The sequence below is a fragment of the Micromonospora alfalfae genome, from assembly GCF_022230925.1.
Taxonomy (GTDB): domain Bacteria; phylum Actinomycetota; class Actinomycetes; order Mycobacteriales; family Micromonosporaceae; genus Micromonospora; species Micromonospora alfalfae.
This window is the reverse complement of the sequence record NZ_JAKKFH010000006.1, coordinates 172352-229384: the sequence shown is the minus strand read 5'-3', so window position 1 is coordinate 229384 and position 57033 is coordinate 172352. Positions and strand designations below refer to the sequence as shown.

Sequence of the window (57033 nt, the reverse complement as noted above, 5' to 3'; positions counted from 1 at the left end):
GGCCCGGCGGTCCCGGACGGTGTGCGGCGGTGGCACGGGTGCGGGCCCGGTGGCCAGCGACGGGGAGGACGGCACGCAGCGGACGTTACCAACCGGACCTGGACGGGCCGGTCAGACCTGCAAGGACGGGACCGTTGGGGACGGATTCGGTCCGCCACGTCGACTGTCTGACGTACACAGCGTCCGTCGTGAATGTGTGAGTGTGCCCCATGTCATAGCGGCGACACATCGTCGTAACGTCTCGGCAACTCGACCGTGACCCAGTTCACAGTCCGCCCCTTCAGGAGGCCGCCGTGCGCCGCTCCTCGTCCACCCTCACCCGGCTGCTCGGTGCGGTCGCCGGGCTCGCCCTCGCCGTCGCGGGCGCGGTCGCCGTCGCCGCACCAGCCCAGGCCGCCACCCTCACCCAGGTCACCGGCTTCGGCTCCAACCCCGGCAACCTCGCCATGTACGCCTACCGGCCGGACGGCCTGCCGGCCAACTCCCCGGCCGTCGTCCTGCTGCACGGGTGTACGCAGAACGCCTCCGGCTACTTCGCCAACTCCGGCTGGCAGAAGTACGCCGACCAGTGGAAGTTCGCCCTGATCGTCGCCCAGCAGCCCAGCGGCAACAACGCCAACTCCTGCTTCAACTTCTTCGAGGCGGGGGACACCGCCCGAGGTCAGGGTGAGGCGCTGTCGATCAAGCAGATGGTCGACCACGCCAAGGCGAACTTCGGGGTGAACGGCTCCCGGGTCTACGTCAGCGGGCTCTCCGCGGGCGGGGCGATGAGCGCGGTCATGCTGGCCACCTACCCGGACGTCTTCGCCGCCGGATCGATCATCGCGGGGATTCCGTACCGCTGCGCCACAAGCATGGTCAACGCGTTCAGCTGCATGAACCCGGGTGCGGACAAGACCCCCGCGGCCTGGGGCGACCTGGTGCGGGGCGCGTACTCGGGCTACACCGGCCCGCGCCCCCGAGTGGCCATCTGGCACGGCACCTCGGACACCACTGTCGCCCCGCTCAACGGCACCGAGTCGCGCGACCAGTGGACCAACGTGCGAGGCGTGTCGCAGACCCCGACCAGCACCTCGTCGCTGCCCGGCAACACCAGCCTGGAGGTGTACGGCAACGACGACGTACGCCTTTACCGGATCTCCGGGATGGGCCACGGCACCCCGGTCGACCCGGGCTCGGCGGCCGAGCAGTGCGGCACCGCTGGCGCGTACTTCCTGGACACCATCTGCTCGACGTACCGTGACGCGCTCTTCTTCGGTCTGAACGGCGGCGGGACCAACCCGACCCCGACCCCGACGGCCACCCCCACGCCGACCCCGACGGCCACCCCGACCCCGACTCCGACGCCGACCCCGACCACGCCGCCGACCTGCGTGACGGCCAGCAACTACGCGCACGTGGTGGCCGGTCGGGCGTACCAGTCCGGTGGCTACGCCTACGCCAACGGCTCCAACCAGCGCATGGGCCTCTACAACACCTTCTACACCAGCGCCCTCAAGCAAACCGCCCCGAACTACTGGGTGATCGGCTGCTGAGTCCCACCCGCCTGCCCCTGTTGATCAAGAGGTTTGCGTCAGATTCCGGCTCCCGGATGACGCAAACCTCTTGATCAACAGGGTTGGGGGGCGGGGGCTCAGGTCAGGCGGGCCAGGACCGGCGCGAGCGGATCCAGCGCGTCGCTGCGGACCACGAACCGGGTCACCCCCCAGCGCCGTTCGTGCTCGGCGACCGCCGTGATGATCTCGCCCACCGTGCCGATCAGCACGAACGGGGTGGCCAGCAGTTCGGCGGCGGTCATGCCGTTGCGCCGGGCCTGTTCCACGGCGGCAGCCTCGGCGTCGTCGGTGATCACCACCGTCTGCACCAGCGCCTCCAGCGCCGGCGGGTCGGCTCGTCCGGCGGCGCCGGCGGCAACGCAGGCCAACTGCGCCTCGATCTGGTCGGCCCGCCAGCGCGCCTCATGCTGGTGGCCGTCGGCGAGGGTACGCCCGAACCCGGTCAGCCCGACCACGTCGGCGTGCGCGCCGGCCCAGCGCAGCAGCGTCGAGTTCGCCGTACCCATCGTCAGCGGGATCCGGTCCTGCACCGGCCGGGGTTCGCGCAGCACCGCCTCGCGCATCGTCAGCTCCGCCGAGTCGACGGTGACCGAGGCGCCGTCGAGCAGGGCACGGACCGCCTCGGCGACGGCCACGCAACGGCGGACCCGACCGGCCACGTCGGGGCGTTCCCGGCCCACAGCGCGCCATTCCGCCGGGGTGTGACCGGCGCCGACACCGAGCCGGGCCCGTCCACGGGAGATCAGATCGAGGGTGGCCACGTCGGCCGCGAGCAGCATCGGTTCCCGTACGCCGAGGTTCGACACGTACGAGCCGAGCCCGATCGTCGAGGTGACCGGGGCGGCGGCGGCCAACGCCACGAACGGTGACGTCACGTCGCCGGGGTGGTCCGCGGCGAGCAGAGCGTCGAAGCCGGCGGTCTCGGCCCGACGGGCCAGCTCGGCCCAGCTCGCCGCGTCGGTCGGGGTGGCCTGGAGGGAGAAGGTCGCCATTGGTCCAGCATCGGCCCACGCCGGCCCACCGACGACCCGCTGGCAGCTGATTCTGCCGAGGGCCGAACCACCGGGGTCAGGGAGTCAGGGCTGCGTGGAGGGCTTCGGGGAGGGTGGGGTGCTGGTAGGGGTAGGCGGCCCTGGTGAGGACTCCGGGGAGGACTCTGGTGCTGGTGAGGGCCTCGTGGGAGAAGCCGCCGAGGACCACCTTGAGCGCCAACGCGGGGATCGGGATGATCGCCGGGCGGTGCAGTTGCCGGGCCAGCTCGCGGGTGAACTCGGCGTTGGTGACAGGGTTCGGCCCCACCACGTTCACCGGTCCGGCGATGTCGTCGCGGTCGAGCAGGAAGCGGGTCGCGTCCAGCCAGTCGGCCATCGAGATCCACGGCAGCCACTGTCGGCCACTGCCCAGCCGGCCGGCGATGCCCAGCTTGAACGGCAGCAGTTGCGGCTTGAGCAACCCGCCCTCGCTGTGCAGCGGCAGACCGGTACGCAGCCGGACCACGCGTACCCCGGCGTCCTCGGCCGGCCGGGTCGCGGCCTCCCACACCCGGCAGACGTCGGCCAGGAAGCCCTCGCCGGCCGGTGCGTCCTCCTCGACCGCCCGGTCGCCGGTGTTGCCGTACCAGCCGACGGCCGATGAGTTGAGCAGCACGCCGGGTCGGTCGGCGGCGGGGAGCCCGGCGATGGTGGTCGCCAGCGTGGTGGTGGTGTCCACCCGGCTGGTGCGGATCAACCGTCGGTAGTCGTTGTTCCAGCGTTTGTCGCCGACACCCGCGCCGGCCAGGTTGACCACTGCGTCGGCCTCGGCGACCACGGCCGGATCGAGCTGCCCGGCGGCCGGGTCCCACCGCCGCTCCTTCGAGTCACGCGGCGACCGACGGACCAACCGGGTGACCTCGTGCCCGTCGCGGACGAGCAGGTCGGCCAGTCGGGTGCCAAGGAAACCGGAAGCGCCGGCCAGAAGGATCCGCATACCCCCATCTTCGTCCAGAACGCCGCCGACGGACGCACCCCCTCGCCGATCTTGCACTTTCTGTCGCCGTTACACCCCGACACATCCGTTTCGTCGGGACAGCAACTGCAAGATCGGCGAGGGGGAGGGGGTTAGGGGGTGCGCAGGTCGGCGAGCAGTCGCTCCACCTCGGCGTAGGACTCGGCACTCAACGGGCCCTGCTCCAGGGTGGCCAGGTTCTCGTCGGCCTGGGCCACGGTGCGCAGACCCGGGATCGGCACGGTACGGGGGCTACGCGCCAGCAGCCAGCCGAGCGCGCCCTGCGCGAGGGTGCGCCCGTCGGCGGTGAGCGCCGCGCGGACCTGGTCGACCCGGGCCGCCCAGCGTGGCGTCGGCCGGCCGTCGGTGAACCATTCCAGCCACTCCGGTGCCCGCCCGCGCACATCATCCGCCCCGACCGCCCGGGTCGACCCGGTGAGCAGCCCCATCGCCAGCGGCCCACGGTTGAGGCTGGCCAGGTCGTGTTTGTCGCAGACCGCCAGCACCGCCGCGTTGTCGCGCAACACCGACTCGTCGTGCTGGACAGCCGCGCAGTGCGGGCCGGCAGCCGCGAACGCCTCCGCGGAGGCAGGGTCGTCGGTGCTCCAGCCGTACGCCCGGATCTTGCCCTGGTCGACCAGGGCCTCCATGGTGTCGACAAGATCGAGCGCGGCGGGCACCGGCAGTGCGTTGATGTGCAGTTGGTAGAGGTCGACGTGGTCGGTACCGAGCCGGCGGAGCGAGTCTTCCAGGCTGCGCACCGCGAAGGCCGGGCTGGCGTCCGTGCCGAGCGCCCGCCGGGTGCCCTCCTCGCTGACGTTGCCGAACTTGGTGGCGATCACCACGCTGTCCCGCCGCCCGGCCAGTGCTTGACCGAGGATCCGCTCGCTGTGCCCGGCGCCGTAGTTGCTGGCGGTGTCGAACAGGGTCACCCCGAGGTCGAGCGCCCGGTGGATGGTGCGGATCGACTCGTCGTCGTCCACCTCACCCCAGCCGAACGGCTGCCCGTCGTCACCCCAGAGCGGGCCGCCGATGGCCCAGCACCCCATTCCGATCGCGCTCACCGTGATGCCGCTGCGTCCCAGCGTCCGTGTCGTCGTCATGGTCAGCAGCCTCCAACCTGGAGCGCGCTCCAGGTCAAGCACTACCATCTCGCGACATGAGCGGTTACGCCCCCTCGGAGGCCGCCCGCCGCAGCGGCTTCAGCCTGGACACTCTGCGGTACTACGAGAAGATCGGCCTACTCGCTGACGTTGAGCGCACGTCGGGCGGGCAGCGGGTCTTCACCGACGACGACCTCGGCTGGCTGGTGCTGTTCCGCTGCCTGCGCGACACCGGGATGCCGATCGCGCAGATGCGCCGCTACGCGCAACTGGCCCGCGACGGTGAGCACACCACAGACGAGCGGCACGAGTTGCTGTGCCACCACGCGGCGCGGGTCGAGGAGCAGATGCGCCTGCTCCAGCGCCAGTACGACCACCTCCGGGAGAAGATCAGCTTCTACGAGCGGCCATCCGGCACCGCAGCGGGGTCGGAGGCCGGCTAGCGGGAACCGGGCGCGCCCAGACCGAGCAGTTCCTCTGTCGTTCCGGTTCGACCGGTGAGCGCGTTCAGGGCGGTGACCAGACGCTTCTCCTCGTAGCGGAAGTGCGACTCCAGCAGGGCGGCCAGCCCGCCCAGCTCGGCGCGCACCTGGGCGACCGGCACCTCCGCGTCGCCGCCCAGCAGTGCCTCGACCCGTTCCAGGATCCCCGCCACCACCTCGTGATCGGTGATCAGGTTGTCGATGACCGGCCGCAGCTCGGGGGCCTCCTCGGCCAGCAACCGGAACGCGCCCGCGTCCTCACCGGTGTGGTGTCGGCCGAGCGCGGCGCAGAAGGTCAGGCAGTGCGCCCGCAGGTCCCGGGACGGGGTGTCGAGGCTTGCCTGCAGTCGGGCCAGTTCCGCACTGAGCCAGAGGTGGATCTCGATCATCTGATTGCCGACGGCGGCGAGCCGGCCGGCCGGTGAACCTGTTGGGTGCACGTTTCGTCCCATGCTGTCCCCGCGCCTCCATGCCCACGGCGGCCTTCGGGCCGGGTGCACTGCGACGCTGCGTCGAAGTCTAGGGCCGGCCGGTCACGCCCCCCAACCCGGGAACGCCGCAGTCACGGAGTGGTCGGTTCGTCGGTCTCCCGGACGTCGTGCCAGCGCGCCCGCCATTCGGCCTCGTGGGCCTCGTGGGTGGTCCGCTCCTGGAAGACGGCGGCCCGCAACGCGTGCCGGGACTGCGCCATCACCATCACCTCCACGGCCACCAGCGCCACGCAGATCACTGTCGCGAGGGTGAGCGCGCCCAGCGCCGGCAGGTGCTGGCCGACCGGGAGGGCCGCGGTGAGCGCCACTATGACGCCGACGCGGGTCCAGGTGACGGTGTGCAGGGTGCGTAACTGGAAGAGCAGGTTGACGGCGAAATAGCAGATCAAGCCGCCGAAGAGCATCGGCACCGCCGGCCCCTCGACCTTCTCGGCGAGCCCGCCGGCCGGGTCGGTGATCTTGTGGAGGACCTCCTCGTTGCCGATCGAGAAGAGGATCACCCCGGCGATCATCGGCAGGTAGAGGTACGCGTACGCGTCGCGGGCCATCGCCACCCGGGGGGCGCCCTCCGCCGCGTGCAGGGCGATCCGGGCGGCCGGCCCGATGAAGTCGAAGTGCGCCCACCAGAGCGCCGCGGTGACCACGATGCCGAGCGCGGCGGCGGCCACCGCCGGCCAGGTGACCGGCTTGCCGAGCAGGTTTCCGCCCACGCCCGTCGAGATGATCGACTCGCCCAGCGCGATGATCAGGATGAGGTCGTAGCGCTCCGTCCAGTGCTCGGCGCTGGTCACCCCCCAGCCCCAGGTTCCGACGATGAAGCCGGTGGCGTACTGCACCACCACCACGGTGATCCACAGGCCGTCGCGGACCATGGCGGCCTGGTCGGGGTCGGCGATCTGCGGCGGGATGAGCGCGGCGGCCAGCAGCAGCACGATGCTCACCGCCAGCTCCGGGGCGAACCGCCGCAGTTGCCGCCGCTCCTGCGGGCTGTCCCGCACCACGTGCTGATAGAGGACCCAGTGGATGCCACGGACCACGACGTAGCTGATCGCCACCAGCATCGGGCCGGCGGCGCTCCCCTTCGGGTCGGTGAACGCCTGTGGCAGTGCCAGCGCGAACGCGAACAGGGCGACCATCGCGATCACCATGAGCACCGGCACGTAGCCCTCGCCGAGCCGGACCCGGGTGGCGACCAGGCTGTGCACCACCCAGATCCACCACAGCACGGCGAGCACCAGGCCGGCGTGCAGCAGTTGCCGGCTGGTGATGTTCGCGGCGGTGGCGCGGGTGATGATGAAGAACGAGAAGACGAAGACCAGATCGAAGAAAACCTCGAACTTGTCCACCCGCGCGCCGGGGGCGATCGGGACGGCCGGTCCCAGCTGTCCACCCCGCCGGTAGCCGCCCACGATCCCACTCTGGCAGCGTCGGGGCTGGTCGGAGGCCGAACGGCGATGGCGAAGGAGTCCGGCGTTACCTCCGGCCAGGGTCGGGAAAACACCGGGACCGCGGCCTCCCGCAGCGGGCCGGCCGGTCCGCCCCACCCCGGACAAGGATGGACAATGACCACCAATAACCCGATCACCACCTCGTTCGCCCATCACTCCACCGCCATGGACGTGATCCGGGGCGTGGACCTCGTCGGGCGGCGGGCGGTCGTCACCGGCGGGTCCTCCGGGATCGGCGTGGAGACCGCCCGCGCCCTGGCCAGCGCCGGCGCGGAGGTCACATTGGCCGTCCGCAACCCCGACGCGGGTCAGCAGGCCGCCAACGACATCACCGGCACCACCGGCAACGACCGCGTGCTGGTCGCCCCGCTCGACCTCGCCGACCAGGGATCGGTCGCCGACTTCGTGGCCAACTGGGACGGCCCCTTGCACATCCTGGTCAACAACGCCGGCATCATGGCCGCACCCCTGTCGCGCACCCCGCAGGGCTGGGAGATGCAGTTCGCCACCAACCATCTGGGGCACTTCGCACTCGCCAACGGTCTGCGCCCGGCACTCGCGGCCGGCGACGGCGCCAGGATCGTCTCGGTCAGCTCCGCCGCGCACCTGCGCTCACCGGTGGTCTTCGAGGACATCCAGTACGACAAGCGGGAGTACGAGCCGTGGCAGGCGTACGGGCAGTCCAAGACGGCAAACGTGCTGTTCGCCGTGGAGGCGACCCGCCGCTGGGCCGACGACGGCATCTACACCAATTCGCTGATGCCCGGCGCGATCCAGACCAACCTCCAGCGCTACGTCAGCAAGGAGGAACTGGACCGGATGCGGGCGGGCAACGCGGCGGCCTGGAAGACAGTCGAACAGGGTGCCGCCACCTCGGTGCTGGTCGCCGCCTCGCCGCTGCTCGACGGAGTGGGCGGGCGCTACTTCGAGGACTGTCAGCAGGCCGCCCCCGCCCAGCCCGGCGGGCGGACGGGTGTCGCCGACTACGCGCTGGACCCGGAGGCCGCCGAGCGGCTCTGGCAGGTTTCGACGGATCTGCTCAAGGGCTGAGCGGCGCAGACGAAGGGGCGCCCCGGTCGATGACCGGGGCGCCCCTTTCGGCGTTACGGCGGATCAGGCCAGGCCCAGCTCCGCCTCGAAGTTGCCGCCCTCCAGCCGCTCCTTGACAGCAGTCAGGAAGCGCGCCGCGTCGGCGCCGTCGATCAGCCGGTGGTCGTAGGACATGGCCAGGTAGACCATCGACCGGACCGCGATGACCTCGCCCAGCTCCGGGTCGTTGACCACGACCGGACGCTTCACCACGGCACCCGTGCCGAGCATCGCCGACTGCGGCGACGGCACGATCGGGGTGTCGAAGAGCGCGCCCCGGCTGCCCGTGTTGGTCAGCGTGAAGGTCGCCCCGGCCATCTCGTCCGGGGTGATCTTGTTGGCCCGGGTGCGCTCCGCCAGGTCGGCGATCCGCTTGGCGATGCCGCCCATGTTGAGGTCACCGGCGTTGTGGATGACCGGCACGAGCAGCCCGCGCTCGGTGTCCACGGCGATGCCGAGGTGCTCGGCGGCCGGGTAGGTGATCGTGCCGCCGTCCAGGTCCATGCTGGCCTGGATGATCGGGTGGGTCTGCAACGCCTCGACGGCGGCGAGGGCGAAGAACGGCAGGAAGGACAGCTTCACGCCGTGCTTGGCCTGGAACGAGTCCTTCGCCTGGACCCGCAGCTTGGCGACCTTGGTGACGTCGACCTCGACGACAGTGGTCAGCTGCGCCGTCTCGTGCAGCGACTGCTGCATCCGCTTGGCGATCGTCGCCCGGATCCGCGGCAGCTTCTCCGTGGTGCCCCGCTTGGTGCTCGGCTGCGGCTTCGCGGCCGGCTTGGCCGCGGGCGCGGCGGCGGGAGCAGCCGCCGGAGCCGGAGCGGCCTTGGCGGCCTTCGCCTTCTCGGCGGCCTCCAGCACGTCCTGCTTACGGATCCGACCACCCACGCCGGTGCCGTTGAGCGCGGCCAGGTCGACGCCGTGCTCACTGGCCAGCTTGCGCACCAGCGGCGTGACATACCCGGCGGCCTCCTCGCCGGCACCAGGTGCCGGGGCGGACGGACGCGGTGGCGTCGAGGTCGACGCGGCCGGCTGCGCGGCCTGCTCGGTCTTCGCCGGCTGCGCCGAGCTCTCGGTCTCCGCGGCGGGCTCGTTGTACGACATGCCGGGGGTCGGCTCCTCGACCTTCGGCGCCGGCTTCGGCTCGGCCTTCGGCGCCGGCTTGGCCTCCGCCTTCGGCTCGGGCTTCGGCTCGGGCTGCGCCGGGGCGGAGGCCCCGCCGGCAACGCCGATGATCGCCAGGTCGGCGCCGACCGCGGCGGTCTCGTCCTCGGCGACCTTGATCTCCAGCACCGTGCCGGCGACCGGCGACGGGATCTCGGTGTCCACCTTGTCGGTGGAGACCTCCAGCAGCGGCTCGTCGACCTCGATCGTCTCGCCGACCTGCTTCAGCCAGCGGGTGACGGTACCCTCGGTGACGCTCTCGCCCAGGGCGGGCATCTTCACCGCGGTGCCCTCGCCCGACGAGGCGGCGGCCGGAGCCGGCGCCTCGGCCGGGGCCTCGTCCTGGGCCACCTCGTCGGCGGTGCCCTCGGCGGCGGCCGTCGGCTCGGCAGCCGGCTCGACCGACTCGGCCGGGGCCTGCTCCTGCCCGGCGGCCTCGCCACCGCCGGTCGACTCGCCCTCACCGGCGATGACGGCCAGCTCGCTGCCGACCTCGGCGGTCTCGTCCTCGCCGACCACGATCCGGCTCAGCACGCCGGCAGCGGGTGACGGGATCTCGGTGTCGACCTTGTCGGTGGAGACCTCGAGCAGGGGCTCGTCGACCTCGACCGTGTCGCCCTCCTGCTTGAGCCAGCGAGTGACGGTGCCCTCGGTGACGCTCTCGCCGAGCCGGGGCATGGTGACCGATACCGGCATTTTCTGAGACTCCTTCATTCCCCTGGTGGGATCTTCGCCCGTCGCCGGACGCCGCGGTTGTGGATGATCAGGCGTGCGAGTGCAGCGGCTTGCCGGCGAGGGCCAGGTGCGCCTCGCCCAGGGCCTCGTTCTGGGTCGGGTGGGCGTGCACGAGCTGGGCGACCTCCGCCGGGTAGGCCTCCCAGTTGTAGATGAGCTGCGCCTCACCGATCAGCTCACCCACCCGGGCGCCGATCATGTGTACGCCGACCACCGGGCCGTCCTCGACCCGAACCAGCTTCACGAAGCCGGTGGTCTTGAGGATCTGGCTCTTTCCGTTGCCACCCAGGTTGTAGTTGTACGTCTTGACCTTGTCGGCGCCGTACTGCTCCTTGGCCCTGGCCTCGGTGAGGCCCACCGACGCCAGCTCCGGGTCGCAGTAGGTGACGCGCGGGATGCCGACCTCGTCGATCACGGCGGGGGTCTGCCCGGCGATCTCCTCGGCGACGAAGATGCCCTGCTGGAAGCCCCGGTGTGCGAGCTGGAGGCCGGGCACGATGTCGCCGACCGCGTAGACGTTCGGCACGCTGGTGCGGAGCCGCTCGTCGGTCAGCACGTAGCCGCGGTCCATCTTGACGCCCTGCTCCTCGTACCCGAGGTTGGCGGTGTTCGGGCCGCGACCGACGGCGACGAGCAGCAGCTCCGCCTCGACGGTCTCGCCGCCCTGGATGGTCAGCTTGACGCCGTTGTCGGTCTTCTCGACCTTCTCGAACGGCTTGCCGACCTTGAAGTTGATCTTCCGCTTGCGGAACGCCCGCTCCAGCGCCTTGGACGACTCCTCGTCCTCGGCGGCGACCAGCCGGGGCAGCGCCTCGACGATCGTCACGTCCACACCGAAGGACTTCCACACGCTGGCGAACTCGACGCCGATCACGCCGCCACCGAGCACGATCACCGACGACGGCACCCGGTCCATCGTGAGGGCGTGGTCGCTGGTGATGATCCGCTCGCCGTCGACCTCCAGGCCGGGCAGGCTCTTCGCGTACGAGCCGGAGGCCAGGACGATGTTGCGGCCGGTGTAACGCTTGCCGTCCACCTCGACCACGTTCTTGCCGACCAGCTTGCCGGCGCCCTCGACGATCGTGATGCCCTTGTTGCCCTTCAACATGCCCTGCAGGCCCTTGTACAGGCGGGCGATCACGCCGTCCTTGTACGAGTTGACCCCGGCCATGTCGATGCCGATCAGCTCGGCCTTCACGCCGAACTGCTCCGACTCGCGGGCCTGGTCGGCGATCTCGGCGGCGTGCAGCAGGGCCTTCGTCGGAATGCAGCCGTTGTGCAGGCAGGTGCCGCCGAGTTTGCCCTTCTCGACCAGCGCGACCTTCAGGCCCAGCTGGACGGCGCGCAGCGCGGTCGCGTAGCCGCCGCTGCCACCTCCGAGAATGACAATGTCGAAGGTCGCTTCGTTCGGCTCGCTCACGTCCAACTCCCAGGTCGCGTCGCTGCATCGGGGGTCACAGAGGTGTAACACGGACACACCCCACCTCGGTCATCTTGTCACCACTGGGCACAGGGTGCGTACCGAGGTGCCCAACGACACGTCATCGACACGTACCCTTGGCACCGTTGTCGATGACGCACGGTGGGGGAGAGATCCGGTGGGCTTGTTCCGGCGCCGCAAACAGACGGCTGTGCCGAGCCATGACCGTGCTGCCAGTCGCGGCGATCTGGACCATTTGGAGAACTTCATCCGGAGTCGGCGCGGCGTCGAGGCGTTCATCGAACCCCGTACGACGGTGACGGAGACCACCATCATCCTGATCGCCGACGACGGGGAGTGGACCCGTCGGCGCATCGACGGCCCGGACGGGGCCCGGCGCTTCGCGTACCGGATGGGCATCCCGGTGTACGACGTCCGGCTGATGGGCTACCCGCAGCGGATGCGCGACTTCAACGAACGCCGCAAACGTCGCCCCGAGCGGTAGTGAGCAACGCGGAAGGGGCCCCCTTGAAGCAGGGGGCCCCTTCCGCGTGTCCGATCAGCCGTTGGCGGCGACATCCTCGACGAGCTGCACCAGTGTGCGGACCGGAACGCCGGTGCCGCCCTTGGTCCAGTAGCCGGTCGGCTCGCCCGAGTGGTAGCCCGGCCCGGCGATGTCGATGTGCGCCCAGGCCACGTCGTCGGCCACGAACTCGCGCAGGAACACGCCGCCCTGCAGCATGTGACCGGCCCGGTCCATCCCGGCATTGACCTGCGAGATGTCCGCCACATCCGACTCCATGCCCTTACGGACGTCGTCGGGCAGCGGCATCGGCCAGGCCGGCTCGCCGACGGCGTCGCCGGCCACCTTCACCCGGTCGCACAACTGCGGGGTGCCCATCACGCCGGCCATCCGCTTGCCCAGCGCGATCACCTGGCCACCGGTCAGCGTGGAGGTCTCGAACAGGTAGTCGGTGCCGTCCGCGCAGGCGCGGGCGATGGCGTCGCCCAGGATCATCCGGCCCTCGGCGTCGGTGTTGAGCACCTCGACCCGCTTGCCGTTGAACATGGTGATCACGTCACCCGGCCGGTAGCTGGTGCCCGACGGCATGTTCTCCGCCATCGGCAGGTACGCGCTGACCGCCACCGTCGGCTTCAGCGCGGCGATCGCCAGCATGGCCGCGCCCACCGCGGCGGCGCCCGCCATGTCGGACTTCATCTCCCACATGCCCTGCGCCGGCTTGATCGAGATGCCGCCGGTGTCGAAGGTGATGCCCTTGCCGACCAGCGCGACCCGCTTGCCGTTGCCGCCGCCCTTCGGGGTGTAGGTCAGCTTCACCAGCCGCGGCGGGGCCTCAGAGCCCTGCCCGACCGCGACGATGCCGCCGTACCCGCCGGCGGCCAGCGCCGCCTCGTCGAGCACCTCGACGCCGAGGCCCGCCTCGCGCGCCGCGGTGGCGACCGCGTCGGCGAACGACGGCGGACGCAGCTCGTTCGGCGCGGTGTTCACCCAGTCCCGGCTGAGCCGGACCGCGCCCGCCACCGCCTGCGCCCGGGCGACCTCCGCCTGGGCGCCCGCGTCGCCGGCGTCCGGCACCGCGATGAGCACCTCGGCCACCGGCTCGCGCCGGGTCGGCTGGGGTCGGGTCTTGTAGCCGGCGAACCGGTACCCACCCAGCAGCGCGCCCTCGGCGATCGCGCGCAGCTCAGCCGACGCGTCCGCGTCGTCGGGCAGCGGCAGCGCCAGCGCGACAGTGGGTGCGCCCGCCAGGGCCCGGATCGCCGCACCGGCGGCCCGGCGCAGCGTCTCCGGGGCCGGGGCGGCACCCGACGGCTCCGGGCCGAGCCCGACCGCGGTGACCAGCGGGGCGGTCACGGTGCCCAGGGTGGCCAGCTTGATGACCTCACCCGGCCCGCCGGTCGCGCCGAGCAGCGCGAGGGTCTCGGTCAGCTTGCCGTCGAACGCGGCCGCGATGCTCTCCGCGCCGCTGGCGAGCAGCAGGGTGCCGGCGAGGCCGCTGGTGGCGCCCTGCTCTCCGGTCTGGCTGTGCACGCCGATCACGATCGCGTCGACGGCGAGCTCGGCCGGGTCGGTGTCGACCAGGCTCAGGTTGGTGGTGCGGGGTGAAGTCACTGAAGCTACTCCGGGCGGGCCGGGCCGGTCGCGGCGTCGCGTACCAGCGGTGAAGGTCTCCGGCGGAACCTACCCGCCGGACGTCATGGCTGTCCCGCCGACAGCGCCAGCGGGCTCCCGCCGATGCTAACCAGCGACGTTGTCCCCGGTAAGTTGCCACCCATGACCGACGTGACCTCCGACGCCGCCGCGACCCGGCTGCGCCGTTCCCCGCTGCACGAGCGGCACACCGCCGCCGGAGCCAAGTTCGCCCCCTTCGGGGGCTGGGAGATGCCCCTGGAGTACGCCGGCGGCGGAGTGCTCAAGGAGCACACCGCGGTGCGTACGGCGGTCGGGGTCTTCGACGTGTCACACCTGGGCAAGGCCCGGGTGAGCGGCCCCGGCGCGGCCGACTTTGTCAACTCCTGCCTCAGCAACGACCTGGGCCGGATCGGCCCGGGCCGGGCGCAGTACACGCTCTGCTGCGACGACGCCACCGGCGGTGTGGTGGACGACATCATCGCCTACCTGTACGCCGACGACCACGTCTTCCTCATCCCGAACGCGGCGAACACCGCCGAGGTGGTGCGCCGGTTGCGCGCCGCCGCTCCCGCGCAGGTGACAGTCACCGACGAGCACGAGGCGTACGCGGTGCTGGCCGTGCAGGGCCCCCGCTCGGCCGAGTTGCTGGCCGCCCTGGACCTGCCCACCGAACACGGCTACATGAGCTTCTCCGCCTCGAGCCTCGAGGGGGTGGAGCTGACGGTCTGTCGTACCGGCTACACGGGTGAGCTGGGCTACGAGCTGGTGGTGCCGGCGGAGCACGCGGTCGTCGTGTGGGATGCGCTGTTCGCCGCCGGCGCGGCGTTCGAGCTGCGCGCCTGCGGGCTGGCCGCCCGGGACACACTGCGGACCGAGATGGGTTACCCGCTGCACGGGCAGGACCTCTCCCTGGACATCAGCCCGGTGCAGGCCCGCTCCGGCTGGGCGGTCGGCTGGGACAAGCCGGCTTTCTGGGGCCGCGACGCGCTGCTCGCCGAGAAGGCCGCCGGCCCCCGGCGTACGCTGCGCGGCCTGGTGGCAGTCGACCGGGCCATCCCGCGTCCCGGCATGACCCTGCACGTGGGGGACACCCAGGTCGGCACCGTGACCAGCGGCACCTTCAGCCCGACGAGGAAGCAGGGCATCGCCCTGGCCCTGCTGGACACCGACGCCAACCTGACCGACGGCGACGAGGTCGAGATCGACATCCGAGGCCGCCGAGCCCCCCTGACCCTGACCAAACCCCCCTTCGTAACCCCCTCAGTGAAGTAACCCCACCCCCACCCCCCACCCAAGCCCTGGTTGATCATGAAGTTATTGCCACGACACGCCGACGGCGGTGGCAATAACTTCATGATCAACGCGGGGGTGGGGGTGGGTGGGTGAGACCGGGGGGTTAGCGGGAGGGGGTTGGGGGTTCGCCTGAGTCCAGGACTGCTTGGGTCCAGCCGCCTTCTATGACGCCTGTGGCGTCCAGGACGGCCCAGTCGACCACGTCGGACGTCTCCACGACCACTGGGGCGCCGATGCGGACGCTCTGGTCGGTGTTGGCGTCGCTGGCGCTCACGCCGACGATGCGTTCCGGGGTCTCCCACGAGGTGACGCCCGCCCAGACGTACTCCGGGCCGTCGTCCCCGGGCAGGCCGTACTTCACCACCAGTTGCGACTCGGTGGGGAACTGGCCGGCGACGAAGCGGGCCCGCGCGTCATCCAACGCGTCCCGGGCGGTGGCGACCGCACGGCTCATCGCGTCACCGGAGCGGGCGTAGCGCACGTCCGGCTGGATCCCGGAGAACAGGGTCGCGCAGGCGGCGGCGTAGTAGCGCCCGTCCGGGCCGGGGTGCCCGGCCGGCGGGCGCAGGCTGAGGAACGAGTCGGCCTCCGGGTCGGTCGCCGGGTCCAGTTCGAGGCGCAGCAGCACCGGGGCGGTGGCGCCGTGCTGCTCCGGGTTGCCGTACGCCACAGCGATGTCGTGCCCGGTGACAGTGGCCAGCACCGGCAACTGCACGAACGCCGGCACCTCCTCGCCGGTGAGCCCGTCGGTCCAGTCCCGCAGGAGTCGGCGGGCCGCCCCGGTCATCACCGCACCCCAGGCGCGGGTGAGGTGGTCGGGCACCCCCTGGGTCTGCAACTCCAGGAGACCGAAGCGGCGCAGCCCCTTCGTGGTGAACCACAGGCCCTCGGTGTCCGAGGAGTACGGCACCAGCACCCAGTCGACAAGCCGGATCCGGCCGTTCTCGTCGGGGAGCGAGCGCAGCGCGGTCGCCGGGTCGAGGAACTGGAGGCCGAAGACGTCCACGACGTCGCTGTCGACGGATTCCGCCACGGCGGCCGCGACCGCCCGGGCGGCCCACTCGTGCGCGGGTGGCCAACCGGGCCGGTACTCGGCCTGTACGACCACCAGGTGCGTCGCCGCCGCCAGCCGGTCCAGCTGCTCCTTCGTGGCACCGAACGCGGTGAGCAGGTCCGGTGGCAGCTCGGGGAACTCGGCGATCGGCCGGGTGTCGACGCTCATCAGCGGGCTGTCGAGCATCTGCCGGGCGAGCCCGTGCACCGGCTCGGCCAGCCGGCCGGTCAGGGCCGCCACCGCGGTCTTCGCACTGACCTTCGGTAGCCCCGCCATCGGCACCAGGTAGGTCGCGCTGAGCGACTCCGGCACCGGAACGGGCAGGAAGTCGTCCGTGATGAGCATTGTGGGTTCCCCCGGTGGCCGCGCCGGTGTTGTCGAGCCGAACGCTACCCGGCCCGCCGGGCCCGGTTCAGCCGGACAGCACCAGACCCAGGTAGACCAGCGTGGTGACCACCTCGACGGTCGCGCCGAGGACGTCGCCGGTGATCCCGCCGAGGCGGCGTACCACGTGGTTGAGCAGCGGTAGCGCGACGGCGATCGCGGCGACGACGGTCAGCGGCCCCTGCCATGGGCGGCCCGGCACCGCGGGCACCGCCAGCAGCACGACGGCGATCGCGCCGGCGGCCACTGCCACCGGGCCGACAGTGCCGGCGACCAGCGCGCCCAGCCCGTCGGGTCGGGCCGCCGGCACGCCCCGCCGGCAGGCCACAGTGACACCGAGCCGCCCGGCAGCGGTCGCCGCGACCACCGCCGCGAGGCACGCCGGCCAGGACCGACCGGCGAGGTCGGCGAGCGCCGCCGCCTGCACCAGGAGTACGACCACCAGGGCGACCACCCCGAACGGGCCGACGTCCGGCTTCTTCATGATCTCCAGAGCGGCCTCGCCCCGCCGGTACGAGCCGAGCGCGTCCACTGTGTCGGCCAGCCCGTCCAGGTGCAGCCCCCGGCTGAGCAGCGCGCCGACGCCGACTGTCACGCCGGCCGCCACCAGCGGTGGGGCGAGCGCCCCGGCCAGCAGCAGCACACCGGCCAGTAGGGCGCCGAGCAGCGCGCCGACCACCGGGGCGAGGGCCATCGCCGTGCCGGCGACCGGGCGGTCGATGCGCCCGGCCCGCACCGGCAACGTGGTGAACGTGGTGACCGCGAGCCGGGCCCCGGCGAGCAGCCGTGGCTCAGCCGGCACGCCAGCTCGACGCCGGCTGCTCGTCCGCCCCGGTGCTGGCCGGGCCCGGTCCGGCCGGCTCCGGCTCGGCGAAGTCGGGCTCGGTCGGGTCGGGCTCGGTGAGATCCGGGTCGGCGTAGCTCGGGTCGGTGGACTCCGGCTCGTCGGCGGCCGGGTCGGTGTCGTCGGTGCCGGTCAGCGACGGGTGCACCGGAAGCGCGGCGGACAACGCCAGCACCGAGCGCAGCAGCGGCAGCGCGACCAGCGCGTTCGCGCCCTCGCCGAGATCCATCCGCAGGTCGAGCAGCGGGGTGAGACCCAGCACGTCGGCGGCGAGCCGCACGGCAGGGTGCCCGCCGTGGTCGGCCAGCAGACACCAGTGCCGGGCCTGCCCGGCCAGGTCGCGGCTCACCATGCCGGCGGCCAACCCGACCGGCCCGTCGAGCAGCACCGGCACCCGGCGGGCGGTGGCGCCGAGCAGCACGCCCGTGGCCACCGCCACGTCGCCGCCGCCGAGCTCGGCCAGGATGTCCTTGGCGCCGCGCGACGAGCGCCGGGTGCGGTGCAGCGCGTCGCGCACCGCCGCGCAGCGGATCATCCACGCCGCGTCGTCGATCTCGCCGGAGTCGGTGATCACCCGGCCCAGCACGGCGGGTGGCTCCGCGCCCGCGGTCGCCGCGAGCACCGCCGCGGCCGCCGCCTCGGTGCCGGCGCCGCACGCACCGAGCACCAGCAGTTGCACGCCCGCGTCGGCGGCCTGCTCGGCCAGTCGCCAGCCGTAGCGCAGCGCGGACTCCACCTGCTCCGGCGCGAGAGCCGGCTGGTCTTCGATCGGCGCGGAGGCCGGAGTGTCCACCACCTGGAGACTCGCGCCGCTCTCGGCGGCCAGCCGTGCCAGCGCGCCCTGACCGGCGCGGGCCTGCGCGGCGCGGCGCGCCGACTCACCGGCGACGGTGCCGGCCGCCGCCCCGCCGGCGTGGTCGCCGTGCAGCAGCAGCACCCGCACCGAGCCCCAGGCGACAGGGGTCGAGGTGCCCTGGGTGGCGGCGGCGAAGCCCACCACCCGGTCCAGCACGCCCAACCCGGCACCCGGTACGTCAAGCGTGGCCAACCGGTCGACAGCCTGCGGGCCGGCGTACTCGTCGGGCATCGGCAGTTCCATGCCGGGCTGGATGACAAGCCCGGTGGACACCATCGGCAGCGCCATGGTCGGCGCCGCCCACGGGTTGCCCGACTCCGCGGTCGGGGCGGCCGGCGGCGTGGGGGTCAGCACGTCGGGCAGCTGCACCTCGGGGGTGGGCTCGGTGTCGGCCAGGCTCGCCACGACCGGTGCGGTGGCGGCGGCCGTCGGCGCGGTCACGGTGGCGGGAGCGGACCGCTCGGTCGAGGTGACGGCCGGCTTGAGCCAGACCGGCTGACCGGCGACGACCAGTACGACAGCGTCGCAGGCGTCGGCGACCGCGCGGTTCGCAGCGCCCAGCGCGTCGGTGAACGCCCGGCCCAGCGGGGTGGTCGGCACCAGCGACAGCCCCACCTCGGGGCTCACCAGCACCACCCGGGCGGCACACCCGCGGATCGCCTCGGCCAGCTCGGCGATGGTCGCCACGTCGTCGGCGGGCTGGTGGTCCGGGTCGAGCAGCACCGTCACCCAGCCGCCCAGGTCGTCGACGAGCAGCATCTCGTTGGGCTCGGCGGACTCGAGCACGTCGGCCAGCCGGCGCGGGTCCTCGGTGGTCTCCTCGGTGGTCCAGCTGCCCGGCCGTCGGGCGCGGTGCGCTGCCAGCCGGGTCGCCCACTCGGTGTCCTCCGGGTCGCCCTCGGGCGCGGTGGCGACGTAGCGGACCACCGGCGCGTCGGTGACCAGGGACTCGGCGAACTCGGACTTGCCGGACCGGATACCGCCGAGCACCAGGACCGTGTTCCACCCGTCTACGGACATGCCCGTACCTTAGTTCTCCCGCCTTGGACCCGGGCACCTCGCCCCAGCCCAACCGAAGATCGAAAGTTCGTCCTGCGTCCGTCGCGGGCCGATGTTCCCAACCGTCGGCGCGGCACCGAGCCACGCGCACCTCAGACCGTCCGTACCCGGGTGCGCCTGGGGTGAGGTTGGGCGTGCGGATTCCGCGTCGAGAGAGTTGGTCGGGGAACCCCTTCCACGACCACGACTCCGGCGCGCTGGACATAGACCTCGCGCTTGTCGGTGGCGTTGCCCTTCGGGCCGAGGACGTAGCCCGTCAACCAGATCCAGTCGTTGTACGGGTCGGGCTCCCCGACAGCCACGAGTCGAAGCCGCAGCACCCGGTCCCCGGTGAACTGCACCGAGCACGCCAACCCGATGCGGACGATGTCGCCGGGGTGGAGCGTGGTCACGGCACCCACCCGAGGAAGCGGCGGCGGAGCCCGTCTGGCTGAGCCCAACTCAGGTCCTGCTCGGCGGAGACCAGATAGGTGCCCATGTAGACGGCCAGCGTGAACGAGGCGTCGGCGTACTCGCCCAACAGTTCTTCCCGGCGGGTGACGCAGGGCCACGGCTTGCCACACGTCTCGCAGAGCCACAGGGGCAGGACCGGTCCATGCCGCGTCATCGGCGCTCACCCGGCCGGTGCCCCCGGTTGATCGGGATGCGGTGGCGGGATCGGCAGGGTAGCTCCGCGCCGCAGCGGCAGACGTTCCGCCACCGGATCCACGACCAGACCGGCCGGTGGCGGCGCGCCAGCGTCAATGCCGCTGAGAGGAGGTAGTCGTCGAACCAAACTCTCCGCACTCGAACTCCTACGGTCGGTCGCTCATCCGCAACCAACCGTAGTTGTGTACGTCTGTGTACGTCTATAGACGTACCGAAAGACTAGACGTCTATGAACGTCTCCTATGTTTGCGTCCATGATCGACCCGCTGTCTCCGACGCCGATTTACGTCCAACTCGCAGACGTGATCGCCAAACGGATCGAGGACGGAGAGCTGCCTCCCCGGCGGCCGATCCCGAGTGAGTCGACGCTCCAGCAGGAGTACGGCGTGGCGCGTGGAACGGTCCGGGCGGCGGTGCGCCTGCTCCGGGAGCGCGGACTGGTGATGACCGTTCCCCAGCGCGGCACCTACGTCAGCGACAAGTAGGCAGGCGGACAACCCCTCGATGCCGCGCCTGCGGGCCCGGGTGCTTACCGGTGCTCAGTCGCAGTGTTCGAACCCGCTGCCGTAGCTGACCCCGCCGGTGGAGCCGCCCCACTTGACGCACGTCCCGGCGGCGACCGCCTTCACCGGTCCGGCGTAGTAGTCGAAGGACCCGCTGTCGGTGCTGCGTGTGCGCCCCTGCACCTCCAGGTACGCCGAGGCGGCCGACTTCGCGCCCACCGCGCTGTCCTTGAGGGTGACCACGCAGTTGGTGCCGGTGCCCGAGTGGTACAGCAGGAAGACCCGACCCTTGCGCTGCCCGTCCCCGCCGGTCAGCGTCGCCGAGTCGATCACCTGGTAGCCGCTGCCGCACGCCTGCGCGGCGGTGTACGGGTTGGGCCGGCTGGACGGGGTGCGGCTGGGCGTCGGTCGGCTGCTGGCCGTACCGGTCGGTGTGTTGCCCGGCGTCGCGGTGCGCGCGTCTGCGGCGGCGCTTGGCGCGTCGGTCCCTGCGACCGAGCCGGTCGGCGCGGCGGACGCGGTGCGGCTGGCGCCCGGGGTGCCGCTGGGCGCGGGTCCCGAGGGGCTCGCACCTCCGTCGTCGAGCGCACCGCCGTTCGGTGCCGCCGCCGATTCGCCGGCCAGCGCGGGCGGACGGTCCGCCCCACCCGGCTCCCCGTTGGGCCGCAGGGCCGCCACGGCCACGGCGATCAGCGCCACGAGAGCGACCGCGCCGACCCCGATCAGCAGTTGCCGGCGCCGGCCGGACGACCCCTTCCGGAACACCTCCTCCCGGGTCGAGCCTGGCCCGGTCACCGGTGAGGCCGCGAAGCCTGCCGGCCTGGGCACGGCGCCCCCGACCGGCGCGGGCTGCCCGGCCGGCGTCGGCCCGGCCAACGGCGTCGGTGCGACAGGTGGCGCGGGGGTCGGTGCGGGCGGCGTGGCGGCTGGGGTGACCGGAAGAGGCGACGGCGTCCCGGGAGCGGGCACGGCCAGCGCCCACGGTGGGCGGGCCGAGACCGGAATGCTGGCCAGTGTCGCGTCCCGGGCATCGGCGGCGGCAGCGGCCAGCTCAGCGGCGCTGCCGAACCGGTCCTCCGGACGCTTGGCCAGCGCGCGGGACACCACGGCGGCAACCGCCGGTGGGGTGTCCGCCGGCAGCGCCGCCGGGTCCTCCTGGGCGTGCCGCAGCGCCACCGCGAGGGGGTTGTCACCGTGGAAGGGCGGCTGCCCGGCAAGACAGAAGTACGCGACCGCGCCGAGCGCGTAGATGTCGGTGGCGGCCGAGACGGGCTGCCCGGTGGCCTGCTCGGGAGACATGTACGAGGCGGTGCCGAGCACCATGTTCGCGGCGGTGAGCCCGGCCATGTTGCGGGACCGGGCGATGCCGAAGTCGACCAGCACCACGGTGCCGTCGCCCTTGACCAGCAGGTTGCCCGGCTTCACGTCGCGGTGCACGATGCCGGCGAGATGGGCGGTGTGCAGCGCGTCGGCGGCCTGGGCCAGCACCGACATCGTGGTGGCCGGATCCAGCCGCCCCACCGTGCGCACCCGGGCGGACAACGGCTCGCCCTCGACGTACTCCATCACCAGGTAGTCGACCTGGCTGCCGTCGTCGAGCGCCGCCTGCCCCACGTCGTGCACCGGCACCACGCCGGGGTGCCGCAGCGCGGCCAGCATCCGCGCCTCGGCCCGGAACCGGGCGGTGAACTCCGGATCGGCGACCAGCGACGGCAACAGCACCTTCACGGCGACCTCGCGTTCCAGCAGCACGTCAGTGCCGCGCCAGACCGCGCCCATCCCGCCCGTCGCCACCCGCTCGCCCAGCCGGTACCGGTCGCCGAGCAGCACTCCCCGTGTCAGCACCGAGCCACCGTACCGGCCGGCGTCGATCGGATTGATCCACCCCGTGGGTCCCGCCGGGGCGAGCGAGCGGCCGTTGCGCGCCGGGCCGACTACGCTGGCGAGGGTTCGTCCCACGGGGACTTCAGCGGCGAGGGGAGACGCGGCATGGCGTGGAGCTGGCGGTACGAGGGCACGGACGGCCAGACGGTCGAGGGACCGGCGGAGTCGTTCGGCAGCCAGGCCGACGCCGAATCCTGGATCGGTCAGACCTGGCGGGAGCTCGCGGCGTCCGGCGTCACCTCGGTCGCGCTCGTGGAGGACGACCGGGTGGAGTACCGGATGAGCCTGCTGCCCACGGCCGAGTGATGGCCTACGACCGCCCGGGTGACGGGCTGGTCCTCGGCGTGCCCAAGGCGGCGTTCCGGCCCAGCCCGGTCTTCCTCGGCCTGGTCGCGCTCTTCGCGGTCAGCGGGGTGCTGACCTGGAACGGGTACGGCAGCGTCCGGTTCAACGTGTTCCTCTTCGTGGTGTCCGGCTGGCTGGTGTCGCTCTGCCTGCACGAGTACGCCCACGCGGTGGTGGCCTACCGGGCCGGCGACCGGGACATCGCCCATCGTGGCTACCTGACGCTCAACCCGTTGAAGTACACCCACCCGTTGCTGTCGATAGTGCTGCCGGTGGCGGTGGTGCTGCTCGGTGGCATCGGCCTGCCGGGTGGCGCGGTCTGGGTGGACCGGCACGCCATCCCGGGTCGACTGCGGCACACCCTGGTCAGCCTCGCCGGCCCGGCGACAAACGTGCTGTTCACGTTGGTGCTGGTGGCGGCGGTACGGCTCGGCACCCAGTCGGGTGGTCCGGTGGAGTTCTGGGCCGGGGTGGCGTTGCTCGCCTTCCTCCAGCTCACCGCCAGTGTGCTGAACCTGCTGCCGGTGCCCGGCCTGGACGGCGGCAACATGATCCAGCCGTGGCTCAACCCGCAGTGGCGCAAGATGTACGACCTGTTCGCGCCGTACGGCTTCATCCTGCTCTTCGCGCTGCTGTGGAACCCGCGCATCGGCGGCTGGTTCTTCGACGCGGTCTTCGCGGTCGGTGACCTGCTCGGTCTGCCGTCGTGGCTCTACGCCACCGGCCTGGAGCTGATCCGCTTCTGGCGGGGCTGATCGGGCGGGGCTGATTGCTGACCCGGCCCGGTCGGCGCGAGGGTTTCGCGCCGGCCGGGCCGGAACGGCGTCAGGGACGCTGCGCGGGGGACTCGGTCTTCGCCGGGTCCCGCTCGACGATCGGGCCGACGATGTCGTCGATCGCCTTGAGCAGGTCGGCGTCGAGCTTCACCCCGGCCGCCTTCACGTTGTCGTGCACCTGCTCGGGGCGGGACGCGCCGATGATCGCCGACGAGACGTTCGGGTTCTGCAGCACCCACGCCACGGCGAGCTGGGCCATGCTGAGCCCGGCCTGCTCGGCGAGGGGCTTGAGCTGCTGAACCCGGGTCAGCACGTCGTCGTTCATGAACCGGGAGATGAAGCCCGCACCCGACTTCTCGTCGGTGGCGCGGGAACCGGCCGGTGGCGGCTGGCCCGGCAGGTACTTGCCGGAGAGCACGCCCTGCGCCATCGGTGACCAGACGATCTGCCCGATGCCCAGCTCCTCGCTGGCCGGCACGACCTCGGTCTCGATGACCCGCCAGAGCAGCGAGTACTGCGGCTGGTTGGAGACCAGCGGGATGTGCAGCTCCCGGGCGAGCGGGTGGGCGGCGCGCAGCTGGGCGGCGGTCCACTCGGAGACGCCGATGTAGTGCGCCTTGCCGGAGTGGACGACGTCGGCGAACGCCTCCATCGTCTCTTCCAGCGGGGTGCTGCTGTCGTAGCGGTGGGCCTGGTAGAGGTCCACGTAGTCGGTGCGCAGTCGGCGCAGCGAGCCGTTGATCGACTCCATGATGTGCTTGCGGGACAGGCCACGGTCGTTGCGGCCGGGCCCGGTCGGCCAGTAGACCTTGGTGAAGATCTCCAGGCCCTCACGGCGCTCGTTCTGCAACGCCCGGCCGAGCACGTCCTCGGCCCGGGTGCCGGCGTACACGTCGGCGGTGTCGAAGGTCGTGATCCCCGCGTCGAGAGCGGCGCGGACGCAGGCGAACGCGGCGTCCTCCTCGACCTGCGAACCGTGGGTGATCCAGTTGCCGTACGAGATCTCGCTGACCATCAGGCCGGAACGGCCCAGGTGTCGGAATTCCATGCACCGACAGTAGCTCCAGTGGATCACCAGTGGCGACCGGTGCCTCAGAGCACCGGGTTGGCGTCGGTGAGTAGCCGGTCGATCTCCTCCATCACCTCGGCGCGATCGCGGTGCACCGGGTCGATGAGCGGCACGCCGCGCCGGTCCAGCGCGCCCCACCGCCCGCTGTCGCTCTCGACCAGGAACGCCACCGGGTGGATGACCAGCATCGGGTGCGCCGGCGGGACCAGCACCGTGCCGGTGCGGTCCACCACGCCCCGCCGACCCGCCACGTCGACCACGGCGAGCCCCTCGTCGGTGAATCCGTCGATCTGCTGGCCGTCGGCCAACTCGGTGACGAAGCCGTGGTAGCGGGTGGGCACGATGACCCGACCGGTCCGGTCGACAGCCCCCCACCCCTCGCGCCGCACCGCTGCCAGCCCACGACGGAACGGTCGTACCTCGGCGAAGTTGGGCGCGACCTGCACCGCCCCGGTCGCGTCGATCGCCGTCCAACCACCGTCGCCGACCACCCAGGCCAGGCCGTCGCTGAACGGCTGCGCGGCCCGGAAGGACGGCGGGATCACCGTCGTACCGAGCAGGTTGATCAGCGACCAGCGGTCGGTGTCCGGCCGGCGGACCCAGGCCAACCCGTCGTGGAAGGGCTGCGCCTCGGCGTACCGGGCGGGGACGACAACGTCGCCGTCCTGGCTGGTGTAACCCCACAGCGGCCCGTCCTGGTCCGGCAACGGGGGTCGGTCCCGGTCGAGCACCTCGTCTCGACCCCGGGGGTACGCCCCGAAGCCATCCGCCTCGGCCCGGACGGTGACCGCGTCGAGGGCGACCCGGACCCGGTCCAGCAGTTCGGCGTCGCCCGCGCCGCGCAGGTCGAGTGCCTTCTCGAAATGCTCGCAGGCCTCCATGAGCCGCCCCTGGTCGTAACACGACCGCCCGGCGTGCTCGTGCAGCGCGGCCCGTAGCCGGTCGGGCAACTCGACCGAGTTGGCCTGGGCGAAGAGCTGATCGGCCTCGGCGAAGTCGCCGCGCCAGCGCAGCACGTGGGCCAGCCGGGCCTGGGCCAGCGCGGTCCGGCGCAGCTCGCCGGTGGCTTCGGCGTAGGTGAGGGCGAGCCGACCGTCGGCCAGCGCGTCGTCCAGGTCGCCGAGAATCCGCGAGGCCACCGCCCGCAGGCTGAGCAGCCGGGCCCGGGCACGGTTGTCGACCGCCGAGCCCAACTTCTCGGTCAGCCGCCGCCGGATGGCCCGCAGGTCGTCCGGCTCCGTCAACTCCTCGCGCAGGGTGACCGGGTCCAACCGCCACCGGTACGCGGCCAGCACCTGCTCCGGGTCGCCCGGGTCGGCCAGCGACGGGCGGGTCACCACCGGCGGCGCTTCGCCGGATGGCGCCTCGTCGGATGGCGCCTCGTCGGATGGCGCCTCGTCGGGTGGCGCGGACACCTGCTCGTTCTCCCCGTCCGAGCCGCTCCTCGGGCCGGGTACGGCCGAGGCGGGTGGCCCGGACGTCGGCACCACCGACGCCGGCGGCCCGGATACGGGCACCGCGGCCGGCGGTGGTGTCGAGGCCGGTGGCGCCGTCATGGGCGTGGCGGCAGGCGGCGCGGAGACGGGCACTGCTGCGGCCGCTGGCGGTGCGGAGACCGGTGCTGCGGAGTACGGCTGTGCCGGCGCGGGTGGCGCGGAGACGGGCGCTACGGAGTACGGCTGCGCTGCGGCGGGTGGCGCGGACACTGGTGCTGCGGTCGGTGCCGGTGACGCGGAGACGGGCGCTGCGGGCGGGGCCGATACCGGCGATGCCGGAGGAGCGGAGACGGGCGTGAACGAGGCGGGCGGTGCGGAGACCGGCGGTGCGGAGACCGACGGTGCGGAGACCGGTGGTGCCGAGATGGGCGGGCTCGTGTCGTCCACGGCCGTGACATGCAGCGTCGCGTCGTCCCGCCACTCGTCGATTCGCGAGCCATCCGCCGGGCTCGCGCTCGGATCGTCGATCGCTTCCGTCGGCTCGTCGGGTGCTGCGAGTTCGTCCGTCGGGTCGTGCTCGACCGGATCGGTGTCCTCGCTGGGCGAAGCGGTGAAGGACTGCCGGTCGACCTCGGCTTCGGTCCGCTGGTGGGGCATCGCGACGACAGGTGCGCCGGGAACGGGCTGGTCGCCGTCCACCGTTCCCGTGTCGAAACCGGGCCGCGGCTCGTCGTCAGGGTCGGCCGCCCCCAGTCGACGGTCGCCGGAGAGCGGGTGGGCGGGCGGCGCGGAGACCGGGTCGAATGCGTCGTCTGATGTCGACCCGCCGGCGTGCTCGTCGGCCACGTCGAGGTGGGTGTCGGCTGCCGGCGTCGACGTCTGCGCGACCGGTGTCGCGGAGAGGTCGGGGTCACCGGCCGTCGACTCGTCGTCGACCGGGTCGAACGACCGCCGGTCCGTGGCCGGCTCGGCCTGGTCGGATTCGGCGGGCTGAGCGGGGCTGAACCACGCTTCCGGCCCGCGGGTACCCGGGACGCCGTCCGGCTCGCGAACGGGGGCCACCGGCTCTTCGGAGGGCGGCGGGGGCACGTAGCGGCGCGGCGTACCGGGGGCCGGCGGAAGCACCGGCGCGACCTCCGCCGCCGGTGGCTGCGGGTCTGCCGGAGCCGGGGCTGCCGGGGTCGGGTCGGATCGGGTCGTCGGTGGCTGCGGTGCCTGCCAGGTGGGTGGCGGGGCCGCCGACGGGCGGGCGTCCGCCGTGGGTGCCAGTCGCTCCGGCGAGTACGGGCGCTGCTGCGCGGCCGGTCGATCCGGCACGACTCGGCGATCGGCGGGGTGCGGCCGCTCGGCCGCGGGCGGGCGGTCCGGGGAGGACGGGCGGCGGTCGGTCGGTGGGGTGCCGGCCAACGGGTCGCCGATCCGACGGCGGTCCGGGCCCGGCTCCTCGCCGCGCCGCTGGTCCGCTGGACGGTCACTGGTGTCCGGGCCTGGATAACGCGGCGGCGGGGCGGGATGCGCCCTGGATGCCGGTGGCGGTTCGGCCAGCGGCCGGCGTCCCGATGCTGGCGGGGCGTCCGGGCGCTCGTCGGCGCCGGGTGGGTCCACCGGCGCGGGCAGGTATTCCAACCGCAGACGCGCGGCGGGTGGCCCCGAGACGGGCCGATCGGAGGCGGGAGAGACCGGGACTGCCGACACCGGTCGGTCCCAGCCGCGCGCGGCGGGGGAGTCGGGTGCTGGGGACACCGGTCGTTCCGGGGTGGCCGGGGCGGCTGACACCGGTCGGTCCCAGGCGGGGGAGTCGGGTGCTGGGGACACCGGTCGTTCCGGGGTGGCCGGGGCGGCTGACACCGGTCGGTCCCAGGCGGGGGAGTCGGGTGCTGGGGACACCGGTCGTTCCGGGGTGGCCGGGGCGGCTGACACCGGTCGGTCCCAGGCGGGGGAGACGGGTGCTGGCGACACCGGTCGCTCCGGGGAGACCGGCATGGCGCGGCCGGAGGCGGGCGGCGCCGTCGCGGCCGGGCGTACCTGTCGCTCGTCCTGCCGTGCCGGAGTGGCCGCCGGGCGCTCCTCGGGCCGGGACGGCGTGGCCGCCGGCCGGTCGGGTCGGGCGGCCGGCCGCGACGGCATGCCCGGGTCGGGGCTGCGGTGTGGGTCGGCGCTGCGGTACGGCTCCGCGGTGCGGTGCGGCTCGGGGCTGCGGTGTGGGTCGGGGCTGCGGTGTGGGTCCGCGGTGCGGTGCGGGTCGGTGCGGTGGCCGGGCTCCCGGGTGCGGTCCGAGGTGCGGTCCTGGCGCACCGGACCCGGCGCCGGCCAGGGCAGACTGCCGTCCGACCGCTGGCCCGGCTGTGGCCGGGGCTCGCGGTACGCGTCCTCACGAGACGCGTCATCGCGGTACCCGTTGTCGCGGTACCCGTCCGGGCTGGCCTGCTCGCGGGGTCGCCGGTCCGGGTACGCCTCGGCGCGGGCCGCCGCCTCACGGGGCTGCTGCCGGTGCGGGTCGGTGTCGGGCCGCCGCCGGTCGTCGTCGAGGCGCGGCTGGTCGGGCAGGTCCGGCTCGGGGCGACGCCGTCGTCCACCGTTCGGTGAGGGCGCCGCGCCGATTCCGTCGTCCGGGCGGTAGCGCGGCTCTGGGCGGCGCAGGTCGTCGGCGGCCCGGTCCGGGTACCCGTCGGCGCGGTATCGCGTGCGGCCGTCCACGGGTGCCCACGGGTCGGCCGGCTCGGCGGTCCGCCCGTCGTGGTCGCGGGTTGGTCGGACGCCGTACCCGTCGCCCGGGTGCCGCTCGTAACCGGCGGCTGTTCGCTCCGGTGTACCGCGCCGACGTGGTGTGTCGTCCGGCTCGGGCACCCAGCCGGGTTCGGGCCGGGGCGCGGGGGAGACTGGCGGAGAGCCCCGGTAACCCCGATCCCGCTCGGTGGGCTCCTGCCGGGGGCGGCGGCTGTCGTACCGCTCGGTGGTGGGCTGGTCCCGGTGCCAGGCGGCTTCCCGCGCGGGCCCTCGCTCGTCGGCGGGGCGTCGGTCGGACCAGGCGGTACGTCGGTCCGACTCGGGCGAGCGGCGTTCGTCGCGGCGGGGTGGCTCGGGCAGCGGACGACGGTACGGCTCATGGTCGTAGTGGCGGGAGTCAGCGCTGTCGGGCCGGCCGTAGGCGGACGTGTCCGCCGAGCGCTCGTCGCTGCCGAGTCGGCCGTAGGCCGATGCCCCGCCCGGCTCGTCGTCCACCCAGGAACGGCCGTGCGGTGTCTGTTCCGCCGGTGGTTCGTCGGACCAGGACCGGCCGAGGTAGGTGCCGTCCGGGCGGGTGGGCGCCAGCGGCGGCACCTCGGCGCGACCGGACACCGTCGCGCGGCCGCGCGGTGGCGGCTGGTGCGGCATGCCGATGTCGCCGGCGTAACGCTGGCCGGGGAACTGGGGGTGCCACTCGGCGGTCGGCTCGACCACCCAGGACGGTTCGTTCGGGTCTGACCACCGGTCGGTGTAGCGGCCGTTCATCCGCCGAGCCCGTCGCCACACCCGGCCGCTGGGCCGATTCTCGCCGGGGGTGAGGTGTCCGCAGCCGCCGTCGGGTGACCGCTGGGCGTCCGGTCGCCGCCTGCCACGCCCCGGTGGCCGGCTCGCGTCCGCTCGCTCACGCGTTGTCACCTCGTTGCAAATTGTCGCGCTGGGGCCGCACGTGCCGGTCAGATCGCCGCTCCGGCAGGCCGTAGCTGCGGATGGAGGGTAACGGCGTGGGCTCGCTCACCGCCACTGTGGTGCCGCCCACCGGCGCAAACGTTATCCCATCGGTTTCGGACATTTGGTCCTATAAGCGAATCTGGCCTCCGACCCTATCGCACTCGAAGACCGCCCGGCTGCGGCGGGATCGCCGTCCTCGTTCAGGGGTGCTCCATGATGAGGACGGCGAACGTACCGGGAGCGAGCGCCTCGTAACGGTGCGGGGCGTCGCCGGGGAACGTGGCGTAGTCGCCCGGTTCGAGTTCGACAGGTGCCCCCTCGGGCCCCACCCGCAGCCGGCCGGCAGCGACCACCACGTGCTCGATACTGCGCGGGGTGTGTCCGTGCCCGGCTCGGACCGCGCCGGGCTCAAGCGTGATCAGGTAGACGTCCCGGCGCAGGTGCGCCGCACCCGCGCTGAGCAGTGTTCCGCTGAAGTCGGCCTGCTCCGAGCGGACGTGCGGCCCGTCCCCGGCCCGGATGACCCGTACGCCGTCGTCGACGGGCTCCACCAGCCGGCTGAACGGCACACCGAGTGCGACGCCCAGCGCCCAGAGGGTCTCCACACTCGGGTTTCCGGTGCCCGACTCCAGTTGGGAGAGGGTGGACTTGGCCACCCCCGCTCGGCGGGCCAGCTCGGTCAGCGAGATACCGACCCGTTCCCGCTCCCGGCGCAGGGCGGCGGCGATGGTGGCCAGAGGGGCAGTCGGTTCCGAAGGCATGCCTTCGCTCCATTGGTCACACGTTCGGTCTGTCGAACAACGACCCGTTCAGCATGATGAACGCACGACAAGATCCGCGCAGTTACGGCAAAACTGCTGCCCCGCAGATGTCTGAGGCAGCAGTTTCGCCGTTGTTGCGCGGATCTTGGAGGGCGTGGGAGGCCGGGGTCAGACCTTGTCGCCCAGCTTGACCTGGGGCGCCGGAGCGCGCATCCGCCGGAAGGTGATCGACCGCATGACCGCGTAGAGGAAGAGCGAGCCCATCCGCTGGTCGGTCTTCGGGAAGCGCTCCCGGACCAGCTTGCTGATCTTGCGGCAGATCAGCACCGAGTCGACGACCACACCCAGCGCCAGCGCGCCCCAGAGCACGTTGGAGATCAGTCGGACCAACGGCGGCATTGCCGCGTTCGACCCGACCAGCACGATCAGCGCGCCGCCGAAGAACCAGGTGCCGACGGTACGCCGGGAGTCGACCACGTTGCGGGCCAGCAGCCGCTCCGGGCCACGGTCGCGGGGGCCACCCTCACGGCGGAACTCCGACGCCGCCTCGGCGCGCAGTTGACGGCGACGCTCCCGCTCCTCCTCCTTGGTGAGGGGACGGGTGGGGCCGGCCGGGCGACGGCCGACGGTCGGCCGCTTGGGCGTCTCCCGACCCTTGGCCGGGGTGTAACCCCGGGAACGCTCAGCGGTCTCCTCGGGGGTCACCGAGGTGACGGCCTCGTCGACGAGGTCGGTGGACTTGCGGCGAAAGAGCGACGGCACGCGGCAAGGGTAGCCAACGGTCCGCGCCCGCTGCACATCGCGGTACAGCGACCGACGGCTCCAGGTCGCAGGGCGACCTGGAGCCGTCGTAGCCGAACGATGGGTGAGCGAGGTTACGGGCGCTCGGCGTGCGCGCCCAGGTCGGCGAGCTTCGCCTCGAAGTCCTCGTAGCCCCGGTTGATCAGATCCACGCCGTACACCCGGGAGGTGCCCTCGGCCGCGAGCGCCGCGATCAGGTGGCTGAACCCGGCCCGCAGGTCCGGGATGACCAGGTCGGCGGCGTGCAGCTTGCTCGGCCCGGCGATCACCGCGGAGTGCTTGAAGTTGCGCCGGCCGAAGCGGCACGGGGTGCCGCCGAGGCAGTCCCGGTAGACCTGGATGTTGGCGCCCATCGAGTTGAGGGCCTCGGTGTAGCCCAGCCGCTGCTCGTAGACCGTCTCGTGGACGATCGACAGGCCGCGGGCCTGGGTCAGCGCCACGACCAGCGGCTGCTGCCAGTCGGTCATGAAGCCGGGGTGCACGTCGGTCTCCAACGCCACAGCGTTCAGCTCGCCACCCGGGTGCCAGAAGCGGATGCCGCCCTCCTGACCGGGGTCGCCCAGCTTCGGCGCGCGGGCGTCGGTGACCTCGTACTCGCCGCCGACCGAGCGGAAGATGTTCAGGAAGGTCATCATGTCGGCCTGCTGCGCGCCCAGCACCTCGACGTGACCACGGGTGGCCAGGGCGGCGGCCGCCCAGCTCGCCGCCTCGATCCGGTCCGGGATCGGCCGGTGGGTGTAGCCGTGCAGCTTGGGCACGCCCTGAATCTCGATCACCCGGTCGGTGTGGACCTTGATGATCGCGCCCATCTTCTGCAGGATGCAGATCAGGTCGATGATCTCCGGCTCCACTGCTGCGTTGCGCAGCTCGGTGACGCCCTCGGCCATCACTGCGGTCAGCAGCACCTGCTCGGTGGCGCCGACGCTCGGGTACGGCAGGGCGAACTTCGTGCCGTGCAGCCCGTTCGGCGCGGACAGGTGCAACCCCTCGGGCCGCTTCTCGACTGTGGCGCCGAACTCGCGCAGCGCCTGGAGGTGGAAGTCGATCGGGCGCGGGCCGATGTGGCAGCCGCCCAGATCCGGGATGAACGCGTGCCCGAGGCGGTGCAGCAGTGGGCCGCAGAACAGGATCGGGATCCGGCTGGAACCGGCGTGCACGTTGATCTGGTCGGTGCTGGCGCTCTCCACGTTCGCCGGGTCGAAGACGAGCTCGCCGTCCTCGGTGCCGTCGGTGACCTTGACGCCGTGCAGGCCGAGCAGACCTCGCACCACCTCGACATCACGGATCTTGGGCACGTCGAACAGTCGGCTCGGGCTGTCGCCGAGCAACGCGGCGACCATCGCCTTCGAAACCAGGTTCTTCGCGCCGCGCACGCGGATCCGCCCTTCGAGCGGAGTACCTCCGTGCACAACCAGGACGTCGTCGGTCAACGCAACCTCCAGCGCGTCGGGTGCTGCCGTGTTGATGGTGGGGCGCCTGAACGTTGTCGCTACCCCGGATGCGGCCATGTCGAAACGGCCCGCGTGTGTCGTCGCTTGGGCAGCATAGCCCTCGGTGACGAAAAAGGACTCGGTCACATCGGCGTGTGTGGCATTAATCGGTGATCCGGCACTTTTGCGTACCAAGAGCGCTACGGATCGTGATCAGGACACAGTCGGCGGCGGAGTGTCCGCGCCGGGCAACGCGAGCATCTGATCGAGCGCCACCCGCGCGTGGTGCGCGGTGTCGGCGTCCACCGTGATCTGGTTGACCACCCGGCCCGCGACCAGCTCCTCCAGGGCCCAGACCAGGTGCGGCAGATCGATCCGGTTCATCGTCGAGCAGTAGCAGACGGCCTTGTCCAGGAACATGATCTGCTTGTCCGGGTGCGCCAGCGCGAGCCGGCGGACCAGGTTCAGCTCGGTGCCGAGCGCCCACGCCGAGCCGGCCGGAGCCGCCTCGATGGTCTTGATGATGTATTCGGTGGACCCGACGTGGTCGGAGGCCGTGACCACCTCGTGCCGGCACTCCGGGTGGACCAGGACGTTGACCCCGGGCACCCGCTCCCGCACGTCGTTGACGCTCTCCAGGGTGAACCGGCCGTGCACCGAGCAGTGCCCCCGCCACAGGATCATCTTGGCGTCGCGCAGCTGCTCCGGGGTGAGCCCGCCACCGGGCTTGTGCGGGTCGTAGAGCACACAGTCGTCCAGCGACAGGCCCATCTCCAGAACCGCTGTGTTGCGGCCCAGGTGCTGATCCGGCAGGAAGAGCACCTTCGACCCCTGCTCGAAGGCCCAGTCCAGGGCGCGCTTGGCGTTTGACGAGGTGCAGACCACGCCGCCGTTGCGGCCCACGAAACCCTTGATGTCGGCCGAGGAGTTCATGTACGTCACCGGCACGGTGTCGCTGGCGATGCCCAGCTCGGTCAGCGTGTCCCACGCGGCCTCGACCTGGCCCAGCACCGCCATGTCCGCCATCGAGCAACCCGCCGCGAGGTCCGGCAGGATCACCCGCTGGGTGGCGGTGGTGAGGATGTCGGCGCTCTCGGCCATGAAGTGCACGCCGCAGAAGACGATGTACTCCGCGTCCGGGCGGGCCGCGGCCTCCCGGGCCAGCTTGAACGAGTCGCCGGTCACGTCGGCGAACTGGATCACCTCGTCGCGCTGGTAGTGGTGCCCCAGCACGAAGACCTTGCTGCCCAGCTTCGCCTTCGCGGCGGTGGCGCGGGCCACCAGATCCGGATCGCTGGGCGCCGGCAGGTCGCCCGGACACTCGACGCCGCGCTCGGTGTCGGGGTCGCTGCCCCGGCCGAGCAGCAGCAGAGCCGTCGCCGTGTTGGAGGGTTCCACCCAGGTCGAAGTCACGTAGCCCATGGTCCCACAGCGCGAGCGCGGCGCAGCCTCGCTCGGTGTGGGCTGCCACACTGCTCGGCATGCGCGTGCTGCTCTGCCCGGACAAGTTCGCCGGCACCCTGTCCGCACCGGAGGTGGCCGCCGCCGTCGCCGTCGGTTGGCGGACCGTCACCGACGGAGACGATCTGCTGATCCGGCCCCTCGCCGACGGCGGACCGGGCTTCGTGGAGGTGCTCGCCGAGGCCCTCGGCGGCCGGCGGGTGCCGGTGTCGACAGTCGATCCGCTGGGCCGCCCGGCGGCTGGTGAGATCCTGCTCACCGCCGACGGCTCGACCGCCTACCTGGAGAGCGCGCAGGCGTGCGGCCTGCACCTGCTCTCCGCGGCCGAGCGCGACCCGAAGACCACCACCTCGTACGGGCTGGGTCTGTTGGTGGCCGCCGCCGTGGAGAGCGGTGCCCGCACGGTAGTGATCGGGCTGGGCGGCTCCGGCACCAACGACGCCGGCGCCGGAATGCTGGCCGCGCTGGGCGTGACCCCGCTCGACCAGGGCGGCGCCGCGCTGCCGTACGGCGGGGCGGCGCTCGCCGCGGTCGACGCGCTGGACGGCGCGCCCCGGCTGCGCGGCGTCCGGCTGGTCGCGGCCACCGACGTGGACAACCCACTGCTCGGCCTGCACGGCGCCAGCAACGTGTTCGGCCCGCAGAAGGGCGCCGACCGCGCCGACGTGTTGCTGCTCGACGCGGCCCTGGAGCGTTTCGCGGCGGTGCTGGAACGGGACCTGGCCGGCTGCCCGGCGGGGCTCGGCGCGCTGCCCGGGGGCGGGGCCGCCGGCGGCATCGGTGCCGCGCTTCTCGCCCTGGGCGGCGACTGCGAGTCGGGGATCGGCCTGGTCACCCGGGCCACCCGACTCGACACCGCGCTGGACACCGCCGACCTGGTGATCACCGGCGAGGGGTCGTTCGACCATCAGTCACTGCGCGGCAAGGTCGTCGCCGGGGTGGCCGGCGCCGCCCGCGATCGGGGAGTGCCCTGCGTGGTGGTGGCCGGGCAGGTGAGCACCGGCCGGCGGGAGGCCGCCTCGGCCGGGGTGACCGACGCGTACAGCCTGGTGGAGCACTTCGGCGGCGAGGAGGGCGGCGGGCTCGACGCGGCGCTGAGCCGGCCCGCGGAGGGGTTGCGCGAGCTGGGCGCCCGGCTGGCCCGGCAGTGGAGCCGCTGAGCGCCCCGAGCCCCTGTGCTCCCGCGTCGACTGAGGGTCGACCTGCGGCGGGGGTCACGCCACGCGGGTGAGCTCGGCCAAGGCGGCGTACCATCGGTTGAGGACCACAACCGGGAATCACTGGACGGCGCGCGACGTTGGCCAGTACGTCCGGACCCAAACCGCGCAGGGAGACTTCCACGTGACCACGCCAGCGCAGACCGAGTCGACCGAGGCCCAGGCCCCTACTTCCGTCGTCCTCACCGACGTCGCGGCGCAGAAGGTCAAGGCCCTGATCGAGCAGGAGGGCCGCGACGACCTGCGGCTCCGCGTCGCCGTGCAGCCGGGCGGCTGCTCCGGCCTGCGGTACCAGCTCTTCTTCGACGAGCGTTCGCTCGACGGTGACGTCGTGACCGACTTCGGTGGTGTCGAGGTCGTCGTCGACCGGATGAGCGCCCCGTACCTTTCCGGCGCGACGATCGACTTCGCCGACCGGATCGACGCCCAGGGCTTCACCATCGACAACCCCAACGCGGGCAGCTCCTGCGCCTGCGGTGACTCGTTCAACTGAGTCACACCACACACCAGCGACGATGGGGCCGTTCTTCGGGACGGCCCCATCGCCGTACCGGTCGGCTGTCGCACCGGTCCGGGAGGGGCCGTGGCGGGTTGGTTGCCGTTGTCCGACCGAGCGGTGACCATCGCGTTGCCGTCCCGGTAGGCTGACCGCGCCCTGCTCCCGACCCCGAGGGTTGACATGAAGATCGCCGTCACCGGCTCGATCGCCACCGATCACCTGATGAGCTTCCCCGGCCGCTTCGCCGACCAGCTCATCGCCGATCAACTGCACAAGGTGTCCCTCTCCTTCCTGGTGGACGACCTGGTGCTCCGCCGCGGTGGCGTGGCGGCGAACATCTCCTTCGGGATGGGCCAGCTCGGGCTGCGCCCGGTGCTGCTCGGCGCGGTCGGCGCCGACTTCGCCGACTACCGCTCCTGGCTGGAGCGCCACGGTGTGGACTGCGACTCGGTGCACATCAGCGAGGTGGCGCACACCGCCCGCTTCGTCTGCACCACCGACACCGACATGTGCCAGATCGCGTCGTTCTACGCCGGTGCGATGAGCGAGGCCCGCAACATCGAGCTGGCCCCGGTCGCCGACCGGCTCGGCGGTCTGGACCTGGTGCTGGTCGGCGCGAACGACCCCGAGGCGATGCTGCGGCACTCGGCCGAGTGCCGCACCCGCGGGTACGCCTTCGCCGCCGACCCGTCCCAGCAGCTCGCCCGGATGCCCGGCGAGGACGTGGTGGCGCTGATCGAGGGCGCCGAGTACCTGATGACGAACGACTACGAGAAGTCGCTGCTGCAGAGCAAGGCGCAGCTCAGCGACGACCAACTGCTGGACCTGGTCAAGGTGCGGGTCACCACGCTGGGCAAGCACGGTGTGGAGATTGCCGGGCGTGGCATCGACCCGATCCACGTGCCGATCGCGCGGGAGATCCGCGCGGTCGACCCGACCGGCGTCGGCGACGGCTTCCGGGCCGGCTTCTTCACCGCGCTCTCCTGGGGTCTCGGCCTGGAACGCGCCGCCCAGGTCGGCTCGCTGCTGGCCACGCTGGTCCTGGAGACCGTCGGCACCCAGGAGTACGACGTCCGCCGCGACCTGTTCGTCAAGCGGCTCGCCGAGTCCTACGGCGACTCCGCGGCAGAAGAGGTCCGCCCCCACCTCCTCCCGGCGTAACCCCCGCCCCCACCCCGGCGATCTTGCACTTTCTGTCGCCGTATCGCGGCTTCTGCACCCCTTTGTCCACGCAGAAACTGCAAGATCGCGGGGGTGAGGGGGCGGGGCGCGGGGTTAGTGGGTGCGGCGTACGTCGTAGGCGGGGCCGTCCGGGCCGTTGACGGAGCCGAGGAACTCCTGGCCGCGCATCCGGCACCAGGCGGGGATGTCGACCGCTGCCGCCGGGTCGTCGGCCAGCACCCGGACCACAGTGCCGACCGGCACCTCGGGCATCCGTCGCGCCGCCGCGATCACCGGTAGCGGGCAGCGTTGCCCCCGGCAGTCGATCACCTCGTCCGGCACCGTCACAGCCCCACCACCCCGGCCTCGGCGCGCAGCCCGGCGACGATTCCCGGCAACTCGGTCAGGAACCGCTCCACGTCCGCCTCGGTCGTCTCCCGGTGCAGGCTGACCCGCACGTTGCCGTGCGAGAGCACCCCCATCGCCTCCAGCACATGCGACGGACGCAACGTGGACGACGTGCAGGACGAGCCGGACGACACGGCGAAGCCCCGCCGGTCCAGGGCGTGCAGCAACGCCTCCCCGTCGACGTACAGGCAGGAGAAGGTGACCAGGTGGGGGAGCCGGAGTACCGGGTCGCCGACCACCTCGACGTCGGGAACCTCCGCCGCGACCCGCTCCCGGACCCGGTCCACCAGGGCGGTCAACCGGGTCGCCTCGGCCGCCGCGTCGGCCGCCGCCGCCCGCAGGCTCGCCGCCGCCGCCACGACCGCGGGCAGGTTCACCACCCCGGGGGTACGCCCGCCCTCCCGCTCGTCGGCCGGCCAGGGTGACTCCCAGCGAACGCCCTTCCGGACCGCCAGCACCCCCACGCCGGGTGGCCCACCCCACTTGTGCGCGCTCGCCGTGAGCACCGACCAGCCGGCCGGCAGTGGCACCCGGCCCACCGACTGCGCCGCGTCCACGTACAGCGGCACACCCACGTCGGCGCAGGCCGCCGCCGCCGCGGCGACCGGCTGCACCGTCCCCACCTCGTGACTGGCGGTGATCAGCGCGGCCAGCGCGACCCCCGGGGCCCGAACGGCTGTCGACCACGCCGTCAGGTCCAGCCGGCCCAACCGGTCGACCGGCACCACTGTGGCGGTCCCGCCCGCGCCGACGTGCCGCTCCGCCGCGTGCAGCACCGCCGAGTGCTCGATCGCCGAGTGCACCAGCGTCGACCCGACCCGGCGTCGCCCCTTCAGGCCGCCGAGCACCGCCCCGTGGGCCGCTGTCGTACCACTGGGGGTGAAAGAGACCTCGTCGGCGCGGACGCCGAGCGTCAGGGCGGTGGCCTCGCGGGCGGCGTCGAGCAGTTGCCGGGCCCGGCGGGCCTGCGTGTACAGCTTGCCCGGGTCGGCCCAGCCGTCGTCGAGCGCGGCCAGCAGAGCCTGCCGCGCGACCGGATGCATCGGCGCGGCGGTCGCCGCGTCCAGGTAGACCGGGGATGCGCTCACAGACCCGCCTTCGTTCGTGGCTGCGGGGCTCGCAACGCCGGCTCACTCCACGCCTTCACAGACCAAGACGCTATCGCGGCGGTATGCCCAGGATCCCCCCGATGGGGGTCGGACAGTGACCCCACCACGGCCGAGTCCGTCATGGTCGAGTAATCTGCGACCGTCGGTGACGCCTTTGCCGCGGGTGCCGAGGAAAGACGCACCGCGGCGCGCTAGGGAGGCAGGACCAGGTGGTCGCAAGGAGTTCGGAGGTACGGCCGTCGGCCGTACGGCACAGCGCTTCCCCAGGGGTTGGTGGACGCCGGGGGCGTGGTGCTGGTCGCCTGGCCGGGCTCGGTCTCGGTGGCGTGGCGTTGCTGGTTCTGCTCACGGGCTGTGACGTCGGTCGGACGTTCGACGGCTTCGGCTGGCCGCAGGGCGGCATCTCGGCGGAGTCCAAGCGGATGTACGACCTGTGGATCGCCTCCTGCATCGCCGCGCTCGCCGTCGGCGTCTTCGTGTGGGGCCTGATCTTCTGGTGCGTCGTGCGTTACCGCAAGCGTGGCAACGCGCTGCCGGTGCAGACCCGCTACAACATGCCGATGGAGTTCCTCTACACCATCGCGCCGATCCTGATCGTCTCCGTGCTCTTCTACTACACGGCGATCGTGCAGACCGACGTCGACAAGTTGTCGAAGAACCCGGACGTCACTGTCGAGGTCGTCGCGTTCAAGTGGAACTGGCAGTTCAACTACCGGGACGGCCAGGGCACGGAAGCCCGCACCACCGCGTCGACGCTCGGCACCAGTGAGGTCATCCCGGTGCTGGTGCTGCCGACCAACCGGTCCATCCGGTTCGAGGAGACCAGCCGCGACGTCATCCACTCGTTCTGGGTGCCGGAGCTGCTCTTCAAGCGGGACGTCATGCCGGGCAAGATCCGCAACGTGTTCGAGGTCTCAAGCCTGGACGCCGAGGGTGCCTACGTCGGCCGCTGCGCCGAACTGTGCGGCAGCTACCACGCGTTCATGAACTTCGAGCTGCGGGTGGTTTCGCCGGAGAAGTACGACCAGTTCCTCGCGGCCAAGCAGAGCGGCAAGTCCACCCAGGATGCGCTGTCCGCGATCGGTGAGCAGCCGTACGCGACGACCACGCAGCCGTTCGACACGCGGCGGACGCAGGACAACTTCAACCCGGACGACGTTCCGGCCCGCACGGGAAGCTGAGGCAGCCGCATGAAGACCGAGTGGCGTATCTTCCTGATCATCGCCGGGTTCCTCTTCGGCGCCACCATCCTCTACGGCGCCTGGACGAACGGTGAGTCGGGCGGCGTCGAGTGGGTCGGCACCGTCGCCCTGCTGCTGTCGTTCCTGCTCTGCTCGATGTGCGGTGGCTTCTTCTGGTTCGTCTCCCGCCGCATCGACCTGCGCCCGGAGGACCGCCCGGACGCCGAGATCGCCGACGGCGCTGGTGAGGTCGGCTTCTTCAGCCCGGGCAGCTACTGGCCGTTCGGTCTGGCGCTGGCCGCCGCGATCGCCGCGCTCGGCCTGGTGTTCTGGCAGTACTGGCTGATCGGTGCCGGCCTGGTGGCCGTCGTCTTCTCCGCCTGTGGGCTTCTGTTCGAGTACTACAGCGGCACCCGGCGTACCGCCGAGCACTGACCCATCCGGTCGCCGTCGCGACCGACCAGGCACGACGAAGGCCCGTTCCCCGAGTGGGGAGCGGGCCTTCGGTCATGCGCCATCTCGGCTCGGCTGGCGCGGCGCGGCGGCTAGGCGGCGGGGCGGTGAGGCGGTGCGGCGGTGCGGGCGGTCAGGCGGCGCGGGCGGTGCGGCGGCGCGGCGGTGCGGGCGGTCAGGCGGCGCGGGCGGTGAGGCGGTGCTGCCGTCGGGCGGCGCTGAGGTCAGGCGGCGCGGCGGGCGGGCTGGCGTCGGCGGGCGGCCAACCGGGTGACCGGGAAGGCGAACGTGCCGACCACCACGGCGGCGCCGCAGTCGGTGCAGATCAGCTCTGGACAGTCGGTGTCGTGGCTGTCGACGCAGGGCGGCGCCTCGAACAGCGCCACGCCCTCGCAGACGTCGCAGTAGAGCTCGCGGTGCGACACGGGCGTCTCCTCTCGGATACCAGGCGGACCGCCCCCGGATGCGACAACGACGCACCGACGGCAGCAGAGAACTACTCACCTGTAGTTTCCCAGACGGGTCCGACAAATCTCCGCGCACCGTCGCCCGCCGGTCGGCACTCACGCGTGATCCACTCGACTTCAGCGAAGTCGGGGCATTCGAGCTGCCCGGACACCACGGGTTCAAGGAACCCGAGTCGATCACCGGCCGAGACGCCGCCGCCCGACGGGTCGGGTGGTGGCCGGCGGGTCGGGTGGTGGTGAGGTCAGGCGGTGGCGGTCTCGATCCAGCGATCCAGGGTCGCGGCGGCCGCGCCGGAGTCGATCGACTCGGCCGCACGGGCCAGGCCGGCGCGGAGCGCCTCGGTCAGGTCGCCGTCCAGCGGGCCCTGGGTGGCCAGCGCCGCCGCCGCGTTGACCAGCACCGCGTCCCGGACCGGGCCCGTCTCGCCGGCCAGCAGGCGACGAGCCACGCCCGCGTTGTACGCGGCGTCACCGCCCCGCAGGTCAGCGAGGGTGGACCGGGGTACCCCCAGGTCCGTCGCGTCCAGCACAGCCTCGCGTACGGTGCCGCCCTGGGCCGCCCAGATCCTGGTCGGCGCGGCGGTGGTGAACTCGTCCAGCCCGTCCTCCCCGCGCATCACGATCGCCGAGTCGCCACGGGCCGCGAACACGCTGGCCATCACCGGGGCCATCCGCAGGTCGAAGCAGCCGACCGCGCCGGCCCGGGGGCGGGCCGGGTTGGTCAGCGGGCCGAGGAAGTTGAAGAAGGTGGGCACGCCCACCTCGCGGCGGACCGGGCCGGCGTGGCGCATCCCGGGGTGGAAGCGGGCCGCGAAGCAGAACCCGATGCCGGCCTCCTCGACACAGCGGGCAACCTGCTCCGGGCCGAGATCCAGCGGGATGCCGAGGAACTCCAGCAGGTCCGCGGTGCCGCACAGGGAGGAGGCTGCCCGGTTGCCGTGCTTCACGACACGGACACCCGTGCCGGCGACCACCAGCGCCGTCATCGTGGAGATGTTCACAGTGTGGGCGAGGTCACCGCCGGTGCCGACCACGTCGAGCGCGGTACGGCGCAGCTCCTCCGGGAGCGCCACCGGGACCGCGCGACCGAGCATCGCCTCCACCAGGCCGGCCAGCTCCGCTGGCGTCTCACCCTTGGCCCGCAGCGCCACGGCGAAGGCGGCGATCTGCGCCGCGCTCGCCGAGCCGGTCATGATCTCGTCCATCGCCCAGGCGGTGTCGGCGGTGGAGAGTTCGTCACCGCGCAGCAGCGCGTTGAGCAGGTGCGGCCAGGTCCGATCGCCCATGGCGGGCCTCCCGAGCATGCGAAGTGCGGGTGGGCTGGAACCGGCGCCGAGGAGATCCGGCGCCGTGGGGGTGCCGGAGGAGCGTGGGACGTCAGGCGGGTGCGTGCGTCCGCAGCAGCTCGGCCACCGTGCCGCCGGTGGTCACCGGGTCGAGCGGGTGCACCAGCGTCGCGTCGACCTCGGCGTACGCGGCGAGCCATCGGTCGGCGGCGCGGGCGATCACCAGGCAGGTCGGGGGAGCGTCGTTCCGGTCGTCCTTGACCTGGCGGGCGATGCCGATGCCGCCGCCCGGGCTCGCCTCACCGTCGAGCAGCAGCAGGTCGATCTCGTAGTCGTCGACCAGCCGGATGGTCTCCGCGTAGGTCGACGCCTCGACGAATTCGATCTGCAGACCAGGAGCTGGCCGGGTGCCGACAGCCATCCGCATCCGATCACGGACCTGCGGGTCGTCGCTGTAGAGCAACACGGTGCAAAGACGATCGGTCATGCCGGAACTCCCACCTCGTAGCTGCCCGCAGATCGTACCGGTCGGCGTGACGTAGCCGACATCCCGCCCGGCGTCACGCGTCGGGGCGTACCGTCCGGGCAGCTCAGGCGGGCGCGGCGTCGGCGGCGCGTTCGCGGGCCTCCTGGCGGTCCAGTTCGCGGTCCACCCGGCGGGCCTCCCTCTCGGACTGCTTGACCCACTGCAGCACGAGCACCGCGAGCATGGTCACACTGACGAACTCGCCACCGGCCCAGAGGATGCCGCCGGCCACCACCTGGTCCTGCCACGGGTCGACCCAACCGAGGTTGAGCGACGGGTACCAGTCACCGCCGAAGAGCGTGCTGCTCTGCATGACGGTGAGGCCGAGCACTGTGTGGAACGGCACGGAGAGCAGCATCAGCAGCGCACGCGCCGGGTACGGCCAGCGGCCGGGCAGCGGGTCGAGGCCGAGCAGCGGCCAGAAGAACACGCAGCCGGTCATGATGAAGTGCGCGTGCACCAGCTCGTGCGCCCAGGCGTGTTCGAGGGTGTAGCGGTACAGATCACTGAAGTACAGCACGAACGGGTTGACCACGAAGATGGCGAACGCCACCAGCGGGAAGCTGTAAACCCGGGCGACGCGGCTGTGCACGATCGCGAGCAGGCGCTTGCGCGGCCCGACCGGCAGGGTCCGCAGGGCCAGGGTCATCGGCGCGCCCAGCGCCAGGAAGATCGGCGCCACCATGGAGAGCACCATGTGCTGGATCATGTGCACGGACAGCAGCGCGGTGTCGTACGCGTGCAGCCCGCTGACAGTGACCAGCGCGATGCCACCCAGGCCGGGGCCGAGGAAGAACACGGTACGGGTGATCGGCCAGCGGTCACCGCGCAGGCGCAGCCGGTACACCCCGTAGAGGTACAGGCCGGCGGCGAGCACCAGGCCGAGGGCCAGCCAGCTGTCCAGCCTGGTCTCGGTCAGCACCGCGCCGACGGTGAACGGCGGCGGGGCCGAGGTGGCGGCGAAGATCGGATCGACGTGCAGCACGCTTTTCAGGCTAGGCCAGGCGAACCGGACCCTGACGCTCGGGCCACGGAAGGCGCAGGTTTGCCACCCCGCTGATCGGCGGCCCCGGTCAGGGGCAATAATGACGGCGTGACTGCGGCCCCAGCCATTGACAAGAGCCGGATCCACTCTCTGACCCGACCAAACATGGTCAGCGTCGGGACGATCGTGTGGCTCTCCAGCGAACTCATGTTCTTCGCGGCGCTGTTCGCGATGTACTTCTCCATCCGCGCGGCTGCGCCGGAGCAGTGGGAGAAGCACACCGAAGCGCTGAACATCCCGTACGCGACCACCTTCACGGTGATCCTGGTGCTGTCCTCGGTGACGTGCCAGCTCGGCGTCTTCGCGGCGGAGAAGGGTGACGTGCACGCGCTGCGGCGCTGGTTCACCGTCACCTTCGTGATGGGTCTGATCTTCGTCCTCGGCCAGTTGAACGAGTACCGGCACCTGGTCGCCGACGGCATCAAGATCAACGGAGACGGGTACGGGTCGGTGTTCTACCTGACCACCGGCTTCCACGGCCTGCACGTGACCGGTGGACTTATCGCCTTCATCATCTTCATGGTCCGTACGACCATGGGCCGGTTCACTCCGGCGCAGGCGACGTCGGCGATCGTCGTGTCGTACTACTGGCACTTCGTCGACGTCGTGTGGATCGGGCTGTACGCCATGATCTACTGGCTCCAGTGATCTTGCGCGTCACATTCCGCGCTGCTGCTCCGTCCCCTGAGACAGGTCCAACCGGTTAAGGACACCGCTCATGACTTCTGACAACGACCGCCGACGCGGTCTGCTCGCGCGGTTGCGTGAGCGGCCCGCCGTGCGCAGCAGGGGCCGCCGCCGGCTGGGCGCCGCGGTCCGGCTGATCGCCGCGCTGATGCTCGCCGGTGGCGCGTACACCGTCTTCGCCCCGGGCGCCCAGGCACAGGACAACCCGCAGCTGACCGGCGCCGCCGCCGAGGGCAAGGCGCTGTTCGACGTCAGCTGCGTGACCTGCCACGGCCGCAACGCCCAGGGCGTCGAGGGTCGCGGGCCGAGCCTGATCGGCGTCGGCGCGGCATCGGTCGAGTTCCAGGTCAGCTCCGGGCGGATGCCGCTGGCCCGCCAGGAGGCCCAGGCGCACCGCAAGCCCCCGCTCTTCACCGACGAGCAGACCCGTCAGCTGGCCCAGTACATCCAGGAGCTTGGCGGCGGCCCGGTCGTGCCCGAGGGCGACGACCTCCGCGAGGACGGCAACATCGCCGCCGGCGGTGAGCTGTTCCGGATCAACTGCTCGCAGTGCCACGCCTTCGGTGGCGGCGGCGGTGCGCTCTCCTCGGGCAAGTTCGCCCCGAGCCTGCACCCCGCGACCGACCGCCAGATCTACGCGGCGATGTTGAGCGGCCCGCAGAACATGCCGGTGTTCGGCGACAACCAGCTCCGGCCGGAGCAGAAGGCCGACATCATCGCCTACATCCAGGAGACGCTGAAGCACGACCAGGACCCGGGTGGGTTCAACCTCGGGCGGTACGGCCCGTCCACCGAGGGCCTGGCGATCTTCCTGGTTGGCATCGTGGCGCTCGTCTTCGCTAGCCTGTGGATTGCGGGTAAGTCGTGATCGAGCAGGCCATCCGATTCAGTGCTGTGGTGCCGCTCGGCGCCACCCGTAGCGAGGTGACGGCATGAGCACCCACACCGAGCACCAGGCCCCACAGGGCCCGGAGCCGCTCGACGTGAACGACCCCAAGCTGACCCGGTTCGACATCGTTCGCGAGGGCGCGCGTCGGGACGACATCGAGATCGTCCACTACGAGCCGCAGGTGCTGCCGGGCACCAAGGCGGAGCGTCGGCTGACCCGTGTGGTCGCCGGCTTCTTCCTGATCACCGGCCTGGCCGCGACCGCGTTCCTGGCCATCTACATCTGGTGGCCGTGGCAGTACGAGGCGGGCCGGGGCGGCGACAAGTTCTACACCCCGCTGCTCGGCTTCACCCTCGGCGTGGCGCTGCTCGCCGTCGGCTTCGGCATCCTGACCTGGGGCAAGAAGTTGCTGCCCAAGGAGGTCTCGATCCAGGACCGGCACGAGGGTCAGGTGGACTCCGAAGGCCGCACCATCACCGGGCAGACCATGCTCTACATGGCTGACGAGTTGGGCGTGAAGCGTCGCCCCCTGCTCGGCATCTCGCTGCTGGCCGGTCTCGCGCCGGTCGCCGCGGTCGCCGCGGCGCCGCTGGTCGGCGGTCTGATCTCGCAGCCGCACAAGAACAACCAGATGTTCACCACCGGGTTCGCCGCGGCCGAGGGTGGCCAGCGGATCCGCCTGGTCCGCGAGGACGGCCGGCCGATCCGCCCGGCGGACATCAGCACCGGTGGGCAGCTGACCGTCTTCCCCGGCATCGACCACGGTGTGAGCAACAGGCACGCCGACTCGCCGACGCTGCTGATCCACCTCCGCGACTCGGACGCGCAGGAGTCGCGCCGGGCCAACGAGAAGGTCGGCCACGGCGACTACATGTGGGGCAACTACGCGGCGTTCTCCAAGATCTGCACGCACGCGGGATGCCCGGCCAGCCTGTACGAGCAGCAGACCAACCGGCTGCTCTGCCCGTGCCACCAGTCCCAGTTCCTGATCACCGACAACGCCCGGCCCATCTTCGGCCCCGCCAGCCGGCGGCTGCCGCAGCTGCCGATCGAGGTGGACTCCGAGGGCTTCTTCGTGGCGAAGTCCGACTACACCGAGACCGTCGGGCCTGATTTCTGGGAGCGGCCATGAAGCGTCGAAAGTTTGACCTTGCGGCGACGCCGGGCAAGGCCGCGGTGGGAGTGGACGACCGCTTCGCGGTGGCCACCCCGCTGCGCAAGCTGCTGAACAAGGTCTTCCCGGACCACTGGTCCTTCCTGCTCGGCGAGATCGCGCTGTTCTCGTTCATCGTGCTGCTGCTGACCGGTGTGTTCCTCACCTTCTTCTTCGAGCCGGCGATGACCGAGGTGGTCTACGACGGCAGCTACGCGCCGTTGCAGGGCACCCCGATGTCCGCCGCGTACGCCTCCAGCCTGGACATCTCGTTCGACGTCCGCGGCGGTCTGGTGATGCGGCAGATGCACCACTGGGCGGCGCTGCTGTTCATGGCCGCGATCGTCGTGCACATGCTGCGGGTCTTCTTCACCGGCGCCTTCCGCAAGCCGCGCGAGACCAACTGGATCATCGGTTCGCTGCTGTTCTGGGTCGGCTTCCTGGCCGGCTTCACCGGCTACTCGCTGCCTGACGACGGCCTGTCCGGCACCGGCCTGCGGATCGCCTCGGCGATCATGCTGTCCATCCCGGTGATCGGCTCCTGGGTCACCTCGTCGGTCTTCGGCGGCGAGTTCCCCGGCACGATCATCATCAGCCGGTTCTTCATCGCCCACGTGCTGCTCATCCCGGGTCTGCTGGTCGCGCTGATCAGCGTCCACCTGGGTCTGGTCTTCAAGCAGAAGCACACCCAGTGGCCCGGCCCCGGCCGGACCAACAACAACGTGGTCGGCGAGCGGATGTTCCCGCGGTACGCGCTGAAGCAGGGCGGCTTCTTCATGGTCGTCTTCGGCGTCATCGCGCTGATGGGCGGTCTGTTCCAGATCAACCCGATCTGGCTGTTCGGCCCGTACGAGGCGTGGGTGGTCTCGGCCGCCAGCCAGCCCGACTGGTACGTCATGTTCCTCGACGGGTCGACCCGACTCATGCCGGCCTGGGAGATCCCCATCCCGATCGGCGACGGGTACGTCATCCCGCCGCTCTTCTGGCCGACGGTAGTGCTGCCCGGCATCCTGGTGGGCCTGTCGACGATGTACCCGTTCCTGGAAGCCCGGCACCTCAAGGACCGCAAGAGCCACAACCTGCTCGAGCGTCCCCGGGACGCTCCGGCCCGGACCGCCCTCGGCGCCATGGCCGTCTCGTTCTACATCGTGCTGACGCTCTCCGGCGCCAACGACGTGATCGCGGACAAGTTCCAGATCAGTTTGAACGCGATGACCTGGGCGGGCCGCATCGGCCTGCTGGTGGTCCCGCCGCTGGCGTACTACGTCACCTACCGGCTCTGCCTGGGTCTGCAGCAGCACGACCGGGAGGTGCTCGCGCACGGCGTGGAGACCGGCATCATCCGGCGCCTGCCGGACGGCCGGTTCGTCGAGGTGCACCAGCCGCTCAGCGCGTCCAACGGGCACGCGGACGGTCACGGCCAGCTGGACTACGTCGGCTGGGTCGTACCCAAGAAGATGAACCGGCTGGGGGCCCTCGGCCCGGCCATCCGGGGCTTCTTCTACCCGATCGAGAAGCCGGTCGAGGCACCGGTCTCGCCGGGGCACCCGCCGGTCGAGGCCCGGCCCGAGCGCGAGGAGATCGGCAGCGGCGAAAGCCGCCGCTGACCGCCCAGTCACACAGTTACGGGGGCGCCCGCCGGATTTCGGCGGGCGCCCCGTCGTATCCACACCCCCCGGCCCATCCGACCAGGAGTCGGACGGCCCTGACGGGACCGGTCGACGCCGGGCGACGGGCGATCGCAGGAATAACCCCGGTGAGCCGGGTATCCGTGCGGTCCAACGTCTCAAGGGGGGGAAGCATGTTGGGTATCAAACGCCTCGGCCTGTTGGCCGCGCTGGTACTTGTCGGTGTCGCGCCGGCTGCGGCCGCGCAGGCCGCGGCACAGCCGTCAACGCAGGACACCCAGTACCTGCAGGCGGTACACCAGGTCAACCTGTTCGAGATCACCGCTGGTGACCTGGCTCAGCAGAAGGGCCAGGACCAGGGGGTCAAGGACCTGGGCGCGATGCTGAAGACCGACCACACCCAGCTGGACCAGACGGTGCAGCAGACCGCGTCGCAGCTCGGGGTGGAACTGCCGAACGAGCCCAGCGCCGATCAGCAGGCGGTCATCGACAAGCTGAACAACGCCAGCGGCGCGGAGTTCGACAGGCTCTGGGTGACCAGTGAGCTGGCTGGCCACGTCCAGGCCATCCAGGCCACCCAGACGGAGATCTCGCAGGGCTCCGAGCAGTCGGTGGTCCAGTTGGCGCAGACGGCGCTTCCGACGCTGCAGACGCACTACGACGAGTTGGTGGCGCTCGCCAACAAGCTTGGCATCCCGGTTCCGCAGACCAGCGCCAGCGGTACGCCCAGCCCGGGCGGCACCGGCACTGAGTCCCCGGCTCCGGGCGGCACTGTCACCGAGTCGCCGGCTCCGGGCGGCAGCGGCACCGAGTCGCCGGCTCCGGGCGGCGGCAGCACCGAGGTACCGGCTCCCAGCGAGAGCTGACGTAGCCACAGCAGACGGCCGGTCCACCCTCGGGGTGGGCCGGCCGCCCTGTGCGCGCTACGCGCCGCCATACGGCCGGCGCGGACCCGAAACGGCGAGCGGGTCAGTCGGAGCTGGCCAGACCGATCGCGAACGCCTCCTCCAGGTCGTGCTGGGAGTACGCCCGGAAGGCGATGTGCGACTCGGTGTTGAGCACTCCCGGGACCTTGGAGATGCTGCCCGCGATGACCTGGGCGATCTGGTCGAACTCGCGGACCCGGACGATGGCGATGAGGTCGACGTGCCCGGCCACCGAGTAGACCTCGCTGACGCCGGGAAGGTTGGCCAGGTTCTCCGCCACCTCGGGGATCGCATCGGTGGCGCAGTCGATCAGCACGATCGCGGTGATCACGGGGCATTTCTCCGTTCGTCGGCGTCGTCGCCCATGCTAGATGTTCCGGCCCGAGACCGGAGGCGGGAGCCGTCGGGGCTCAGCCCTCGGCGGGGCAGGGCACTGTCAGGTCGCGCCCGGCCCGGATCACGTTCCGCAGCCGCTCGCCGGCCCGTACTGTCGCGCCCGGCCACACCACGGTGCGGGACACGTCACCGTCCACCCGCGCGCCCGCGCCGACGACCGACTCCACACAGTGGCCGGTCACCGTCGCGGACTCCTCGACGAGAACGCCGCCGGCTGCGGAGTGCAGGTTGGCCGCCAGGTAGTCGGCCGGGGTGCCGGTGTCGAAGAAGGTGCCCGGGTAGGGCACCACAGTCAGGTCGCCAGCCGCCTCGGCCGGACGCCACACGGCGCGTACCAGGTCCGAGAAGACGACAGGCAGGTCCCGGACCAGCCGCCACGGCAGCAACGAGAAGCCGGTGAAGCAGTGCCCGGCGAAGGTGCCCGGCGCCGTCGGGTCCGCGGCGGGCTGGCCGAGCAGGCGTACGGTGTGCCCGTCCCAGCCGTCGAGCAGGGCGGCCACGTCCGGGCCCGGGGGAGCAGCCGGGTCGGCGAGGTACGCGTCGGCGTTGCCGACCAGCACCGGTCGCCCGTCGATCCAGTCCCGCAGGTTGGCCACCCCGCCCGCGGTGCCCAGCGGGTCGCCCGGCTCCACCGACAGGTGTGCGCGGTCGCCGACGTGCGCCACCACCTGGTCACCGAGGTAGCAGGCGTTCACCGCGACCCGGTCGGGACCGGTCAGGCCCAGGCCGGCCAGCCGCGCCAACGCCCGATCCAGCAGGGGCACGTTGCCCACCGGGCAGAGCGCCTTGGGCAGCCGTTCGGTGAGCGGGCGCAGCCGGGTGCCCTCGCCGGCGGCCAGCACCACAGCGCACAGCTGGGCCGGCACACCGGCCGCGCCGGTCACGGGGTGTCGTCGGGCACCGGCGGCGGGAACTGCCCGGCCAGCGGCCCGATGTCGTAGTAGGCGAGCAGCCGGGCCGTCGGCCAGGTCAGCTTGGGCAGGTCGTCAAGGGGGTGCCAGGCGGCCTCGAAGACCTCCGCGCCGTCGACTGTCAGCTCGGTGCTGGACGCCGGCACCTCGGCCTCGAAGACCATGTCCACCCAGCCCTTGGCGTGCACGATCGCGTTCGGCACCGCCGGGCGCAGCCGGGACGGGGGGAGCCGGACCCCGGACTCCTCGAACAGCTCACGGGCCGCGCCCACCACCGGGGACTCACCCCGGTTGAGCAGGCCGGCGGGGAGTGACCAGCCCTTGCCGGGCGGCTGGCGCAGCATGAGCAACCGACCCGCGCCCGTCGCCTCAATGTCCCGGACCAGGGTCACCGCGCCGACGATGTACTTGGGCACGGCCAGCCGGACCAGGCGTCGACGCACCGGCAGCGGCAGTCGGTAGAAGGCCTGGTAGAAGAGGGCCCGACCGGTGGCGCGGGAGCGGGGGATCATGACTCCAGGCTAGTGGTCGCGAATGTCTTTCGGTCGCGCTGGGGCCCGCCGGGTCACTGTCGATGGTCGACCAGGTCGATGAGCTGGCGGACCACGGTGTCCGGTTCGATCGCCCGGTCGAAGACCGCTACCAACAAGGTCTCCAGGTCGGGGTAACCCAACTCCTCGGACAGGCGCAGCAGTGGCAGGTCACTGGCGAGGCCCCGGTTGTGCTGACGCAGGGCGAGCCCGATGGTGGCCCGACCGAGGCGGACCTTGTCGCTGATCGTGATCCCCGGCTCGGTGTGCTCGGCGAACCACCTGTTGATCTGCATCTGCGCGTGCGGCGACTTGACGAAGGTCAGCCACTCCCGCCGGGGGCCGCGCGGCGCCACACCGGCCTCGAAGCCGTTGTCGCCGTCGTTCTCGGTGAAGATCTCCACCACGTCGCCCTCGTCCAGCTCCGAACTGAGCGGGGCCAGCCGACCGTTGATGCGGGCGGCGAGGCAGTGGTCGCCCCGGTCGTTGCCCAGCTCGTAGGCGAGGTCGACGGGCGTGGCACCGGCCGGCAGCACTACCTGCCGGCCGTCCGCGAAGACCTGGATCTGCCCCTCGGCCAGGTCGCAGCGCAGCGACTCGTAGAACTGTGCCGGGTCGGCGGCGTCCGGCTCCCAGTCGAGCACCCGGCGCAGCCAGTCCAACTGTTCGGCACGGGCCGCGGCGGTGCTGCTGCCGGAGCTGGGGAAACGGAAGTCGGCGGCAATGCCGTACTCGGCCGAGCGGTGCATCTCCTCGGTGCGGATCAGCACCTCCACTGTGCGGTCCTGGGGGCCGCAGACGCTGGTGTGCAGCGAACGGTAGAGGTTGTTCTTCGGCGAGGCGATGAAGTCCTTGAAACGGCCGGGCACCGGTCGCCAGGTGCCGTGGATCGCGCCCAGCGCGGCGTAACAGTCGGTGGCCGGGCCGTCGACCACCACCACGATGCGGGGCAGGTCGTACGGAGCCGTGTGGCCGCCGGCGATGGTGTCCTTCCAGATCGAGTAGAGGTGCCGGGGACGGGGGCTCACCTCGGCGTCGACCCGGCTGCGGCGCAGCGCCACCCGGGCCCGGGTGACCACCGAGTCGAGGTACGAATCCCAGCCGGGCCGATCGTGCACGTGCCGGGCCAGCCGGGCGTGCTCGTCGGGCTCAAGGTGCAGCAGCACCACGTCGTCCAGCTCGCGTTTGAGGGTCTGGATGCCCAGCCGGTCACAGAGCGGGACCAGCACCTCCTGGGTCTTGCGGGCGATCCGTTCCCGCGACGACGCGGAGCGCACCCCGAGCGTGCGCATGTTGTGCAGCCGGTCAGCCAGCTTGATGATCAGCACGCGCACGTCCTTGGCGGCCGCGACGATCATCTTGCGGACCGTCTCCGCCTCGGCGGCCTTGCCGTAGAACGCCTTGTCGAACTTGGTCACCCCGTCGACCAGGTGGGCCACCTCGCCGCCGAAGTCCTCGGAGAGCGCCTGGAGCGTGTAGCGGGTGTCCTCCACGGTGTCGTGCAGCAGCGCCGCGACCAGGGTGGTGGTGTCCATCCCCAGCTCGGCGCAGATCTGCGCCACCGCGAGGGGATGGGTGATGTACGGTTCCCCGCTCTTGCGGAACTGCCCGCGGTGCATGTTCTCGGCGATCGTGTAGGCACGGCGCAGCACCGCGGGGTCGGTGCCGGCATGGATGCCCCGGTGGGTGCGGACCAGCTGGGTGACCGGGTCCGAGTCGGTGGTCGGCCAGCTGAGCAGCGACCGCAGCCGGCGGGCGAGCGGCAGCTCACCCGGCTGTGTCGGCAGGGCGCCCCCCAGGGCGGCGCCGTGTCCGGCGTCGACGTCCACGAGGGACACCTCCTCACCCCGGCTCCACATCGCCGGGACCCGGCGGGGGAGCAGGCCCACGAATCGGGCAGGACTGCACTTCTCTAACAGCCTAAGCGAGTCGACGTAGTCCGATCGGTCAGTTGGTCATGAGCGTTCGGTCGAGAGTTGGTGGGACGCGCCGCCTTCGGCCTTCGCCAGTAGGTCACGGAACCGGCCCGCGCCACTCGCCGGAGACGACCAACCGGAGGACAACTCGACGAGTCGGGTCTCCGGTCGCTCCAACCAGGACAGGATCCGCTCCGACTCCTCGGCGGTCGCGGCCGGCACCGGCCCGTGCCCGCCCGACACCGTCTCGGCGGTGGCCCGGATCGCTGTCAACGTGGGACGCGGGTGAACGCCCGGCGGGGACACCCCCGCGCCGGCCAGTCTGCCGTGCCGGACCAGCGCCAACTCCCAGCCGCCCCGGGCGGCCGGCCGGGCCGCGGCCAACTCGACGATCCCGGTCAGCGCGGCCAGCCGCTGCATCCGCACTGTGGCCCGCAGCACGGCGGCCAGCCGGGACCGCACCACAGCTGCCTCCTCGTAGCGCTGGTCGCGGGAGAGCACGTCGATCCGCGCGAGCAGCGCGTCCACCACCGGCTGGGGGTCGCTGGCCGTCGCGGTACGGAAGGGCGCGGCGGCGCTGTCGTCGTACTCCTCCGGGGTGATCTTGTGTTCGCAGGGTGCCGGGCAGCGACCCAGCTCGGCCAGCGCGCAGGCCGGCGTGACGGTGCGCAGCGAGAGCCGGTGGGTGCACTGGCGCAGCGGCACCGCGTCGTGGAAACCGGCGGCGGCCAGCTCGGCGGCCCGCCGGGAGGTGAACGGCCCGAGGTACGCGGTGTCGGTGGGGGAGAGGTCGCGGACGATCGACAGCCGAGGGTACGGACCGTCGGTCAGCTTGAGCCAGAGCATCCGTTCCGGGTATTTGGACCGGCGGTTGTACGGCGGGGCGTGCGCCGCGATCAACCGCAGCTCGCGGACCTCCGCCTCCAACGAGTGGGCGCACTCCACCGCCTCGACCCGCTCGGCCGCGCCCAGCATCTCGGAGATCCGGGCACGCTTCTCGCCGGCGGTGAAGTAGCTGCGCACCCGGGTGGCGATGTCGACCGAGGTGCCCACGTAGAGCGGCCGGTCGTCGGCGGCCCGGAAGATGTAGACCCCGGGGACCTTGGGCAACCCCTCGGCCAGGTGCCGTTTGCGGCGCTGGGTAGGGGTGACCGCGCGGGCGAACTCGATGGCGTCGCCGACGGTGTCCACCCGGTGCCCGCCGAGCCGGCCGATCAGCCCGTGCAGCACGTCGACGGTGGCCTTCGCGTCGTCCAACGCCCGGTGGGTGGGCTGGGTGGCGGTGCGGAAGTAGGCGGCCAGGGTGCCCAGCTTGCGGTTGGGCACCTCGTCGCGGGTCAGCACCCGGCGGGCGAGCGCCGCCGTGTCCAGGACCCGGGGGTTGGGCCAGCGGTAGCCGTGCTTGGCGCAGGCGGCCTTGAGGAAGCCCACGTCGTACGGGGCGTTGTGGGCCACCAGCACCGCGTCGTCGATGAACTCCAGGAAGCTCGGCAGCACCTGCTCGATCGGTGGCGCCGGCACCAGCATGGCCTGGGTGATGCCGGTCAGCACCGTGATGAACGGCGGAATCGGCTGGCCCGGGTTGACCAGGGTCGCCAGCACCCCCAACTGCTCGCCGCCGCGCACCTTGACCGCGCCGATCTCGGTGATGCCGCCACCGTCCGGCGCGCCGCCGGTGGTCTCCAGGTCGACCACCACGAAGGTCGTCGCGTAGAGCGGCAGCGCCGGGTCCACCCCGCCCACCGCCGGGTCGAGACCGGCCAGTGACTCCTGGACGTACTCCGCCTGTGCCATCGGCGGCACGCTAGCGCCCCGGTCCGACACTCCCGTCGCAGCCGTCCCATCCGTCACCATGGGGCTAGGATGAGAGATCGGCTCACTCACCGGGCGGTGGGCCCGGTCGCGGTGGGAGACTTGCCACATGCCCCTCACCGAGCCTTACGACGACCACCTCCCGCAGGAGGATCCGGTCGCGCTCGACGGTGCTGTGGGCAACCCGGACGACAACGTAGTCACCGACACATCGGGCGCATCGGACCCGACAACGGACGACGGCCCCACCGCCGAGCCGGAGCCCACCCTGCCCGAGCCGGTCCGCCAGCGGATCGTGACGCTCACCGCTGCGGTGCTGCCCACCCTCCCCACCGACGAGGTCCCGGTGCCGTTGCGCCGGGTGGCAAAGTTCGCCCCCAACCGCCGCGCCCGGCTCGGCGCGCCGGTCATCGCCGCCCAGCTCACCGCCGACCCGCTGTTCCGGCAGCGGGTCACCGCGCGGGTCCTGTCCGACGCCGGTGACCTCGGCGCGGCAGTGGTCGAGGGCACCGCGCCGGCCGCCGCCGACCCGGTCGAGGTGGCCGCGCTGGCCTACCTGGCCCGGCCCCGCGGCTGGCGGGAGCTGATCGACGCCAGCGGCGCGGCCGTGCGCGCCGAGGCGGACAGCGCCGTCGTCGCCGAGTTGGTCCGCGAGGCCGAGCAGCGGGCCACCCGGGCCGAGCACGACCGCGCTGTGGCCCGGGTCGAGGCCGAGAAGCTCCGCGACGAGTTGGCCCGCGTCCGCGAGGAGCTGGGTCAGCTGCGTGAGGAGTCCCGACAGGTGGCCCGCACCCTGCGGGAGACCCAGGCCCGTGAGCGGAAGGCCACCGAGCTGCTGGCCACCGAGCGCGGCCGGGCCGCCCGGGCCAGCGCCGACGTGGACGCCGAACTCCGCCGTGCCCGGGCCCGGCTGGCCGAGGCCGAGGCCGCCGCCGGGGTGGCCCGGGCCAGCGCCAAGGAGGCACGCTCGGTCGACGACGCCCGGCTCTGGCTGCTCCTGGAGACCATCGGTCAGGCCGCCGTCGGGCTGCGCCGGGAGCTGGCGCTCGACCCGGTGGACAAGCTCCCCGCCGACTTCGTCGCCGACGCGTTCGCCGAGCAGCCGGGCACCGCCCCGGCCGGCCCCGCCGCCCGCGCCCGCGACACCGACGACCCGGCCCGGCTCGACCAGTTGCTCGCCCTGCCCCGGGCGCACCTCGTGGTGGACGGTTACAACGTCACCAAGCGTGGCTTCGGCGAGATGTCCCTGGAGCAGCAGCGCAAACGACTGATCACCGGGCTGGGCGGGATCGCCGCGCAGACCGGCGACGAGGTCACAGTGGTCTTCGACGGCGCCGAGCGGATGCACGGGCTGCCGCCCGCGCCGCGCGGCGTACGGGTGCTCTTCTCCCGGAAGGGTGAGACCGCCGACGAGCTGATCCGGCGACTGGTCCGCGCCGAGCCGGCGGGCCGGCCGGTGGTCGTGGTCTCGTCGGACCGCGAGGTCGCCGACGGGGTACGCCGGCACGGCGCGTACCCGCTGGGCGCTGACTCGCTGCTGCGGCGGCTCGCGCGCTCCTGAGCGCAGCGGGCCGACAGGTCGACGGGTCGGTCCCGGCGAGCCCGGCCGGTGCGCCACACGTCGCGCTGTGTCTCACCTGTCCCACCCCGGCGCTATCATCGCCGCGACCGCCGAGGGACGGGAGTCGCCATGGCACAGGACGACGTGAAGGTCTTCGTCGACCGGGACCTGCGGGGTGCCCGGTTCAACAGGTCGACGCTTGCCGGTGCGGTGATGCGCGGCGTCGATGTGGACGCTCTTGACGTCGACGCGCCGTGGCTGGCCGAGGGCACGTTCCTGATCAACGGCGTCGATGTCGTGCCGCTGGTCGAGGCCGAGCTCAACCGACGATTCCCCGGGCGCGACCTCCGCCGGGCCAAGAATCCGGACGACCTCCGCGAGGCGTGGGCGGCACTCGAACGGGCCTGGGCGGCGGCGGTCGACAGGGCCGTGTCCATGCCCGAGGGTGCGGTCGACGTCTCGATCGACGGGGAGTGGTCGTTCGCGCAGACGCTGCGCCACCTCGCGTTCGCCGCCGACACCTGGTTGGGAAAGGCGATCCGGCGCCTGCCGCAGCCCTTCCACCCGCTCGGGCAACCACATGCCGAGTACGAGACGGACGGCTTCGACATGTCGATCTTCGCCGTCGAGCAACCGACGTTCGCCGCGACCTCGGAGCTGCGAGCCGAGCGGCAGGCGATGGTGCGCGACTTTCTCGCAGCCGTCACGCCGGATCTGCTCGCCGAGACTCGGCCGGCCCCCTGGTGGCCCGAGAAGCAGGTGACGGTGCTGCACTGCCTTCACGTCATCTTCGACGAGGAGTGGCAGCACCTCCGCTTCGCCCTGCGTGACCTCGACGCGCAGGGCTGAGCCCTCGCCCCGACGGCTGCTCGGCCGCTTCGGCGCTCGGCCGGCCGGGCAGTCGGCCGGCCGCCAGTCAGGTGGTCGGTAGTCGTCGGGCCTGGCGGCGGTTCCTTGATGTCGGGGGTTCCGGCCGGGTGGGATACCCCGATATCGCTGATCTGGAGCTGATCTAGCCCCGAAACGGGCGGTCGGACTGGGTTCCTGTCGTACCCGGTGGTTAGTGTCGATGTCACCGACGGTGCTCGCTCGGCGACGGCAGGAGTCGCCCGAGCGCCGCGAGCCGATCAGGAGGGCGTGATGCTCATCGACTGCGACGGGTGCGCGAAGCGGGCCGACGGTTGTTCCGGCTGCCCGCTGACCGCCCTGTTCGACGAGACGTCCCCGGCGGCCGGGCTGGTCGCCGCCGAGGTCGAGGCCATCGAGGTGCTCGCCCGAGCCGGCTTCGACGTGGAGGTGCTGGCCGCGCCCGCGCGCCCGCAGGCAGCCCGCCGTCGCGTCACCCGCCGCGTCGCCTGAGCGCG

53 protein-coding genes (1 of these 53 running past the window's edge) are annotated in these 57033 nt (G+C 72.1%); 21 read left to right on the top strand and 32 right to left on the bottom strand.

The window, feature by feature from the left end:
* Positions 1-75 carry the beginning of a DUF6311 domain-containing protein gene (locus MED01_RS05755; RefSeq protein WP_238667473.1) on the bottom strand. The gene continues 1758 nt to the left of window position 1, outside the view, so 75 of the gene's 1833 nt are visible here — the first part of the coding sequence; it begins with the start codon at positions 73-75; the stop codon falls past the left edge of the window.
* A 218-nt stretch (positions 76-293) separates the two neighbouring features.
* Between MED01_RS05755 and MED01_RS05750 the strand changes: the two genes are divergently transcribed.
* Positions 294-1535: an extracellular catalytic domain type 1 short-chain-length polyhydroxyalkanoate depolymerase gene (locus MED01_RS05750; protein ID WP_238667472.1), complete on the top strand. Its 1242-nt coding sequence runs from the start codon at positions 294-296 to the stop codon at positions 1533-1535.
* Between the two features lie 98 nt (positions 1536-1633).
* Here the strand turns inward: MED01_RS05750 and MED01_RS05745 are convergent, their stop codons facing one another.
* The 3 genes from MED01_RS05745 to MED01_RS05735 form a co-directional block, all read right to left on the bottom strand.
* A complete protein-coding gene (locus MED01_RS05745) occupies positions 1634-2548 on the bottom strand; it encodes an LLM class flavin-dependent oxidoreductase (RefSeq protein ID WP_238667471.1) in 915 nt (304 codons plus the stop codon).
* 76 nt (positions 2549-2624) lie between these two features.
* Entirely contained in the window at positions 2625-3524 is a 900-nt protein-coding gene (locus MED01_RS05740; RefSeq protein ID WP_238667470.1) for a TIGR01777 family oxidoreductase, read from the bottom strand.
* Positions 3525-3655: 131 nt separating this feature from the next.
* Positions 3656-4645 carry an aldo/keto reductase gene (locus MED01_RS05735; protein WP_238667469.1) on the bottom strand — a complete coding sequence of 330 codons (990 nt, stop codon included), beginning with the start codon at positions 4643-4645 and terminating at the stop codon, positions 3656-3658.
* 56 nt (positions 4646-4701) lie between these two features.
* Here MED01_RS05735 and MED01_RS05730 point away from each other — a divergent pair, with 56 nt between their 5' ends.
* Complete coding sequence (locus MED01_RS05730) at positions 4702-5088, top strand: MerR family transcriptional regulator (protein WP_238667468.1); 387 nt, start codon at positions 4702-4704, stop codon at positions 5086-5088.
* Here MED01_RS05730 and MED01_RS05725 read toward each other — a convergent pair.
* Positions 5085-5579 carry a hemerythrin domain-containing protein gene (locus MED01_RS05725; RefSeq protein ID WP_238667467.1) on the bottom strand — a complete coding sequence of 165 codons (495 nt, stop codon included), beginning with the start codon at positions 5577-5579 and terminating at the stop codon, positions 5085-5087. The genes MED01_RS05730 and MED01_RS05725 overlap by 4 nt on opposite strands.
* Before the next feature lie 110 nt (positions 5580-5689).
* On the bottom strand, positions 5690-7027 hold the full coding sequence (locus MED01_RS05720) for a low temperature requirement protein A (protein ID WP_238667466.1): 1338 nt from the start codon (positions 7025-7027) through the stop codon (positions 5690-5692).
* A gap of 153 nt (positions 7028-7180) precedes the next feature.
* Here MED01_RS05720 and MED01_RS05715 point away from each other — a divergent pair, with 153 nt between their 5' ends.
* Complete coding sequence (locus MED01_RS05715; protein ID WP_238667465.1) at positions 7181-8116, top strand: SDR family NAD(P)-dependent oxidoreductase; 936 nt, start codon at positions 7181-7183, stop codon at positions 8114-8116.
* 63 nt (positions 8117-8179) lie between these two features.
* Here MED01_RS05715 and sucB read toward each other — a convergent pair whose 3' ends face one another.
* Both sucB and lpdA read right to left on the bottom strand, forming a co-directional pair.
* On the bottom strand, positions 8180-10015 hold the full coding sequence (gene sucB, locus MED01_RS05710; protein WP_238667464.1) for a 2-oxoglutarate dehydrogenase, E2 component, dihydrolipoamide succinyltransferase: 1836 nt from the start codon (positions 10013-10015) through the stop codon (positions 8180-8182).
* A 67-nt stretch (positions 10016-10082) separates the two neighbouring features.
* Positions 10083-11474, bottom strand: a complete 1392-nt coding sequence (lpdA, locus tag MED01_RS05705) for a dihydrolipoyl dehydrogenase (RefSeq protein ID WP_238667463.1) — start codon at positions 11472-11474, stop codon at positions 10083-10085.
* A 178-nt stretch (positions 11475-11652) separates the two neighbouring features.
* Here lpdA and MED01_RS05700 point away from each other — a divergent pair, with 178 nt between their 5' ends.
* A complete protein-coding gene (locus tag MED01_RS05700) occupies positions 11653-11979 on the top strand; it encodes a hypothetical protein (protein WP_238667462.1) in 327 nt (108 codons plus the stop codon).
* Between the two features lie 54 nt (positions 11980-12033).
* Here MED01_RS05700 and MED01_RS05695 read toward each other — a convergent pair whose 3' ends face one another.
* Positions 12034-13608 carry a leucyl aminopeptidase gene (locus tag MED01_RS05695; RefSeq protein WP_238667461.1) on the bottom strand — a complete coding sequence of 525 codons (1575 nt, stop codon included), beginning with the start codon at positions 13606-13608 and terminating at the stop codon, positions 12034-12036.
* Between the two features lie 162 nt (positions 13609-13770).
* On the opposite strand from MED01_RS05695, the gene gcvT reads away from it, so the two are divergent.
* A complete protein-coding gene (gcvT, locus tag MED01_RS05690; RefSeq protein WP_238667460.1) occupies positions 13771-14901 on the top strand; it encodes a glycine cleavage system aminomethyltransferase GcvT in 1131 nt (376 codons plus the stop codon).
* Positions 14902-15025: 124 nt separating this feature from the next.
* Here the strand turns inward: gcvT and MED01_RS05685 are convergent, their stop codons facing one another.
* The 5 genes from MED01_RS05685 to MED01_RS05665 form a co-directional block, all read right to left on the bottom strand.
* Entirely contained in the window at positions 15026-16321 is a 1296-nt protein-coding gene (locus tag MED01_RS05685) for a DUF2314 domain-containing protein (protein WP_238667459.1), read from the bottom strand.
* Between the two features lie 67 nt (positions 16322-16388).
* Complete coding sequence (locus tag MED01_RS05680; RefSeq protein WP_238667458.1) at positions 16389-17162, bottom strand: adenosylcobinamide-GDP ribazoletransferase; 774 nt, start codon at positions 17160-17162, stop codon at positions 16389-16391.
* Positions 17152-19080, bottom strand: a complete 1929-nt coding sequence (locus MED01_RS05675) for a bifunctional adenosylcobinamide kinase/adenosylcobinamide-phosphate guanylyltransferase (protein WP_238667457.1) — start codon at positions 19078-19080, stop codon at positions 17152-17154. The genes MED01_RS05680 and MED01_RS05675 overlap by 11 nt, the downstream gene beginning before the upstream one ends.
* A 131-nt stretch (positions 19081-19211) precedes the next feature.
* Positions 19212-19511, bottom strand: coding sequence for a hypothetical protein (locus MED01_RS05670; RefSeq protein ID WP_238667456.1), 300 nt, complete (start codon positions 19509-19511; stop codon positions 19212-19214).
* Positions 19508-19726: a hypothetical protein gene (locus tag MED01_RS05665; RefSeq protein ID WP_238667455.1), complete on the bottom strand. Its 219-nt coding sequence runs from the start codon at positions 19724-19726 to the stop codon at positions 19508-19510. Before MED01_RS05665 ends, MED01_RS05670 begins: the two co-directional genes overlap by 4 nt.
* A 295-nt stretch (positions 19727-20021) precedes the next feature.
* Between MED01_RS05665 and MED01_RS05660 the strand changes: the two genes are divergently transcribed.
* Positions 20022-20252 carry a GntR family transcriptional regulator gene (locus MED01_RS05660; RefSeq protein ID WP_238667454.1) on the top strand — a complete coding sequence of 77 codons (231 nt, stop codon included), beginning with the start codon at positions 20022-20024 and terminating at the stop codon, positions 20250-20252.
* A gap of 54 nt (positions 20253-20306) precedes the next feature.
* On the opposite strand, the gene MED01_RS05655 is transcribed toward MED01_RS05660, so the two are convergent.
* Positions 20307-22115, bottom strand: a complete 1809-nt coding sequence (locus MED01_RS05655) for a serine/threonine-protein kinase (protein ID WP_372493588.1) — start codon at positions 22113-22115, stop codon at positions 20307-20309.
* Between the two features lie 144 nt (positions 22116-22259).
* Between MED01_RS05655 and MED01_RS05650 the strand changes: the two genes are divergently transcribed.
* Positions 22260-22460, top strand: a complete 201-nt coding sequence (locus MED01_RS05650; RefSeq protein WP_030337978.1) for a hypothetical protein — start codon at positions 22260-22262, stop codon at positions 22458-22460.
* On the top strand, positions 22460-23254 hold the full coding sequence (locus MED01_RS05645) for a site-2 protease family protein (RefSeq protein WP_238667453.1): 795 nt from the start codon (positions 22460-22462) through the stop codon (positions 23252-23254). Before MED01_RS05650 ends, MED01_RS05645 begins: the two co-directional genes overlap by 1 nt.
* A 70-nt stretch (positions 23255-23324) precedes the next feature.
* Here the strand turns inward: MED01_RS05645 and MED01_RS05640 are convergent, their stop codons facing one another.
* The 6 genes from MED01_RS05640 to nadA all read right to left on the bottom strand — a co-directional run bounded on the left by MED01_RS05640 (position 23325) and on the right by nadA (position 33860).
* Positions 23325-24323, bottom strand: a complete 999-nt coding sequence (locus MED01_RS05640) for an aldo/keto reductase family protein (protein WP_238667452.1) — start codon at positions 24321-24323, stop codon at positions 23325-23327.
* Positions 24324-24367: 44 nt separating this feature from the next.
* Positions 24368-29272, bottom strand: coding sequence for a WG repeat-containing protein (locus MED01_RS05635; RefSeq protein WP_238667451.1), 4905 nt, complete (start codon positions 29270-29272; stop codon positions 24368-24370).
* A gap of 383 nt (positions 29273-29655) precedes the next feature.
* A complete protein-coding gene (locus tag MED01_RS05630; RefSeq protein ID WP_238667450.1) occupies positions 29656-30216 on the bottom strand; it encodes a helix-turn-helix domain-containing protein in 561 nt (186 codons plus the stop codon).
* 168 nt (positions 30217-30384) lie between these two features.
* The gene (locus MED01_RS05625) at positions 30385-30978 is read right to left on the bottom strand and encodes a DUF3043 domain-containing protein (RefSeq protein WP_091407492.1); all 594 of its coding nucleotides are present in this window, start codon (positions 30976-30978) and stop codon (positions 30385-30387) included.
* Positions 30979-31091: 113 nt separating this feature from the next.
* Positions 31092-32447 carry a UDP-N-acetylglucosamine 1-carboxyvinyltransferase gene (gene murA, locus MED01_RS05620; RefSeq protein ID WP_110564159.1) on the bottom strand — a complete coding sequence of 452 codons (1356 nt, stop codon included), beginning with the start codon at positions 32445-32447 and terminating at the stop codon, positions 31092-31094.
* 213 nt (positions 32448-32660) lie between these two features.
* Positions 32661-33860, bottom strand: coding sequence for a quinolinate synthase NadA (nadA, locus tag MED01_RS05615; protein WP_238667448.1), 1200 nt, complete (start codon positions 33858-33860; stop codon positions 32661-32663).
* A gap of 68 nt (positions 33861-33928) precedes the next feature.
* Between nadA and MED01_RS05610 the strand changes: the two genes are divergently transcribed.
* From MED01_RS05610 to MED01_RS05600, 3 genes are all read left to right on the top strand, one after another.
* A complete protein-coding gene (locus MED01_RS05610) occupies positions 33929-35068 on the top strand; it encodes a glycerate kinase family protein (protein ID WP_238667492.1) in 1140 nt (379 codons plus the stop codon).
* A 181-nt stretch (positions 35069-35249) separates the two neighbouring features.
* The gene (erpA, locus tag MED01_RS05605; RefSeq protein ID WP_030337969.1) at positions 35250-35618 is read left to right on the top strand and encodes an iron-sulfur cluster insertion protein ErpA; all 369 of its coding nucleotides are present in this window, start codon (positions 35250-35252) and stop codon (positions 35616-35618) included.
* Positions 35619-35804: 186 nt separating this feature from the next.
* The gene (locus MED01_RS05600) at positions 35805-36785 is read left to right on the top strand and encodes a carbohydrate kinase family protein (RefSeq protein ID WP_238667447.1); all 981 of its coding nucleotides are present in this window, start codon (positions 35805-35807) and stop codon (positions 36783-36785) included.
* A 114-nt stretch (positions 36786-36899) separates the two neighbouring features.
* Here the strand turns inward: MED01_RS05600 and MED01_RS05595 are convergent, their stop codons facing one another.
* Both MED01_RS05595 and MED01_RS05590 read right to left on the bottom strand, forming a co-directional pair.
* Positions 36900-37133: a sulfurtransferase TusA family protein gene (locus MED01_RS05595; protein ID WP_238667446.1), complete on the bottom strand. Its 234-nt coding sequence runs from the start codon at positions 37131-37133 to the stop codon at positions 36900-36902.
* On the bottom strand, positions 37130-38281 hold the full coding sequence (locus tag MED01_RS05590; protein ID WP_238667445.1) for a cysteine desulfurase family protein: 1152 nt from the start codon (positions 38279-38281) through the stop codon (positions 37130-37132). The genes MED01_RS05595 and MED01_RS05590 overlap by 4 nt, the downstream gene beginning before the upstream one ends.
* Positions 38282-38511: 230 nt before the next feature.
* Here MED01_RS05590 and ctaC point away from each other — a divergent pair, with 230 nt between their 5' ends.
* Positions 38512-39483, top strand: a complete 972-nt coding sequence (gene ctaC, locus MED01_RS05585; protein ID WP_238667444.1) for an aa3-type cytochrome oxidase subunit II — start codon at positions 38512-38514, stop codon at positions 39481-39483.
* Positions 39484-39492: 9 nt separating this feature from the next.
* Positions 39493-39918, top strand: coding sequence for a cytochrome c oxidase subunit 4 (locus MED01_RS05580; protein WP_238667443.1), 426 nt, complete (start codon positions 39493-39495; stop codon positions 39916-39918).
* Positions 39919-40160: 242 nt separating this feature from the next.
* Here the strand turns inward: MED01_RS05580 and MED01_RS05575 are convergent, their stop codons facing one another.
* The 4 genes from MED01_RS05575 to MED01_RS05560 form a co-directional block, all read right to left on the bottom strand.
* Positions 40161-40361 (bottom strand): hypothetical protein, encoded by a 201-nt coding sequence (locus MED01_RS05575; RefSeq protein WP_238667442.1) that lies wholly within the window; start codon positions 40359-40361, stop codon positions 40161-40163.
* A 284-nt stretch (positions 40362-40645) separates the two neighbouring features.
* On the bottom strand, positions 40646-41689 hold the full coding sequence (gene trpD / locus MED01_RS05570) for an anthranilate phosphoribosyltransferase (RefSeq protein WP_091407511.1): 1044 nt from the start codon (positions 41687-41689) through the stop codon (positions 40646-40648).
* 91 nt (positions 41690-41780) lie between these two features.
* Positions 41781-42176, bottom strand: a complete 396-nt coding sequence (locus MED01_RS05565) for a response regulator (RefSeq protein ID WP_238667441.1) — start codon at positions 42174-42176, stop codon at positions 41781-41783.
* 103 nt (positions 42177-42279) lie between these two features.
* Positions 42280-43200 (bottom strand): cytochrome c oxidase assembly protein, encoded by a 921-nt coding sequence (locus MED01_RS05560; RefSeq protein ID WP_372493587.1) that lies wholly within the window; start codon positions 43198-43200, stop codon positions 42280-42282.
* Positions 43201-43308: 108 nt separating this feature from the next.
* Between MED01_RS05560 and ctaE the strand changes: the two genes are divergently transcribed.
* From ctaE to MED01_RS05535, 5 genes are all read left to right on the top strand, one after another.
* Entirely contained in the window at positions 43309-43908 is a 600-nt protein-coding gene (gene ctaE / locus MED01_RS05555; RefSeq protein ID WP_091408043.1) for an aa3-type cytochrome oxidase subunit III, read from the top strand.
* 70 nt (positions 43909-43978) lie between these two features.
* Positions 43979-44815 carry a cytochrome bc1 complex diheme cytochrome c subunit gene (qcrC, locus tag MED01_RS05550; protein WP_238667440.1) on the top strand — a complete coding sequence of 279 codons (837 nt, stop codon included), beginning with the start codon at positions 43979-43981 and terminating at the stop codon, positions 44813-44815.
* A 64-nt stretch (positions 44816-44879) separates the two neighbouring features.
* The gene (gene qcrA, locus MED01_RS05545; protein WP_238667439.1) at positions 44880-45968 is read left to right on the top strand and encodes a cytochrome bc1 complex Rieske iron-sulfur subunit; all 1089 of its coding nucleotides are present in this window, start codon (positions 44880-44882) and stop codon (positions 45966-45968) included.
* Positions 45965-47596 (top strand): cytochrome bc1 complex cytochrome b subunit, encoded by a 1632-nt coding sequence (qcrB, locus tag MED01_RS05540; protein WP_238667438.1) that lies wholly within the window; start codon positions 45965-45967, stop codon positions 47594-47596. Before qcrA ends, qcrB begins: the two co-directional genes overlap by 4 nt.
* A 194-nt stretch (positions 47597-47790) precedes the next feature.
* Positions 47791-48483, top strand: a complete 693-nt coding sequence (locus MED01_RS05535) for a DUF4142 domain-containing protein (RefSeq protein WP_238667437.1) — start codon at positions 47791-47793, stop codon at positions 48481-48483.
* Positions 48484-48586: 103 nt separating this feature from the next.
* On the opposite strand, the gene MED01_RS05530 is transcribed toward MED01_RS05535, so the two are convergent.
* From MED01_RS05530 to MED01_RS05510, 5 genes are all read right to left on the bottom strand, one after another.
* Positions 48587-48874, bottom strand: a complete 288-nt coding sequence (locus tag MED01_RS05530; RefSeq protein ID WP_238667436.1) for an Lrp/AsnC family transcriptional regulator — start codon at positions 48872-48874, stop codon at positions 48587-48589.
* A 79-nt stretch (positions 48875-48953) separates the two neighbouring features.
* Entirely contained in the window at positions 48954-49823 is an 870-nt protein-coding gene (locus MED01_RS05525; protein ID WP_238667435.1) for a nucleotidyltransferase family protein, read from the bottom strand.
* Positions 49820-50362: an NUDIX hydrolase gene (locus MED01_RS05520; RefSeq protein WP_238667434.1), complete on the bottom strand. Its 543-nt coding sequence runs from the start codon at positions 50360-50362 to the stop codon at positions 49820-49822. Before MED01_RS05520 ends, MED01_RS05525 begins: the two co-directional genes overlap by 4 nt.
* A 53-nt stretch (positions 50363-50415) precedes the next feature.
* Positions 50416-52209 (bottom strand): RelA/SpoT family protein, encoded by a 1794-nt coding sequence (locus tag MED01_RS05515; RefSeq protein WP_238667490.1) that lies wholly within the window; start codon positions 52207-52209, stop codon positions 50416-50418.
* 126 nt (positions 52210-52335) lie between these two features.
* Positions 52336-54090, bottom strand: coding sequence for a DEDD exonuclease domain-containing protein (locus tag MED01_RS05510; protein WP_238667433.1), 1755 nt, complete (start codon positions 54088-54090; stop codon positions 52336-52338).
* Between the two features lie 127 nt (positions 54091-54217).
* Here MED01_RS05510 and MED01_RS05505 point away from each other — a divergent pair, with 127 nt between their 5' ends.
* The 3 genes from MED01_RS05505 to MED01_RS05495 all read left to right on the top strand — a co-directional run bounded on the left by MED01_RS05505 (position 54218) and on the right by MED01_RS05495 (position 57028).
* The gene (locus MED01_RS05505) at positions 54218-55669 is read left to right on the top strand and encodes an NYN domain-containing protein (RefSeq protein ID WP_238667432.1); all 1452 of its coding nucleotides are present in this window, start codon (positions 54218-54220) and stop codon (positions 55667-55669) included.
* Between the two features lie 129 nt (positions 55670-55798).
* Positions 55799-56518, top strand: a complete 720-nt coding sequence (locus MED01_RS05500) for a DinB family protein (RefSeq protein WP_238667431.1) — start codon at positions 55799-55801, stop codon at positions 56516-56518.
* A 291-nt stretch (positions 56519-56809) separates the two neighbouring features.
* Positions 56810-57028, top strand: coding sequence for a hypothetical protein (locus MED01_RS05495; RefSeq protein WP_238667430.1), 219 nt, complete (start codon positions 56810-56812; stop codon positions 57026-57028).
* Positions 57029-57033 lie beyond the last annotated feature (5 nt).

Bases quoted from the DNA above. Each gene is read 5' to 3' on its own strand.
- MED01_RS05745 (WP_238667471.1), bottom strand. From the start codon at position 2,548: ATGGCGACCTTCTCCCTCCAGGCCACCCCGACCGACGCGGCGAGCTGG.
- MED01_RS05730 (WP_238667468.1), top strand. From the start codon at position 4,702: ATGAGCGGTTACGCCCCCTCGGAGGCCGCCCGCCGCAGCGGCTTCAGC.
- MED01_RS05740 (WP_238667470.1), bottom strand. From the start codon at position 3,524: ATGCGGATCCTTCTGGCCGGCGCTTCCGGTTTCCTTGGCACCCGACTG.
- MED01_RS05735 (WP_238667469.1), bottom strand. From the start codon at position 4,645: ATGACGACGACACGGACGCTGGGACGCAGCGGCATCACGGTGAGCGCG.
- MED01_RS05645 (WP_238667453.1), top strand. From the start codon at position 22,460: ATGGCCTACGACCGCCCGGGTGACGGGCTGGTCCTCGGCGTGCCCAAG.
- MED01_RS05535 (WP_238667437.1), top strand. From the start codon at position 47,791: ATGTTGGGTATCAAACGCCTCGGCCTGTTGGCCGCGCTGGTACTTGTC.
- MED01_RS05665 (WP_238667455.1), bottom strand. From the start codon at position 19,726: ATGACGCGGCATGGACCGGTCCTGCCCCTGTGGCTCTGCGAGACGTGT.
- MED01_RS05610 (WP_238667492.1), top strand. From the start codon at position 33,929: ATGCGCGTGCTGCTCTGCCCGGACAAGTTCGCCGGCACCCTGTCCGCA.
- MED01_RS05725 (WP_238667467.1), bottom strand. From the start codon at position 5,579: ATGGGACGAAACGTGCACCCAACAGGTTCACCGGCCGGCCGGCTCGCC.
- MED01_RS05580 (WP_238667443.1), top strand. From the start codon at position 39,493: ATGAAGACCGAGTGGCGTATCTTCCTGATCATCGCCGGGTTCCTCTTC.
- qcrA (WP_238667439.1), top strand. From the start codon at position 44,880: ATGAGCACCCACACCGAGCACCAGGCCCCACAGGGCCCGGAGCCGCTC.
- MED01_RS05520 (WP_238667434.1), bottom strand. From the start codon at position 50,362: ATGATCCCCCGCTCCCGCGCCACCGGTCGGGCCCTCTTCTACCAGGCC.
- MED01_RS05675 (WP_238667457.1), bottom strand. From the start codon at position 19,080: ATGTCCGTAGACGGGTGGAACACGGTCCTGGTGCTCGGCGGTATCCGG.
- MED01_RS05510 (WP_238667433.1), bottom strand. From the start codon at position 54,090: ATGGCACAGGCGGAGTACGTCCAGGAGTCACTGGCCGGTCTCGACCCG.
- MED01_RS05495 (WP_238667430.1), top strand. From the start codon at position 56,810: ATGCTCATCGACTGCGACGGGTGCGCGAAGCGGGCCGACGGTTGTTCC.
- MED01_RS05505 (WP_238667432.1), top strand. From the start codon at position 54,218: ATGCCCCTCACCGAGCCTTACGACGACCACCTCCCGCAGGAGGATCCG.
- gcvT (WP_238667460.1), top strand. From the start codon at position 13,771: ATGACCGACGTGACCTCCGACGCCGCCGCGACCCGGCTGCGCCGTTCC.
- MED01_RS05640 (WP_238667452.1), bottom strand. From the start codon at position 24,323: ATGGAATTCCGACACCTGGGCCGTTCCGGCCTGATGGTCAGCGAGATC.
- MED01_RS05500 (WP_238667431.1), top strand. From the start codon at position 55,799: ATGGCACAGGACGACGTGAAGGTCTTCGTCGACCGGGACCTGCGGGGT.
- MED01_RS05630 (WP_238667450.1), bottom strand. From the start codon at position 30,216: ATGCCTTCGGAACCGACTGCCCCTCTGGCCACCATCGCCGCCGCCCTG.
- MED01_RS05660 (WP_238667454.1), top strand. From the start codon at position 20,022: ATGATCGACCCGCTGTCTCCGACGCCGATTTACGTCCAACTCGCAGAC.
- MED01_RS05715 (WP_238667465.1), top strand. From the start codon at position 7,181: ATGACCACCAATAACCCGATCACCACCTCGTTCGCCCATCACTCCACC.
- sucB (WP_238667464.1), bottom strand. From the start codon at position 10,015: ATGCCGGTATCGGTCACCATGCCCCGGCTCGGCGAGAGCGTCACCGAG.
- qcrC (WP_238667440.1), top strand. From the start codon at position 43,979: ATGACTTCTGACAACGACCGCCGACGCGGTCTGCTCGCGCGGTTGCGT.
- MED01_RS05565 (WP_238667441.1), bottom strand. From the start codon at position 42,176: ATGACCGATCGTCTTTGCACCGTGTTGCTCTACAGCGACGACCCGCAG.
- MED01_RS05650 (WP_030337978.1), top strand. From the start codon at position 22,260: ATGGCGTGGAGCTGGCGGTACGAGGGCACGGACGGCCAGACGGTCGAG.
- trpD (WP_091407511.1), bottom strand. From the start codon at position 41,689: ATGGGCGATCGGACCTGGCCGCACCTGCTCAACGCGCTGCTGCGCGGT.
- qcrB (WP_238667438.1), top strand. From the start codon at position 45,965: ATGAAGCGTCGAAAGTTTGACCTTGCGGCGACGCCGGGCAAGGCCGCG.
- MED01_RS05635 (WP_238667451.1), bottom strand. From the start codon at position 29,272: ATGAACGGCCGCTACACCGACCGGTGGTCAGACCCGAACGAACCGTCC.
- MED01_RS05685 (WP_238667459.1), bottom strand. From the start codon at position 16,321: ATGCTCATCACGGACGACTTCCTGCCCGTTCCGGTGCCGGAGTCGCTC.
- MED01_RS05600 (WP_238667447.1), top strand. From the start codon at position 35,805: ATGAAGATCGCCGTCACCGGCTCGATCGCCACCGATCACCTGATGAGC.